The organism is Lapidilactobacillus achengensis (genome assembly GCF_003946655.1).
GTDB classification, from domain to species: Bacteria; Bacillota; Bacilli; order Lactobacillales; family Lactobacillaceae; genus Lapidilactobacillus; species Lapidilactobacillus achengensis.
The window spans coordinates 1-57671 of record NZ_RHOV01000010.1; the positions used below are offsets into that span (position 1 = coordinate 1).

Sequence of the window (57671 nt, forward strand, 5' to 3'; positions counted from 1 at the left end):
ATTAACCTAGCCAGGATTTTGGAGGCTGGGCTTTGCCTCCGGAAGCCTGGCGTAGTTAAGCGCAGAAGTCAGTTGTGTGGAGCACGTTTCAACGCCACGCTCCGCTCCAGCCGCTCAACGTTATAACAGCCGTTTGAGCACTCACGCCATTTGGCAAGCTATCGTCAATTGATGAGGAGCCCCGCACTTGACGACCGTGGTCACAATCCTTGAATTGGTGACACCAGCGCAGTCTATCTGATGAACAGACCTAGTTCTGGATGAATCAACTGAATCGGTCGGTTTCTACCCGTGGATTGTTAAAGAAACAAGTAGAGATGTTCAGCCCACGCAAAATGTCCCGAGCTCCTGATCCGAATCCGTTGGTGTTGCCAGACCACCAAAAAAGTGGGAATTATTTGACCGCTATCTTGCAAAATCACTTTGTCCGATACTCCACTTGATTGCAGATCGGCTCAATTATGCCCAGCAACCGGTTCGAGTCGAAACATGTTATCCGTGAATCAAGCGGCGTAAAAGTACAAATTGACTCGAATCAACTGTTGGCATCGCCGGACCACCCAAAAAGTGCGGTATTTTGCATAACTAGCAAAAGCACTTCGCTAAATAGCTGATCTTGATTGTAGATAAGCTCAATTCTGTTCAGCAACCGGCTGGGACTGCGCGGCTCAGTGGTGAAATTGTCCTTTGCGGCTTTGCCGCTTAGGACAAGGCTCGATTTGAAGACAAGCCGCGCCCTTTGCGGATTGGCTTCAAACGATGCCCACCACGTTCCAGTCCGCAACAGCAGTCCCAGCCGGTTGCGCTCACGCGCAACACCCACTTTCCCCCTGCAACCAGATCCAGCACAATCAACAGAAATCATAGATAAAAACAAAAAGATAAAAAACACCGCATCAAACCAAGCACCCACCAGTTAGGAGGATTTTTGTGAACGATTCAGAGAAAAATCAACAAAACCCAACAAATGAACCCGAACCAACCATCAAACCCTTGATCGCCGACGAAACCGACGCGCCTGCAACGGCTGACGCAACACCAGCGGCACCGTCTGCGGAAGCTGTTTTGGCCAAGGAAGAAAAAGCGAAAGAATACAACGCCAGCCAGATCCAAGTGTTGGAAGGACTGGAAGCCGTGCGGAAACGCCCGGGGATGTACATTGGCTCGACCAGTAGCCAAGGTCTGCACCATTTAGTTTGGGAAATCATTGATAACGGCATCGATGAGGCGTTGGCCGGTTTCGCCACGCAGATCGATGTGGAAGTTGAAGCGGACAATAGCATCACCGTCACCGATAATGGCCGGGGTATCCCGGTGGATATCCAACCGAAAACGGGACGGCCTGCTTTGGAGACGGTTTACACGATCCTGCACGCCGGTGGTAAATTCGGCGGTGGCGGCTACAAAGTCTCCGGTGGGTTGCACGGGGTCGGCGGCTCGGTCGTTAACGCGCTTTCCAGCGTTTTGGACGTGACCGTGACTCGTGAAGGCAAGCGTTATTACATGGATTTTGTTCGCGGCAAGGTGCGGACCGAAATGAAGGTCATTGGCACCGCGGCGGCGCATGAACATGGCACCAAGGTTCATTTTCTGCCTGATCCGGATATTTTCACGGAGACGACGGTTTTTGACGATCATGTCTTGAATACGCGGATCCGCGAGTTGGCTTTCTTGAATAAAGGGTTGAAATTGACCTTTACCGACAAACGCGCGGCGACGGCGGAACGGATCACCTATCATTATGTTGGCGGGATCAAGAGTTACGTTGAATATCTCAACGAGAAGAAGACGGTGCTCTTCCCTGAGCCGATCTATGTGGAAGGCGAACAGGACGGGATCACGGTGGAAGTCGCGTTGCAATATACCGATGATTTCCATTCCAATCTGCTGACGTTCGCGAATAATATCCATACCTACGAAGGTGGCACCCACGAGGCCGGCTTTAAAGCGGCGCTGACGCGGATCATCAACGATTATGGTAAGCGAGCCAACTTGATCAAGGACAACGACGACAATCTTTCCGGCGATGATGTGCGGGAAGGGATGACGGCCGTGGTTTCGATCAAGCATCCTGATCCCCAATTTGAGGGTCAGACCAAGACGAAGTTGGGTAACTCGGACGCGCGGACGGTCACCGATCGGATGTTCTCCGAAACCTTCATGAAGTTCTTGATGGAAAATCCGACCGTCGCCAAACAAATCGTGGAAAAAGGTCAATTGGCCTCCAAAGCGCGCTTGGCAGCCAAGCACGCGCGGGAAGTGACGCGGAAGAAGTCAGGCTTGGAGATCAGTAATCTACCAGGTAAATTGGCGGATAACACCAGCAAGGACCCGAATATCTCGGAATTGTTCATTGTCGAAGGGGATTCCGCCGGCGGTTCCGCTAAGCAGGGGCGGTCGCGGTTGACGCAAGCGATTTTACCGATCCGAGGCAAGATTCTAAACGTGGAAAAAGCGTCAATGGATCGGATTTTGGCCAACGAAGAGATCCGGACCTTATTTACGGCCATGGGCACTGGCTTTGGCGGCGATTTCGATGTGGCCAAGGCGCGCTATCACAAATTGATTATCATGACCGATGCCGACGTGGATGGCGCCCATATTCGGACGTTATTACTGACGCTCTTTTATCGGTATATGCGGCCGATCGTGGAGGCTGGCTATGTTTATGTGGCCAAGCCACCGCTATATCAGGTGCGCCAAGGGAAATTCATGCGTTACATTGATTCCGACGAAGAATTGGAAGAGGTCTTGGGGCATTTGCCAGCGGCGCCGAAACCAGCGATCCAACGGTATAAAGGTTTAGGGGAAATGGACGCGGAACAGTTGTGGGAGACCACAATGAATCCGGAGAACCGCCGTTTGGACCGGGTCGAAGTTACTGACGCCGCGGAAGCTGATGAGGTTTTCCAAATGTTGATGGGTGACGATGTTGCGCCCCGGCGTAAATTCATCGAAGATAACGCGAAATATACGAAGAACTTGGATGTCTAGAAGGGAAGTTTGCGAGTAAATGGCAGAATTTGAAGATCATCGCATCGAAACGATCAACCTTTCCAAAACGATGCGGGATTCATTTTTGGATTATGCAATGAGTGTCATCGTCGCGCGGGCCCTGCCTGACGTTCGCGATGGCTTGAAGCCGGTGCATCGGCGGATCTTGTATGGCATGAACGAACTGGGTGTGACCCCGGACAAGCCTTATAAGAAATCGGCCCGGATCGTCGGCGATGTCATGGGTAAGTACCATCCCCACGGTGATTCGGCGATTTACGAGTCAATGGTGCGGATGGCCCAAGATTTCAGCTACCGTTACATGCTGGTCGACGGCCACGGGAACTTTGGCTCGGTCGATGGTGATGGCGCGGCGGCGATGCGTTATACCGAAGCGCGGATGAGCAAAATCGCTCTGGAAATGTTGCGCGACATCAATAAAGATACGATCGATTTTCAGCCCAACTATGATGGCACTGAACGGGAGCCTGTGGTGTTACCAGCCCGCTTCCCGAACCTGCTAGTCAATGGCGCTACTGGGATCGCGGTGGGGATGACCACCAATATCCCGCCCCATAATTTGGCGGAAGTGATCAGTGCCCTGCACCTTTTGATGAAGAACCCGGACGCCAGCACCGCTGAGTTGATGGAAGTTTTACCAGGACCTGATTTCCCTACTGGGGGCTTGGTTCTGGGCAAGTCGGGGATCCGGCGGGCCTACGAGACGGGGAAGGGCACGATTATTTTACGGGCCAAGACCGAGATCGAGACCTTGAAAAACGGCCGCGAACGGATCATCGTTCATGAGATTCCTTATATGGTCAATAAGGCCAAGTTGGTTGAGCGGATCGCGGAATTGGCCCGGGACAAGCGGCTTGATGGCATCATTGATCTAGCCGACGAATCGGACCGTGAAGGGATGCGGATCTCGATCGACTTGCGCCGGGATGCCAGCGCGTCGGTGGTGTTGAACAACCTGTACAAATTAACGCCGATGCAAACGACTTTCGGCTTCAACATGGTGGCGATCGTTAATGGCGCCCCGAAACAGTTGAGTCTGAAAGAGATCCTGCAATATTATTTGGCTCATCAAGAAGAAGTTATTCGGCGGCGGACCGCTTTTGACCTGAAGAAGGCCGAAGCCCGCGCCCATATTCTTGAAGGATTGCGGATCGCGCTGGATCATATTGACGAGATCATCAAGATCATCCGTGATTCTGAGACCGGCGAATTGGCCAAAAATACGATGATGGACCGTTACGGTTTAAGCGACAAGCAATCCCAAGCGATCTTGGATATGCGGTTGGTGCGCTTGACCGGTTTGGAACGGGAAAAGATCGAAGCTGAATACCAAGAATTAATGAAAACCATCGCCGATTTGAAAGATATTTTAGCGCGTTCCGAACGAATCGATGAAATCATTTATCAAGAGTTGTTGGAGATCCAACGGCGCTTCGGCGATGATCGGCGGACGGAATTGCTGGTCGGCGAAGAATTAAGTATCGAAGACGAAGACTTGATCGACGAAGAAGACGTGATGATCGTCTTGAGCCATAACGGCTACGTTAAACGCGTGCCTGCCAATGAGTTCAAGGTCCAAAATCGGGGCGGCCGCGGGATCCAAGGCATGAACGTTCATGATGACGACTTTATCGAGCAATTGATCTTCACTTCGACCCATGACACCTTGCTCTTCTTTACCGATGTGGGTAAAGTCTACCGGGCCAAGGGTTACGAGATTCCTGAATATGGTCGGACCGCCAAAGGGTTGCCGATCATCAACTTGTTGGGGATCGAAACTGGTGAGAAGATCGAGACCGTGGTCAAGGTTCGCGACGCGGATGCCGAGGACTCCCTCTTCTTCATCACCCGGCTGGGCACCGTTAAACGTACCAGCGTGGCGGAATTCGCCAATATCCGCAGCAATGGCTTGCGGGCGCTGACCTTGCGTGACGGCGACTCACTGAGTAATGTGCTTTTGACCGACAATCACCAGAACATTTTCATTGGGACGCATTTAGGCTACGCGGTCTCCTTCCGGGAAACCGATGTCCGGGCCATGGGACGGACCGCCGCCGGTGTGCGGGGGATCCGCCTGCGCGAAGGCGATTATGTAGTCGGTTCCGCGATCCTGGCGCCGGACCATGAAGTCCTAGTCATTTCTGAAAACGGCTATGGCAAACGGACCAATGTGGCCGAATATCCGATCAAAGGCCGCGGCGGTAAAGGCATCAAGACCGCCAACATCACCGAGAAAAACGGGCCGTTAGTTGGGTTGACCGTCGTTGATGGCAGCGAAGATATCATGCTGATCACCGACGAAGGCGTCCTGATTCGTTTTGAAGTCAAGGCAGTTTCCCAAACCGGTCGTGCCACCATGGGTGTTCGCGTGATCAAAGTCGACAACGGCGCCAAAGTCGCAGCGTTGGCCAAGGTCGCGCCAGACGATGACGACGATGATCCTACTGATCCAAGCGCAACCAAGCCAACCGATCCGAACGGGTCAACAGCTGATGGCGCGACCGCCAGCTCAGCGGTAGCCGCGGCTGGCGGGGAACAAGGCATTGACGCTGGTCAAACCGATTCGACCGATTCGACGACCGATCAAGCAGACGCGACCAACCTCGCTGACGCCGCCAATAACGCCAACATCGCCACACCAGGACAAGACCTGCCCTCCGATGTCCGACGCCTGCTAGACCGCGCGGAAGCTGATGATGCCGCGTTGACCGACCCAGACGACGCCGAACGAGATGACGCCAGCGCCGATCCCGATCAAGGTGACGACGATCAGGCTTAGTTTTTCCTGAATGGCCCAATGGCAGGGCACAGCTTTAAAAGCAATTTTCAAAATCCGAAGTCAGATTACGGCAGCGCTCAAATTTTGAGCGCTGCTTTTTTTCGACAAAAATAAAAAAATTGTTCACTTTCTTGCGTATTTCATGATGTAGCCAGCTCAACGTCCTCATTAGCACTAACAGTTCTGATAAGCGTTCAGTTTTACCATTTACCATTTAACACTTACCATTTAACACTTCGTACCAAGTGCCCAGAATTACTTTGCCACCCGCGTCAAGAGTCGAAAGGAGTGAGCAGCCCGTTTAATAAGCGTTGTCATATTTCAATAGCCGCATCGCGCAGCGCCAGCCGCGGACATAATACTTTTGTCCGTTCAAGCAACCCCGACCAAAAATCGAATAATTCCCAGCTGCTCGCTTGTTTCCCCGCCACAAATATGATAAACTGTTAGCTTGTGAGTAGTCTTCAGGGCTGCTTACTCCTTGTTCTTAGTAGATAAGAACCAATAGTCCATAAGGAGGTGTACAAACCATGGCACAAACTTTTTACGAAGTTACTTATATCATCAAGCCAGATCTTGAAGAAGAAGCGAAAGCTGCTTTGATCAAGCGTTATGATGACGTTTTAGGTAGCGAAGGTGCAGAATTGGTTGACTCAAAAGATTGGTCGAAGCGGCGTTTAGCTTACGAGATCAATGATTATCGTGAAGGAATCTATCACATTGTCAATGTGAAGTCCGACAACGATGCGTCAGTCAACGAATTCGACCGTCTTTCCAAGATCGACGGTAGCGTTTTACGTCATATGATCGTTAAACGCGATGATAAGAACTAAAACATCATTAATTGCGAAACGAGTTCAGAAAGGGGCTTTTTAAATGATCAATAACGTGGTACTGGTTGGCCGGCTAACGAAGGACGTTGAGTTGCGCTACACCGGTAACGGGATTGCTGTTGGTACGTTTACGATGGCGATCAATCGCTCTTTTACTAATGCCCAAGGTGAACATGAGGCCGATTTTATTCAATGCGTCATCTGGCGAAAATCTGCTGAAAATTTTGCTAATTTCACCCATAAAGGTTCTTTAGTTGGGATCCAAGGCCGGATCCAAACGCGTAATTACGAAAACCAACAAGGTCAACGTGTTTACGTGACTGAGGTCGTGGCGGATAACTTCTCGCTATTGGAGCCTAAAGGGGCCGGTGGTCACAGTAATAATAGCGGTAGCCAAAGTAATGGCGGCGGCTATAACGGTGGCGCCAGCAATGGTGGTAGCAACTTTAACAACAATTATAACCAGAACAATTCGAACAATAATAACGCTTTTAACTCAAATCCGGGGAAAGACAATAATGGTGGGCAGAGCGGTAACAGCAATGCCACTGATGATCCATTCGCGAACAGCAGTGAACCAATGTCAATCACCGATGATGATCTACCGTTCTAAATTTGGACCCGTTTTAATTAACGCTTGAGAGGAGGAACTCACATGGCTCAACAACGTCGTGGCGGCCGTCGTCGCCGTAAAGTCGATTTTATCGCTGCTAATCACATCGAATATATCGATTACAAAGACACAGAATTGTTGAAACGTTTTATCTCAGAACGAGGTAAAATCTTACCACGCCGCGTAACTGGCACTAGCGCAAAGAATCAGCGCAAGTTGACCGTTGCTGTCAAGCGTGCACGGATCATGGGCTTGTTACCATTCGTAACAGCTGACTAATTTTGTGAATTGAATTGGATTAGCCTTCTGAAATCGTCATGATTTCGGAAGGCTAATTTAGTTTTGCCGCCGTTTTCCCGGCCAAGGGGCTATTCGCGGTCGCTGGTGGTTAACAGGCGGCGCCAGCCCGGGGATTTTTCGCGTTGACCGTGGGCATTTGCGCTGGGGTGGCTTCCGAATCACTAAATTTATGTTAAAATGGGAAGAGTAAGTAGCTTTTTGGAGAACGAACGACGAAGGGGTACTATGAAGAAACTGATTAGTTTTTTACGAAAAAAAATCGCCATCCCCACTTTTTTCGCGGATGTTCAACTGCGGGTGATTGCCCTAACTGTTTTGGGAATCGCCATCGCGGCCAGTATTGTGGCCATGATTTTGAACCCGATTTTCGGGATCGTGTTCTTGGTCGCGATTATTTTGCTAGTGGGGGTCATTTTTTACGGATTTGAAGTTTTATCAAAGAATACCAACCGTTATGTTTCCGACCTGTCTTATCGAATCAAGCGTGGTGAGCAAGAAGCGTTGATTCAAATGCCGATCGGGATCATGCTGTTTGACAAAAATTACGAGATCCAGTGGGTCAATCCGACGCTGCAGAAATATTTAGGCGATCGGACCGTCCTCGGCCATAAAATCGCCGAAGTGGACGCCAATTTGGCCAAGTTGATCACCAGCCATCCAGGCGATGAAGTCAATCGAATCGTGGACTGGGACGATTATAAGTTTGAGATCACCCTGCAAGAGAAGGCGGGCGCGCTGTATTTGCTGGACGTGACGCACTCGGCCAAGATCGAGCAGCGTTTCTTGGAGCAGCAAGTGGTGATCGGCCAAATTTTCGTTGATAATTACGACGAAATCACCCAAAGCATGGACGATCAAAGCGTTTCTAATCTAAGTAATTATTTGACCAATCGGTTGAGCAACTGGGCCAACCGTTATGAAATGTTCTTGAAACGGGTCGATGAAGATCATTTCTTTGTTTTGGCGTACGCGAAAGCGCTGAGCAAGGCGGAGGCCAACAAGTTTCAAATTTTGGACCGGATTCGCGAGGATACGTCCGCCCAGAACTTCCCGATCACGCTGAGCATTGGGTTCGCCTATGGCAACGATGATTTGGCCGAATTGGCGATCACCTCCCAGAATAATCTGGATCTCGCCTTGGGCCGGGGTGGCGACCAAGTGGTGGTGCGGGCCAAGGACCAGCAAGCGCGTTTCTATGGCGGCAAGACTAACCCAATGGAGAAGCGGACGCGGGTGCGGGCGCGGATGATCAGTCAGGCGCTGCAAGGCCTATTTACGCAAGTTGATGACATTTACGTCATGGGTCACAGCCATCCTGATATGGACGCGATCGGCGCCTCCTTGGGTATTCGCCGGATCGCGCAAATGAACAACGTCAAATGTCACGTGGTTTTGGACCAGTCTTCGATCCATTCTGACGTGCAGCGCCTGGTTAAGGAAATCAGTCGCTATCCTGACTTGGTCAAGTGCATTGTCACGCCAGAACAAGCCGTCGAGTTGGCCACGCCGAAAAGTATGCTGATCCTGGTTGACCATTCGAAGCCGTCGATCTCGATCAGTCCGGAGCTGTATCACAAATTGGAGCAGCGCGTGGTCATTATCGATCATCACCGCCGAGGCGAAGAGTTCCCGGAGAATCCAATGTTGACCTACATTGAACCTTATGCCAGCTCCACCTGTGAGTTGATCGCCGAGATCTTCGAATACCAGCCAACCGACGCCGAACCGTTGAACAAAATCGAAGCGACCGCCATGCTGGCCGGTATTTCCGTCGATACCCGCTCCTTTGCCCAACGCACGGGCACGCGGACCTTTGACGCCGCTAGTTACCTGCGTTCCGTCGGCGCCGACAATGGCATGGTCCAGCGCCTGCTGAAGGAAAGTCCCAACGACTTTATCCAACGGAACCATTTGATCGATTCGATGGAAATGGTCAAACCCAATATTGCCGTGGCGAATGGTGAAGAAGATCAAACCTATGATCCTGTTTTGGCCGCGCAGGCAGCGGACACCATGCTGAACCTATCCGGCATCGACGCCTCCTTTGTGATCTGCCGCCGCCTGGATGACATGGTGGGCATCTCCGCCCGCAGTATTGGCGATGTCAATGTCCAAATCATCATGGAGAAAATGGGCGGTGGTGGTCACTTATCCAATGCCGCCACCCAAATCAAAGGGACCTCAGTCGCCCAAGCGCGCAAGCAACTGCTCGAAATCCTCAACGCCGACGACACAGACGCGTAGCAGTCATTGGCGCCACTGGAGCACTGGACCTGGCGCCATTACTGGAAATGGGTAGAAATTGCAGTAATGGACGCCAATCACAAGAAATTTGCAAGAAATGACTGTGAATCGCTAGAAATTGCTAGCAATGACTGTAAATCGCCAGCAATGGCCGTGAATTTCTGACAATTTCCAGTGAGTCCCAGTATTTCCGCCAAGTTCCACGCGGTCGGGGCGAGCTATTTTCGCCAAGCTTGATCGCGATATTTCGACTTTCCGTTAGAAAAGGTCGCATTTTTTGCGCAAATCAGTTAGTATTTTTAGGTAGACAAGGAGGCTTTTCGCATGAAAGTTATTTTTCTCAAAGATGTTCGCGGCAAAGGCAAACGTGGGGATATCAAAGAGGTACCCGACGGCTATGCTCGCAACTTCCTCTTCAAGAACGGGGCCGCGAAAGAAGCGACCAAGAACGCCGTTAGCCAATTAAAAGGCCAACAAAAGGCTGAGGCCAAGCAAATCGCCAATGATAAAGCCGCGGCCATTGCGGTCAAGGCACGTTTGGAAGCCGATGAAACCGTGGTGGCGATCCATTCTAAGGCGGGCTCTGACAGTCGCTTATTCGGCTCCGTGCCCAGCAAACAAATTGTTGAGGCGTTGGCCGCTCAGTTTGACATCAAGATTGACAAGCGCCGGCTGCAACTTGCTGAACCGATCAAGAGTTTAGGTTATACCAATGTGCCGGTTAAATTATTCAACGGTGTCAACGCCAAGATCCGGGTGCACATTACCGCGGAATAACAGGTCGCGACATCGCACACGTTATAACACCGACATAACGTCGGCAGCGTGTCCGTAGGTCGTGGCAAAATTGCTGATATAACGTTATAACGCTAACTTGAACGTCCAAATCGGCAAGATAACCTACAAGTGAAATGAGGATCCAGTCTGATCAGACCGGCCTTGTTTGAAAAACTGGGACTGGTAACAAAACAACTGTTTTGTCTCAGTCCCTTTTTACTAGAATAAATCAGAAATTTACTAGAATAATAGCGAGAAACGCCAAGGCGAAGCAACGGTAACAAGCAGCCATGTTGTGCTACCGTGTTGTAGATAGGAGTAATGATGGATAACAATTTATTAAGCCAAGTGCCACCAAACAATCCGGAGGCCGAGGCCGCCGTGTTAGGTGCGATTTTCTTGGCGCCGGAAGCAATCATTGATGCAATGGAATATCTCACCCCAGAAGACTTCTATCGTCATGCCAATCAGCTGATTTATCAGGCCATGGTGGCGATCAATGATCGCGGTGAACAGATCGATACCGTTACCTTGCGAAATGAATTGGAGAGCCATAATCAACTCGATGATATTGGTGGCGCCACCTATTTGGGCGAGTTGGCGGTGGGTACCCCAACACCGCGGAACGTGGTTTATTATGCCAAGATCGTTGAAGAGAAATCCCAACTACGTAAACTGATCGGTGCTTCCACGCGGATCATTAGTCAGAGTTTTCAGCAAAAGGACGACGCCGCAACGATCCTTGATGATGCCGAGCGGGCGATCTCTGATGTTGGTCAGAACCGCAATCGTAATGGTTTCAAGCAAATCAGTGATATCTTGACCGAATCGCTGACGCATATCGATGCCTTGACCAAGAACGATAGCAGTATCACTGGATTGAGTACTGGCTACACTGATCTGGACCGCATTACCGCTGGCCTCCATGAGGATGAGTTGATCATTCTGGCCGCCCGTCCCGGCGTTGGTAAAACGGCGTTCGCGTTGAATATCGCCCAGAATATCGGCACTTCCGATGTGGATACGTCGATTGCGATTTTCAGTTTGGAAATGGGCGCCGAATCTTTGGTCAACCGGATGATCTGCGCGGAAGGTAGCATTGATGCCAATCACCTGCGGACTGGCAATCTGAACGATTCAGAATGGCAACAATTGGTCGTGGCCATGGGTAGTTTGGCAAAGGCGAAGATTTTCATTGACGACACGCCCGGGGTCAAAATGGCGGAGATCCGCGCGAAAAGTCGACGGCTGCAACAAGAACAGAAAAATCTAGGCTTGATCGTGATCGATTATCTGCAATTGATCGAAGGTTCTGGTCAAGAGAACCGGCAACAAGAAGTCTCCGCAATTTCCCGGCAGCTGAAGAAACTGGCCAAGGAATTGCACGTGCCAGTCATTGCCTTGTCGCAGTTATCGCGGGGTGTTGAACAACGCCAAGATAAACGACCGGTGCTCTCAGATATTCGAGAATCGGGCTCAATCGAGCAGGATGCCGATATCGTCGCTTTCCTGTATCGGGATGACTATTACCGCGCCGAAGAAGACGGCAGTGACGGTGGTCCAACAGGTCCAGCCGCACCAGCCAATGATGATGAGCAAAATGTCGGCCCTGTTGAAGTGATCGTCGAGAAGAACCGGGCCGGCGCTCGAGGAACGGTCAATTTACTATTTATTAAGTCCTACAATAAGTTCTCCTCGATTTCACCCCGGGGTGATAATTAGATTATTTCCCGGGAAATAATCGTGCGTTTTCACCGCCTGGCAATCAGTGATTTTCCACATTTTTCAAGTGAGATTGTGGATTCGAGAGCACAAATCCGCTCGTCCCTAAAATTGAATATTCCGTTGTAAGTGTTGCCTGTGGTCTGTAGGGGAGTTTGCTGGTGTCTGCCAGTAAACTAGCGTGGCCGTGACCAAGCAGCACTTTTTTTGCACCGATATTATCGACATGCGGTTGGCGCGGGCGGTAGCAAGAACGATTCAAGAAATTCGTGAGTTTGTCAATCTATTTGCTTCTAGCCCAATGATTGTTCGCCTATAAAACGCTTACTTAGATGATCGTACACGCAACGTTTGATTTCTTCATTGTAAAGCATTGGAAAACATGATAATATATGTTCTGTTGTTAACGTTGATAAAAGAGGAGTTGCTAGCATGACGGGTGTAATTGTAGTTGGAACGCAGTGGGGTGACGAGGGTAAGGGCAAGATCACCGACTTCCTCAGTCAGAAAGCTGATGTGATCGTGCGCTACCAAGGCGGCGACAACGCTGGTCACACAATCAAGTCCCAGGGTCAAGTCTACAAATTGCGGTTGATTCCCTCAGGCATCCTTTATCCTGATAAAATTTCCGTTTTAGGCAATGGCGTTGTTGTCAATCCGGAATCGTTGGTGGGTGAGATCGCGCGCGTTCATGAACAAGGAATTTCGACGGCCAATTTGCGTATCTCCAATCGTTGCCACCTGATTCTTCCATATCATATCGCCATAGATCACGCGCTGGAACAGTACCGCGGCAGTGAGAAGATCGGCACGACGAATCGGGGCATCGGGCCGGCTTACACGGATAAAGCAACGCGCTCTGGCATTCGGATGGCCGACTTACTAGAGAAAGATGTTTTTGCCGAAAAACTTCAACAAAATTTAGCACTCAAGAACGAACTTCTAACCAAAATTTACCATCAAGAACCATTAAAATTCGAAGATATTTTCGAACCGTTTTATGAATACGGTCAACAATTGGCCAAATACGTTTGTGACACCTCGGTGCTGATTGACGAAACGGTGCAAAAGCACGGGCACGTTTTGTTTGAAGGCGCTCAGGGTGTCATGCTTGATCTGGATCAAGGCACCTATCCATTCGTGACCTCTTCCAATCCTGCTGGCGGTGTTTGTGCTGGCGCTGGCGTCGGACCAACCACGATCGATCGCGTCGTTGGTGTGGCCAAGGCTTACACCTCGCGTGTTGGCGACGGTCCTTTCCCAACGGAATTGCTGGACGAAACCGGCCATTTCATCCGTGAGGCTGGGCATGAGTATGGCGTTGTCACCAAGCGACCACGGCGGATCGGCTGGTTCGATTCTGTCGTGGTGCGTCACGCCAAACGTGTCGCGGGCTTGACCGATCTTTGCTTGAATTCGATTGATGTGTTAACTGGCCTGGACACCGTTAAGATTTGCGTGGCTTACCAATTGAATGGCGCCACGATCGATCGTTATCCCGCTAGTTTGACGGAACTGGCTCAATGCCAACCAGTGTACGAAGAACTTCCAGGCTGGCAAGAGGACATCACCCAGGTTAAAACCTTCGCTGAGCTGCCCGTCAATGCGCAGAACTATTTACACCGAATTGCCGAACTGACCGGCGTGGATTTAGCAACCTTCGCTGTTGGTCCCGATCGGACACAAACTGTGATTTTGAATCACGTCTGGGATAACTAACCAGGAGCAATTCTGTTTCCCGATTTTAAAAAAGAGAGTGAACATCATGCGGCGGCCAGTCGCGCGATATTCACTCTCTTTTGATTAACGCAGGTGGTGCTGGGGCGTTCATTTGCCTGAATCGTGCCAATTCGTCACTAAACCATAGATAGCTTCGCCGAGCATCCCAAAGCCCATCAGATACATGGATAACATGTTTTTGCCCATGAACAAGCAAATCACCACTAGGGCGTAGACAATCACCAAGACAACGCTCAACCAACGCGGATTCTTCATAATATCATCTCCGCCCCCAGTTTAGCAGATTGGCCGACCGAAAACCATTTTGACCCGCCAACAAAAAAAGAGAACACAAGACTGTTTTCGAAACGTCTTGCGACGCCAGCAGTCTCTGTTCTCAGGGTTTGGCACCCAAAAGAATTATAACATCTTTGCCGGCGAATGAGTAGCCTTGAACAGCGAAGTCAATGGATAAATTTGAATTGTTCCACGTGAAAACAACCCTATCCTGTGATTGAAGCAAGAATAGCGATTTAACGGCATTCTTGTGCCAATGGAGAGAGCCTAAAAATGCTGAAATTGCTATGGAGTGTGCCAGCTCTGTGCCAGCAAAACATCCAAGAAGATTGATTGAGCGATTACTGACGACCGTGGTAATCGCTCTTTGTGTCCCCGCGTTTGCCGCGCGCGCCGTGCAACGCGAAAGGCGCAAGCGCGAGCAAACGGCGGCCGGCGTCAGCCGGTCGCCGTATACCCCCAGTACTCTAACAGGGGGGAGTAAAGTAAAAAAATCATGCCCGAACACCGGGTAGAATCCTAACCTAGCGCGGTTTATAGTAACCGGAAATAAATGGGACATTTCCGATTAATCCATCATTTTGACTAGGTGTCATTTTCACAGACACTATATAAGTGCCGCTGTATCATGGCATGCGCTACTCGGCGTCGGCACATACACCACAGCTTGTTACTGTGCGACCAATATACGGCTAATAAACGGGACGCGGCTCACCTTGAGTTGTAGGGTCAGCAATACCAATACTCTCGTTTGCGACAAATGATGGATCGCGAACGATTTTGAGCACCACGTCAGCAATGCTTTGGCGGGAACCTGATACGCCAAGGTAAGGCTCATTTTGATGAGTAATCGTGTATTTGATTTCATTACGATCGTTGAGCCACGGTATACGTAAAGTCGTATAGGTCATACCAGATTCTGAAAGCATGCGATCAGAATTTCTTGCTGATTTTAGCCCCGCTTTGACGAATTCGTGATTCCACCGGCCAAATTCACCAGGAACTTCATCGTAGATTCCCAGGATGTTTGATGAAATAACACGACTTACATTGTGTTGCCTCATTGCTTTAAGGACGTTTCGAGTTTTGGCATTATCAGCATCGTGATCGACATCAGCAACAAAAACCATATCCTGTCCTGACATTGCGCTTGTCACGTCCTCAGCAGATTCAAGATCCAGCTCGATAATTCGTACCCTTGGATTATCATTCAATGCGGCAAGACGCTGGCTATTGCGTAATCCTAACGTCAAATCGACGTCATTAAATTCAGATCCCGATAGAATACGATGTTCAACGATCCGAGCAATTTGCCCGTAAGCACCTAAAATAAGTAGTTTCATAAAATACCTCCTAGTCTTCTGGATGCCAGGCCATAAACTGCGCGGCTTGTTGTTCCAAGGGTACGTTGAAGTAACGTTTATTGCAATCAAGCGCGGCAATTTTTGCCATTTCTAAGTCGGTTAATTCGAAATCAAACAAGGCAATGTTATCAGACATATGTGCCGGATTAGTTGTCTTAGGGAAGACGATATGACCGACTTGTGTATGCCAGCGCAAGATAATTTGTGCATTCGACTTGTGATACTTCTTAGCCAATTCTGAAAACAATGTTTCGTTCAATAACTGCGGATCACCATGCCCTAATGGGTACCATGATTCAAGTTTTGTTCCATAAGGGGCTAGAATTTCCTTCAAGTCGTTCTGTTGAAAATACGGGTGCAGTTCTACTTGCATGATTGCTGGTTTGATCGTCGCTTGCCGGAGTACTTCGTCAAGCCGAGCGCCATCGAAATTACTCAACCCGATGGCGCGCACTTTACCTGACCGGACAGCCGCTTCCATCGCTTGCCAGGCACCCATGTAATCACCGACTTGTTGATGGAGCAATAACAAGTCGAGGTATGGTGTGTTAAGCCGATCCAACATCTTGTCAATCGCGATCTGCGTTAAATCCTTGCCATACTCATGTGGCCACAACTTGCTGGTGATCCAGATGTCCTTGCGCTCGATGCCACTTGTGGCGACAGCTTGTCCAACCCCGCGCTCATTTTGATAAGCGTGGGCGGTGTCAATGTGTCGATAGCCCATCTTCAAGGCTGCCGATACTGCTTGTCGCGTGTTGTCGTCACCTGAAATTTGATACACGCCTAGTCCGACTTGCGGAATCAGTGTACCGTTGTTGAGTTCAATGCTTGGAATTGTCATGTTAATCCTTCTTTCTTTTGTTAGCGTGCAGCAGGTTTTGGCTCGCGACGGCGAATGTTGATCAGAAATGCAATGATGATCAATACCAAACCGATGATCATAATCGTATGAATGCCATTGAATAGAATCGTTCGCAACTGTGGTAGTAATGCTGGATCGAGACCTTTAGCAGTCGCCGAATCTGACAGATGATTGATCATATTGGTTGTGATCCCGTGTCCGGCAGTTGCCACTTGACGGGTTGTACTTAAACTGAGGACAGCGCCGAAAATTGAGGCGAGGAAGGTTTCCCCAAGCGTTCGAAATAATAGGCCAAACGTGGTCGAAACACTCACAAGTTCTTTTTCGACCCCGTCTTGAATGGACACTTGCATTGGTGTGAATGACAAGCCCATACCAAATCCTTCAAAAGCACCACTGATCAGCAACCACCAATACGGGGCATTCTTGGTTGCAATTACCATGGCAAGTGCAGAGATTAGCAAACTGGTTGTCCCCACCAGAACAATGGTTTTGTATCCAAGCTTCGTCATGAGATGCGCGGTTAAGCGGGTACCAATCAAAAGCATCAGGGAACCAGCAATCTGGGTCAATCCGCCAAACGTTGCGTTTGTCCCCAGAATTCCTTGCGCCCACATTGGAGCATAGACGCTATAACCGATAAAGAATCCATTGATTAAAAACATGATCAGGTTTTGCGCTTGAACCGGCCAAGCCGTGATTAACTGGTGTGGAATCAAAGGATTGGTTGCACGGCCTTCAACGTGCCAAAACGCGGCTAATAGAATGATGCCGGCAAGTAAAAGTAATACCGCGCGCAAGACACTGACAGCCAACGCATCACCTGCAAACAACAACAGGATCAATGCGAGGGCAAGAACCGCAGCGCCGGCATAATCAAAGGCTTGGCGTTCTCTTTGACGTTTTGTATCTTGATAAGCCCATTGTAGTAACAACATTGAGATGATTCCGATTGGCAAGTTGATAAAGAAAATCCAGTGCCAAGTAAATTGATCAACTAGCCACCCACCGATAATTGGACCCCTCACCGTGGAAAGGGTGTAAGACGCAGTGACCCAACCTAAAGCCCGTGCGCGCTGCGCAGCATTGGGATAAATATCCGCGTAGATAATGAATGGAATTGAAACCATACCTCCCGTCCCAATGCCCATTACCGCTCGAGCGACAATTAGCATAACCATACTATTGGATAATCCAGCGATGACCGAGCTGCCGATAAATAAGAATGTGGAAATCTGAAAGGCACGTTTGTTACCGATGGTTTCACCAATTCGACCCCATAATACGGTTGTGATTGCCGTGCCTAATAAGAATACGGAACTGACCCAACCGACGAGCCGGATGCCGTTTAAGTCGCTAATAATCACTGGTAGTGCAGTGTTAACAATGGTGGCGTCTAGGCCACCCATAAAATTGGCAATTAGTAAGGCAATCGTTGCCATTGCGAGTTTTCTTTTCATAAAGCCTCCTCTAAAAAAATTGTGCTTGCGAGCGGGTGATTTGCCATGCGTTATTGCGTTGAGCAAGTCTAGTCGTTGTCTCAATGTGCCAGCAATTCTCAAAGCCATAAATGCGGGCGGTCAAGTCTGACCGGCTGACAATGACAACATCTGTGCCGTCTTCAGTTACTGTTAAAGTCAATTCGTTACTGTCGAGATAGCGCATGCGACCAATTCGCATCTGATCTAACCAGACCTCCCGAGATTGTACTTTGCCATTGAGATGGACGAAAATTGCGTCTGGCGCAATTACTTGTTTCAGCAATGTCACATCGTGCCGTAGCATGCCTGATGTCATTTCGTGAAAAACGGCAATCGTTTCCTGTCTAGTTTGCTTATCCATAATGACTTCACCGCCTTTCAATATTGCTAGTATACCAGCGTCGATGAACTCATTCGATGGGCAATGTTTTCAAATTCGGGACTTATGCCACACTTTTTAAAAAAGCGGCACAAAAAAAGACAACCAGTTTCCTGATTGTCTGATTGTAACTATTGATCAAATGCTGAAAGTAACTTTTCGACACCACCTTGCATCAATGCAGTTGCAAGTGTGATGACGTCTTCTAATGGTGCAGAACGGTTATTGTCGATCCACTGGTGATACACACGTAGGCCAGTGTCTTGGACAAAGCTTAACAACATTTGCTTTTGCCAATCCGCAAGCTTTTGGAATTCCGGTGAGGCTCCCCAAGTCTTACTCATGACCTGATCCACCATCTGCTGTCTGATTCCAGAATAAGCACCACTGATCGTGATTCGGTCATAGGCTGGGCCTTGGACCGCAGAGTATTCGAAGAAGCTGCGAACGCTTTTGGCGATGTCTCGTGGGTATTGAAAGTGAGCCGTGATTTGTAAGTAGCCTTGTGAGTAACGAGACTGCATTTCAGATAAGAGATCGTCCATAGTCGGATAATACCGATAAAAGGTCTTCTTATTGATTTGGGCCAACTTGGCGAGAGCCGTAACGGTAATTTTTTCGTAATCGTTCGCTAGTATCAATGTTTCAAATGCGTCATAGATCGAGTTGATGGTCTTCTGAACGCGTAAATCTTCATATCCAGTTAATTTCATCAAAATACCTCAACTTCATTTATTCCAACTCTAGTTTTATCAGGCAATCACGCACTTGGCTGTCCATAAGTTTCAAACTCGAAGCAATATATTGTGAATGTAGCCATTCAGCAACTCGCCAACGATCGGAAAGGCGCGGCGTGTAAGTCTTAATAATCTGGTCAAGTGCCTCTGCTTCTGCGCCTTCATCATGAGCATCTCTTGCTATATCAGCTTTCGCAAATAGTTGTTGAACGGGAAGCATCTGTTTCGTTAAGGATTGCAGCGAATTATCCTGGTCGTCTAAGGCGTTTGCCCGAATATTCTCGACTACTGACATGTCGAGCATCAGGTCATTTGGCGTCACATTAAATATTGCACAAAGCTGCATCAAGCTTTCTGTTGAGGGGCTAAAGATACCACGTTCCATTTTTGAAATAGTCTGTTCGATGGTATTCAACTTATCTGCGAGCTCACGTTGAGTCATACCTTTAGATTTGCGTAGCCGTCGAATGTTTTGTCCGATTATTGTCCCTGTGCTTGGTGCAAGGTCCAGCTTCTTATCTGTGATCGGCTTACGATTCTTTCCGGCAGGTGTCTGTGATGTGCTTGGGCGCATAATTTTGTCCTCCTTGGGTGTACAACCAAGTGTTTGCGGAAAATGAAACTCTCTTTACATTATTTAAGCATATTTAATGTTTGTAGTAAAGACTTTTAGTGTTTACAACGAACATCTAAGATTATACACTATCGGTAAAGTTAGATGTTACAAACAGCCATCAAAAGTGTTTGTTCTTTGGCAACTGAACAACTAAGACTAACAACATTGGAGGTGATCACATGGTCTTACCATCGCAATCGGCACTATTCATCAGTCGCCAAGACCTGATATCTTATGGGTTTGGTGAATACGAAGCCACCCAGCTACTACGAATGGCTAAGGCCAATCTCGTTAAACAAGGACTGAATTACTACGCGATTCGCGGGCGGCGCCGCGTTCCAGCGTCAGCGGTTGAACAAATTCTTGGATGTCCATTATTTACGGCACAAACAGGCACGCTCGATGGCCGAGCAAAGGAGACTGAACAATTTGACCAAAGAGAGTGAACTGATTAAAAAAGCAAAAGATGGCACGTACTACTATCGCGCCAGTTTAGGATTTGATGCGATGACCGGCAAACGAATTCAAAAAAGGCGTTCTGGTTTCAAGGCCAAGACCGCCGCTAAAGAGGATTACCGTAAGTTAGTCGCCAAAGCAGACGAGGAGGCTTACCACCCAACCAGTACGTTTAAGGAATTTACCAAAACCTATTTCTTGCCATTCTATAAAAATAATGTCAACGAACAGACCTTTCGGCATCGTTGTGGCGTCATTCGACGGGCGCTTGCATACTTCGACAACATGCAAATTGCCAAGATAACGCCATTCGATGTACAGAACTGGCAGTTTGAATTTCTAGAAGACCATTCCAACGGCTATACACGCATGGCACACACCTTACCTTATTGGGGGCAATCCTTAGCCGTGCCATCACACTCGGCTTAATGAACAACAACTCTGCCAAAATCGTTGGTAACGTCAAGTATAAGCAAAAAGACATTGAGTTCTGGACGAAAGATGAATTCCAGAAGGTGATTCAAAAGACCAGTAAGACCACGTATACACAGCGATTGGACTTCATTATCCTGTGGTTCATGTTCATGACTGGTATGCGTTCGGGGGAGGCTAAAGCGTTGACGTGGCGCGATATTGACCTCAAAGCGAAAACCGTCAATATCAACAAGACGTTGATCTACAAGAGTGCTAATGACTATGAGTTTCATAAAACGAAAACCAAAGACGGGACGCGTGTTATCAGTATTGACCAGCAAACTGCCGACTTTCTTGAGGAATGGTATGAGGATCAACGATTGATGGTACATTCTAAATTCGTGCTGTCGCTCGATGGTGTACCCTTGAATAACAACTACATTAACGCGATTGTGCATGATTACGGTGAACTAACCGGAGTGCCGACCATCACAGCTCACGGCCTCCGTCACTCACATGCGTCGCTTCTCATTAGTATGGGTGAGAACGCGCTAATTGTCCGTGACCGGCTCGGACACGCAGACGTGCGTACGACGCTTGATGTTTATGGGCTCCTTTATCCTAAAAGTGATGCCGAAGCGGCTAAGCGACTTGAAGGTCTACTCGATGTGCCACCAGAATGAAAAAGCGCTGGAGTGTGCCAAATCGGTGCCACTTCAAAACCAAAAGCCGACAAATCAATGTTTGTTAGCTTATAAATGTTTCACGTGAAACATTTCTGTCCAGAAGTAAAAAGGATTTGCCAAAGACAAGTCATTAGATTTAGCATATAATAGTAAGGTATTCGGAAACAGCCCATTGAACTGGTTGTTCCACATGAAACATTTGAGAGGATGAAAAGAATGGAAAAGAAAAACGCAGTTGAATTGATTCAAAAGCTATCCAATGTCTATGGCATTTCTGCCTTTGAGGATGATGTGACCCGCCTTTTCCGTGAAGAGGTCGCTGGCACAGGAAAAATCACCGAAGATCATATGCGCAACGTTTTCGTTGAGCATCACCATAACAACGGGCAACGGCCAGTTGTTGAGTTAGATGCTCACTCTGATGAGGTTGGCTTTATGGTGCGGGCAATCAAACCTAATGGCCAATTGATGTTTGTTCAGGTCGGCGGCTGGGCGCTGGTAACTATTCCGGCCCAAAAGGTGAAAGTGCGCAACCGTAATGGTGAATGGATTTCTGGCATTATCAGCAGTACGCCGCCTCATTTCATGACGCCTGAAGAACGAACCCGTCTACCAAAGATGGATGAACTGAAAATTGATGTTGGCGCAACGACAGCCCAAGAAATCATCGACGATTATCAGATTGAAATTGGCGCACCAGTCGTTCCAGATGTAACCTGCGAATACAATGAACACACCGGCCTTTTCTTAGGCAAAGCGTTCGATAATCGCATCGGCACGGCGTTGTTGGCATCGACGCTGAAGGATCTGGCGCAAACAAGCTTGGATATTGATTTGATTGCCGGCCTTTCGTCGCAAGAAGAAGTTGGCGATCGTGGTGCTGAAGTCGTTGTCCGGAAAATCAAACCAGATTTGGCAATTGTTTTTGAAGGCGCGCCAGCAGATGATACCGTTATGCCAGATTACTTGATCCAAGCTGGCCTGGGTCGGGGACCAATGTTGCGCGACTTCGATTCAACCATTGTCACCAATCCCCATTTCCAACGGTATGCTTTGGATATCGCCAAGGAGAATGGGATCCACACGCAACGTTCGGTTAGAACCGGCGGCGGCCAAGACGGCGCCATCATCAATCGCTACAATGGCGCGCCAACTATCGTCATCAGCGTGCCGGTCCGCTATGCCCACACACCTTACTGCTTCATTGCCTATCAGGATTATGCGGATGCGCTGCAATTGGCTGAGAAAATCATTTGCCAACTGAACGCTGAGGTCATCAGCAAGTTCTAGGCGCGATCCCATCAGTACTTGCTAAGTGCCGCTACTCGATCAAGCGTTGATCCCATTGGACGCGCGCGATTTGCTCGGCGCCAGCTTGTTCTTGAGCCAAGCACGTTAGCATCAAATTGAAATTTATCGCACTAAAAAAGCCGCTGGTTCAGCGGCTTTTTTTTGATCCCGATAGAATGTAGAACGGGTGAATTTATTGGAGCTCTTTCGTAGAATGACGGCGGGCAATGGCGGGTAAGATAAAGCCGATCCCAATCAGAATTGCCGGCATCAACACGTTAAGAATCAATTGGAACCACCAAGCGCTTGGATTGCTGGCGTATTCGATTTTTGGTACCATGCCGAGGATGCAGGCGAACGCGGTGAAGAGGAAGCACCAGAGACCGAAGCCGAACCCGACCTTGCTGTTCTTAACAAACATGTAGTCAGAATGGAATTTATCCAAGTGGCGGTTGAGCAACATGAAGGCGAGGAACACCCAGAGATAACGTAACGGCATTACGACGGAGTTTAAGTTCAGCAGCCAATTGTAGAGACTGTTGGTCCCGCCAATACCTAAGGCCGGGATGATGATGATCAAGCTGACCAGCAAGCCGGTGAGACGGTAGCCGTTGACGGGCGTGCCCTTCTTGTTCCGCTTCCGCAAGCCAGCGGGAATATAGTCGGGATCCGCATCATCAAGCAAGATCCGCAGCGGCGCGTCAATGGAAACAGCCAATGCGGCGATCGATGCCATGGCGTTGGCGATGGCGTAGATCCAGAGCAACAAATTGCCCACGTGGAAATAATGACCCAAGCGCTGGAAAGCTAGGTAAGCACCATTTGCCATCAAATCATCAGGCAAGTTGTTGGCGTCGAAGATCATTCCCATGGCGAAGGAACCCATGATGGCGGAGACGGCCACCATAATTGCTAAAACGATCATCCCCTTGGGGAAGTTCTTGGCAGGATTCTTGGTGGAATTCACGTACGGTGAGATCTTCTCGGAACCACCCACGGCGAAAACCAACATGGAAATCGTTGTGAAATATTTGAAGTTGAACTTAGGCATGTAGCTGCTCAAATGATTCATATTCTGAGTCGCGATCCCGGACCCGGTCATCGCCGGTGCGGCCAAGCCTAAAATGATGAACAGGATCGACATGATAAACATTGACATCCCGGCAATCGTTCCGATTCGGTTCAACGTGGTGATCCCACGAGAAGCCAAGTATAAGAACAGTAAGAATAGCACGAGACAGAGTGATTGGACCACGATTGACGGCATGGTTTTGACAAAGTTACCATTACTTTGGAATAGCCAGCTCCCGGCAATCATGATTGCCTGCGGTTTCTGCGCCAGGTAAGGAATATGCACGACCCAATATGTCCAGGCGGCAAAGTAAGCGAGCCGCCGAGTGGAAACTTCCTTGATCCAACTAGACACGCCGCCCTCGGCATCTTTGAATGTTGCGCCCATTTGCCCGACCATTAGGGTGTAAGGGACGAAGTAAAACGTCATGATCAAGACCCAGGAGACGACGACGACCAAGCCTTGTTGGGCGAAGTTATTAACGACGTTGCCTAGGCCCCAAACGCTGACGAACCCAAGTAGTGCAATGTTGTACCAAAACAGTTGTTTGGAATTTTTTTCATCGGCCATGATGAACCCCCTTGATAAAATGAGAACTAATAGGCTTACTATAACGCCTTTTTAACGGCCTTGCATGAGATATAAATGAGATAACGTCCAAAATGCGGCGGAGAGTCCGAGGCCACAGTTGGCAATTAATAGCGGCTTTATTGGTGGATAAATAATGAGATTTGAGTACAAAGGCTCATTTTCCACTAATAAAAAAATTGAATTATTTTTGGAAAAAGTGACGGGCTGGCCAAGGAAAGCGGCGGGGTCAGCAAAAACGTCCCCCTTTGGTCGAACCGCGCTTCTGGCGGTCCGCAAAGGGGGACGTTTTAGTGATGGTTTCGTTTTAGTGAAGGGCTCGTTTTCGTAATGGTCTCAGTGTAATGATGGCATCATTTCACTGTTGGCTTCGCTTTTCTTAGTTGCGATGTGCGGCTTAGCCCAGGGTGGCGTGGCTCTGACCGGCCTTAAGGTAGGTCAGGTTGCTTTCGCGAAGGACTTGATCGAGTTGTTGGGTCATGCGCTGAGTTTGATGAGGATTCCAATTGAGTTGGCGCGCCATTTCATCGATAATGGGCTGTTTCAGCGGGGCCAATGAATCCGCCTCGAACAGGATATGGTTGGTCCGGCGCAATAGGTAGTCCACCGGGGTCAAGACCATTTCTTCGCGGAGGCAATAGTTCAGCATTAAGGTTTCGGCCAAGCTCAGACCTGCGGCGGGTTGGGTGGTGTGGATCATCGTGAAGATCTGCAAGGCGTTAGAGCCGAAAAGGTGGGCGATTTTACGGGCGTCTTCAGCGGCTAGACCCAGAGCTTCACCTTGATCGCTGATGAGTTGGAGCTCAGGCTGAACGTTGCTTGGGTTAATATCGCCACCGGAGACCCGTAGCTTGGTTGAGTCGATCGGTTGAAATTGTTGATGGAAGCGCGTCTTCATTTCCCGAAGGATCATTTCCAGCGCGCCTGCGGCCATGCGGCGATAGTCGGTGATTTTGCCACCGGAAAGAATGATCAGTCCATCGTCGGCCATGTGCAGCGAACTGCCGCGGGAGATCTGCGAAGGCTTTAGAATTTTCTCGGAAAGGGTCTGCTCACTGGCCATCACCGCGTCGGCAATGTCGTCGCGAGTGGCGCGACCTTGATTATAGTTATTAACGCTACCAATCACTTCATCCACGCTTTGGTCGGTAATATGGCTACCGCCGCCGCCGTTATAATCGGAACTACCATTGGAGGCGATCAGCGGACGAATGCCTGCCCAGCTTGCTTCGATGTCCGCCAGGGTGATTTTGGCCTCGGGGAAGCGTTGATTGACGATCGTTAACAGATAATCCAGGTCGTCTTGGGTGATCTGGGGATGGCGCAAGTCGCCGCGATAGTCGGTGTCGGTAGTGCCGAAGTAAGTCTTCCCAGCGCGGGGAATCACGAAAATCATCCGTTCATCATGATGGCGGCTATCGAAGTAGAGCGGTTGGGGTACAGGCAGGCGGTGCCAGTCCACAACAACGTGGATCCCCTTGGTCGGCCGCAATTGTTTCAAATAGGGAACTTGCTCGTCCAACTGATCGATTTGGTCGACCCAAGGCCCCGCCGCGTTGAGCACCAAGCGGCTATGAACGGCAAAACTGTTGTCGCTGAGCAAATCGTCAGCGGTCACGCCACACACATGCCCCTGTTCATCGTGAAGGAAATTGGTGACTTTGGTGCGGCTGACCATTACCCCGCCAAAAGCCGCGGCTTTCTTGATGTTCTCAATGACCAACCGCGCGTCATTATTGGTAAAGTCGAGGTAGGAACCTGCGCCTAGCAAGTTCTCGGGATTCAACTCAGGCACTTGGGTGATCACTTCGTCCCGGGTCAAGGTGAAGCTGGTCAGACGGGGATCGTGAATCATAGCCAACTGATCGTATAGTTTCATGGCGACTTTAACCGCGAACATATCGTAGGTGGCGTCGGGTTCGTTATATATAGGTAGTAACATCCGGATCGGTTGCGGAATGTGCGGCGCGATCTGTTGGACCTTGGCCCGTTCCTGGACCGTGTCCGCGACCACGCCCACATCGAAGTTCTTGAGGTAGCGAATGCCGCCGTGGACCATCTTGGTCGAGCGTGATGAGGTGCCCTCGGCGAAATCTTGCATCTCCAACAAGGCCGTCTTTAACCCTGAGGCCGCGGCCTGCAAGGCGACGCCAGCGCCGGTGATACCACCGCCAATGATGACAAGGTCAAACGTCTCGTTGGCAAGTCTCTTCAAATTGTCTTGTCGCGTTTGTGCGGAAAACGTCATCACAATTCCTCCAAATAATCTTTCTCTCTTAATTCTAAGGCACTCCAGCAAAATTGCAAGCGACCTTTTGATTTTTTGTGAAAGCGGATCCGCGCTGTTGGTTACGGGCTTGCCAAATGAATGATGGCTGTCACTGTTTTTATGGTCGGAGAAAACGTACAATGAAGGTAGCAATAACGGACCGACAATAAATCCTGAGGTGATTGAAATGAAGTTAACGATGGCAATAGCTGGTTTCGGAAAGAGCGCGAATCGGTATCACTTGCCATATTTAGCGCTCCGTCCTGAAATCAAGGTCAAAACAATCTATGATCACGGCTTTCGCCACTATCCCGAGGCGCAACAAGCTTGGCGGGAACAAGGGGTGACCTTGACCAAGGACTTCCAACAAGTCTTGACCGATCCGGAAATTCAGTTGATCACGCTGACCACCCCTGCCGCCACTCATTATCAGTTGGCTAAAGAAGCGCTGAATCACGGCAAAAACGTCCTGGTAGAGAAACCATTTTGTCAAACGAAAGCCGAGGCGGCTGAACTTCTGGCCTTGGCCCGGCGCAAAGGGTTAGTCGCGATGCCTTTCCAAAATCGTCGTTTCGACAGTGACTTCTTGGTGCTGCAGCGCGTTTTGCAGGTCGGCTATTTGGGACGGCCGTTAGAGGTTGAGTCGCATATGGATCACTATCGTCTGCAAGCAACGCAAGTCAACGGCGCCATGATCAATGGTCAATTCTATGGCCTTGGCGTGCATACTTTGGACCAAATGGTGGCGCTGTTCGGCACCCCGAAACAGGCCTATTTCGACATTCGGCCCCAACAAAATCAAGGTGATCTGGATGACTATTATGAAGTCGACCTGTTTTACGAAGGCTTTAAGGCCAAAGTCAAGTCCAGCAATTTGGTGGCGACACCATACCCTAAGTTTCTCCTGCACGGCACCCAAGGTAGTTTCTTGAAGTACGGCATTGATCAACAAGAAAACGATCTGAAGGCCCAGATCATGCCAGGTACTGCCGGATTCGGCCAAGACGATCCCAGCGCCTATGGACGTCTGCATTATCAAAATAGTAATGGGGATTGGATCGATAAGTCGCTGGCGACCCCGACTGGTGACTACGGTCGGGTTTACGATGCGATGCTGGCCTCAATCACTACCGGCGCGCCGAAGTTGGTCAGTGATCAAGAATTGCTGACGGTGATGGCCCTGTTGGAGGCCGGTGCGGCCAGCGCCGGTCCACACGTGGTCACCTTGTAGTTAACGTTCACCGTTTGCCGCGATCGCTTCGCTGGCCACGGCCGATTATTTCCCGGGAAATAATTTTGGTAACCTGGTGGAGATTAAAAATTACCGGTCTTCCGTTTGCCCGGGTGCGACACAATCAGTCCCCTGTCATGATGCGGACAAGAATCGTTGTTTCTGAGGAAGATCAGTAGTACCAAGTCAGCTGACACAAAATTGTCGCCTGTCCGGAAAATATTGACGGAAATGGGAAATCAAATTATTTCCCGGGAAATAATCCTCGCTCGAATGGTTAATGGTTGACAGGCTTACTATTAACAAGTATCATGAAGTCAATTAAGAAACGGGAGGTCCTAACAATGTCAAAGTTTACCAATAAATTAAGTGGATGTTGCCAATGCTGTTGTGGCACAAACTCTCTGCATAGTTGGGACCGTCAGAATTCAGTTCAGCGATGTTGCTGAACTTTAAAATTTTGGTTAGGCGTAACTGTGCACAGAATTGATTTGTGCGCAGTTTTTTTATGCGATTTTCTGGCGGTGGGTGGGTCATCACCGTATTGCCAATCGGTGAATCGGATGTGTGGATGTAACTGAGAAGGATTTAGGTAGGTGCTAGTCTGATGCTAGTAATAAATAATGAGGTGTAAAGATGAACGGGCGAAAATTTATTAAAACAGTTGGTAGTGTAGTGGTTCTAGGCGGGCTTTTGTTGCTGGCGGCTTGTGGGCAAAAGCAAGCAACGACCACAACCAAGCAGAATGCGGGTCAAGTCTTGCGGTTGCCGGTCGCGGCGCAGATGAATACTATTGATATCTCGGCTTCCAGTGGTTATGGCCAAACGGGGAATATTTTCGAAAGCTTCTATCGCTTAGGTGAGAATGGAAAAGTGGCGCCTGGCTTGGCTAAATCGGTTAAGGTCAGCGCTGATGGGTTACAATATACTTTCACTTTACGTCAGGCGAAATGGAGTAACGGCGATCCAATTACCGCCCAGGACTTTGTCTATTCATGGCGGCGCACAGTTACCCCAGCGACGAAATCCCAATACGCTTATCTGTTTGATGGCATCAAGAACGCCAATGCCATTAACGAAGGCAAGCAGGAGCCGCAGACCTTAGGCATCTCCGCGCCAAATGATCAGACGGTGGTTGTTCAATTGGAGAAGGCCATTCCTTATTTCAAGGTCTTGATGGCCTATCCGTTGTTTGGACCGCAAAGCGAGAAAATCGTCAAGAAGTATGGCAAGAAATACGGGACGAATTCTAAGTACATGGTTTATAGCGGCCCCTTCAAAATGACTGGCTGGAAGGGGACCAACAATAGCTGGCAGTTCGTGCGCAACAATCAGTATTGGGACGCGGACAAGGTCAAGCTGGATAAGATCACTTACGCCGTTGTGACGAACGCGCAGACCAGTTTGGACTTATACCAAAGCGAGAAACTAGACTTAAGTAAACTGTCCAACGAACAAGTTCCGACCTATGAGAATGATCCAGAATATACCCAATATCCATATTCCTATGTCAGTTACTTAAGTTATAACTACGCTAGCCCCGACGCTGACAAGAAAAAGATCTTGAATAATCGGGACGCACGCTTGGCGATTTCCTTGGCGATCAATCGGAAGCAGTTGACTAAGAAGGTCTTGGGGAACGGCTCCTTAGTCCCAACCGGTTTTGTCTCCACTGATCTGGCAAAGAGCCCCAGTGATGGCGTTGATTTCTCCCAGGATCAGAAGACCAAAGGTACCATGACCTATGACTTGAGCGCGGCGAAAAAACATTGGGCTGCGGCTCAGAAAGCTACTGGAGTCAAGAAGATCACCTTAACATTATTGGCGGGCAATGATAACGGTGACGACCCGTCAACGAACATTGTCATCCAATATTTAAAGGGTCAGTTGGAAAAAGAACTGACAGGTATGACGATCAAGATTCGGGCCGTGCCTTCCAGTGTAGCGTCGAGTGAACGGCAAGCGGGCAACTTTGATATTGCCTTGACTGGGTGGGGCGCAGACTTTAATGATCCGATTTCATTCTTGCAGATTCCGGAAACCGGCACGCCTTATAACTATGGTAAATACAGTAACGCGCAATATGACGCGTTGATCGCCCAAGCCTCCAACGCTGACGCTGGCAACGCCGAGAAGCGCTGGTCCGATTTGGTTGCGGCTAGTCAAATGCTGATGAAAGAGCAAGGCGTTACACCGTTATACCAAAGTGTTTATTCCTATTTGCAGAAATCAACGGTCAAGGGTATCATTCATAACACCGCAGGCACGCAATGGAATTATAAATACGCAACGGTCGGCAAGTAAGGTGACCAGTCCTTGGGACAACTAAGAATCATGAATCAGTTCTTTTGAATTAGCTAATTTGAAACGTCAGAGTGAAGTGTTAGATTGAATGAGTCAGATTGAATGAGCCAGATCGAAGAGTCGAATCGTCGCTTAAACGATTTGACTCTTTTTCTGTCATCTGGTTTTAAAAACCAGATGTTGTGCTATAATGGGGTGAAGATAACGATAAACATGACATCGGGTTTTAGAAATGAGGTTAGCTGATATGACAACAGCAAAAAAATTATTTGTCGCACCGCAACATCCTACTAAGCGTTACCAGATTCTCAACGAGGTTTTTTCGGCAATCACCCATGGCATTGGGGTGGGGCTGGCAATCACGGCGCTGGTCCTCTTGGTGCTCAAGGCGAGCGGCACGCAGGATACGATGCGGATCGTAACGTTCACGATCTACGGGGTTTCCTTGGTGGTGTTGTACCTGTGCTCAACGCTTTACCACAGTCTGATTTTCACGCGGGCCCGGCACGTTTTCCAGATTTTTGACCATAGTTCGATCTTTATCCTGATCGCCGGCACGTACACACCCTATACTTTGGTGGCCATTGGTGGCTGGCAAGGTTGGGCGATGTTTGGCGGTATCTGGGGTCTGGCGCTGCTAGGAATTCTGTACAAAATATTTGTGGTGGGCAAACATCCGATTTTTGAAACGCTGCTTTATGTTGTGATGGGGTGGCTGGTGATCATTTCGGCCAAACCTTTGGCGGCGGCAATTGGGATGAAGGGATTATGGCTCTTGATTGGCGGCGGGATCGCTTATACCTTCGGCGCGTTGCTTTACAGCATGCGGGGAATCAAGTTCATTCACGTGATCTGGCATTTATTCGTCCTCTTGGGCTCGATTCTGATGTTCTTCTCGGTCTACTTATACGTTTAAATTCGTTTCGCGCTTTTAGAAGTGAGTTGAATTTGGTCGCTTTGAGTCGATGCCGGACCTTTGGTAGCAAGCCGCACTGGGCGAGTTAAAGTAGGAAGGTCTGAGCGTAACGGCGTTATAGCGGCGAATGAGCTTGCTATCAGTCACAACAGGTGGCAGGATCACCACGGCTGTCTGCTAACGTTGGTGTTGACGGCTGCTAAACGCGGTCTCGGCGCTATCTAACAGAATTGTTCGTTTGCTGTTAGGCCAAGCCATGGCTGGTCACGGCTTTTTCAGGTTAAATGGAGATAATCAAGTTTAAGCGGAGGTTTCCATTATGAAAAAGCTTTTGACCCTGATTGTGACGCTGACGGCGGCGATCGTTGGTGGCTACTTCTTGTACGCCCACTTCGGTCATCGTCCTGTTCACGGCTTGGTGATCGTTGATCCGCAAGCGACGCGGCTGACCACGACTTTGGCCGAACAGAAGGCGGAGATTGAGACGCAGTTGATTTTGACCAGTAAATATCAGAAATCCACCGACACATTGGTTCTTTCTAAGCGGCAAGCGCAGCAATTAGTCGCGCGGAAAGGTCTGAAACAGGTTACGCAGAAAGGCAAAAATGATTATCGTTTTCGGGCGTTGACCCAGGTGCCGCAGGATTTACCAGCAGTCTATTCCAAGAATAGCGGGGCCAATAAAGTTGTGGACCAAAGCGGTGTGGTCTATCGGGCCGCGACGCAGGGCTATGTGGTGTTGGGCCAATCGTCTATGTTTACCAAGCAGTTGCTGATTCTAAACGATCGTGATTATCAGCGGTTTCATGGCAGCCAAGTCCACGTGGCCGTACTAACGTTGAAGGATGACGCGGCCGATCGGATCAGTCGCTTTGACGGGGAGTCCTTACAGATTTTCGACCAAGATCTCTAACCGCAACGAACTCACCGCAACGAATTCACCGAATGAAGTCAGCGCACGAACCCAGCGCAACGCACCCACTACAACGCACTCAGCGCTCACGGCAATGGCTGGGTTGCACTTGCAGACAGGTAATCGGCGCCCGACTGTCGCTGAAAATACGTGCTCGCTAGGAAAACATCTGATCGCTAGCGGTCAAATAAAAACCCTACTAACAACATTTCTGACGCATTGGGCGGTCAGGATGGTGTTAGTAGGGTTTTTGGATTGAATCGCGGATACTGACTGATTCTTGGGTCTCAGACGAGGACCAGCTGTTCGGTGATTTTGATTTTTGGATCCAAGGATTGGGTCACGGGGCAGTTGGCGGCAACGAGGCGGAGCGCACGTTGGGCGAGGCCTTGCTTGGCTTCTGGGATCGTGACGTAAAAGGTGATGGTCATCGCCTGCACTGGGTTGACGTTACCATCGGGATCGCGGTCATAGCTGACGGTGGTCTTCTGAAAAGTGTAAGGGATCTTGGAGTTGGTGAGGATTTCTTGATAAACATAGCTTTCGCAGACGGCTGCGGCGGAAACCAGCGCTTGGACTGGCGCGTAGCCGATTCCACGTTTGAAGGTCCAAGTTTCGGTTTGGCGATTTTGTAAGCCTTGGTCGGTTTGGTCAAAAGTGAGTGTTTCCATATTTTAGCGTCCTTTCTGTTGGTGGTCACTGTCTAGTTTAACAGGTTGATCGCCAAAACGTCAGGGGGTTCACTTGGATCCGGCGTTATAACGGCGTTGTGCTGGACAACGCGGTACCAGCGTCCTGTAGTGGCGGCTAGAAATCTTGCCCGTGAATTTCTTGTTGAAAGGGGCAGTTTTGGCTTGCAAAGCCGTACCAATTCAACTAATCTTAAGATAATGAACAGTTAAGAATTCGACATGGAGGTTTTTGTATGCAAAAGCATTGGTGGCAAGAAGCTGTCGTATATCAGGTTTATCCCCGCAGTTTTCAGGATACGAACCGCGATGGCATTGGTGACTTGCAAGGCATCATTCAACATTTGGATTACATCAAGACGCTTGGGGTCGACGTGATTTGGCTCAACCCAATTTACAAATCTCCCAACGACGATAATGGTTATGATATTGCGGATTATCAAGCGATCATGCAGGATTTCGGCACGATGGCTGACTTTGAAGAATTGTTGAAAAAGGCGCATCACCGCGGTTTGAAGATCATGATGGACTTGGTGGTCAATCATACTTCTGATGAGCATCGCTGGTTCGTCGAGAGTAAAAAAGGCCGCGACAATAAGTATCGTGACTATTATATTTGGCATGATCCTGTTGATGGGCATGAGCCTAATGATTGGCAATCGTCATTCAGCGGGTCGGCGTGGCAATTTGATGAGGCTAGTGGTCAGTATTATTTACATTTGTTCTCCAAGAAGCAACCGGATTTGAATTGGAAGAATCCGGATGTGCGCCAATCGATTTTCACGATGATGGCGTGGTGGTTGAATAAGGGCATTGATGGCTTCCGGATGGACGTGATCAATTTGATTTCGAAGCCGGATAGCTTCTTGCCAGACAGCACCGGCTATTTGCCGCCAGTGGCCAATGGTCCTTATGTCCACGACTACTTACTGGAAATGAACAAGAAGGTATTGTCGAAGTATGACATCATTACTGTTGGCGAAACGCCTGATGTGAAGCCATATGACGCGATCAATTACGCTGGCTTTGATCGGCATGAGCTGGAAATGGTTTTCCAATTCGAGCACATGGGTGTGGATCAAGATCCGAAATTCGGTAAGTGGAAGCCACGGAAGTTCAGTTTGCCTGAATTGAAACGGATCATGAGTAAGTGGCAGATGGAGTTGAACAATAAGGCTTGGAATTCACTTTATTGGAATAACCACGACCAGCCCCGGGTGGTTTCCCGCTTCGGCGATGATTCCACGCCAGAATATCGGGTGTTATCCGCGAAGATGTTGGCGATCGCGCTACATTTTCTCCAAGGAACACCGTATATTTATCAAGGCGAAGAACTGGGTATGACCAACGATTATGATTTTAATTCGATCTCGGATTATCGGGATATCGAAGTGGTCAACGCTTATCGCGATTTGGTTGAGCAACGGCATGAATTGACCAATCAGGAGTTTATCGCGGCCGCGCACAAAATGTCGCGGGATAACGCGCGGACACCAATGCAGTGGGATGGCTCGCTGAACGCTGGGTTTACCGGCGAAGGTGTCGATCCCTGGATCGCGGTCAATTCCAACTATACCGAAATCAACGCGGAGAAGGCGTTAGCTGACCCCAACTCGATCTATTATTTCTACCAACGGATCAATGGGTTGCGCCATCAGTTCCCGGTGATCGTTTATGGGAACTATCAATTATTGTTGCCTGATGATGAGCGGATCTGGGCTTATCACCGTCACGATAGCAAGCAGTCCCTGTTGGTTGTGACGAACTTTAGCGCCGACACGGTTCAGGTTGACTTGCCTGATTTGAAGAATGAAGCGAATGTTTGCTTGATCAAGAATTATCCGGACGATCAAGGGCAGACGTTACGTCCGTATGAAGCCAAGGCTTATTTGTTGGTAAAATAGGCGTGGTGACAGCGGTTTGGTCAGCGGTGCGGTGGGCAACCCCACTAACGCCAGGGGCTAATTCAAAATGCTTTTTGCAACGTGCTGTGCACGACTGATTTTTTTACGAGACTTGCTGAGTATCAGGGCAGGTCTCTTTTTTTCACGCTGGGCCCCTGTGGTTGGCTTTGATCAGCAATCAGACTAGCTGTCGGTTAAAAAAACTTGTCTGGTTTTGGAACCGCTTTGTTTGGCGCTCGGCTGATCTGCGCCGTATGATGAAGCAAAAGAGCGGATGCTGGCGTTATGGCTGGATGTAGCGTTATAACGCAGCTGACGCCGGTGAACACGTTTCAAAACAAACGAGGCGAGCACAATGCATAGCACGATCAAATATTATCCCGATGATCCTTGGCGACTGTCAGAGGCTTGTTTTGATCCCCGTAATCTAAATAAATATGAATCGATTTTTGCGCTGGGCAATGGCTACTTGGGGACCCGCGCGGCCACGGAAGAATCCTATTTGGGTGAGCAGCGCGACACATTTATTGCAGGTAGCTTTGATAAGTTCGGCAGTGAGGCCAGTGAGTTGCCCAATCTGGCCGATATTTTCCAATTGAAGATCCTCTTGAATGGACAATTGCTGGACCTGACTAGCGGCACCGTGACCGCCTATTTGCGGACGCTGAACTTGAAGACAGGAGAGCTGACCCGGGAATTCGTGTGGACGATCGGCGGCGCGGCTTATCAGTTCCGCTTTTCCCGCTTCGTTTCTTTGGCGAATCGGCATCTTTTGGGCGAAAAAGTTCAGATCACGCCTTTAACAGCGGCGGCGCAACTGAAAATGACGGTGGGGATCGATGGGCAGGTGACCAATCGGGGGACGCAGCATTTCAATGACGATATCAAGCGGCTTTATCCGGAGCACACATTGCAATTGCTGACCCAGACCAACACCTCGCAGATCAATTTCGTGATCACCTCCAGTCATCGCTTCGACGGCGAAGACTCGCAGATGATCGATGCCAAAACGGCGATGCTCCGGCGGAAACTGGTCTCCACCTACCATTTGACCTTGGCGGCTAAGCAGACTTTGAATTTTGAAAACATTTCGACGATCTACACGTCGCGGGACAATGATTGCGTTTATCACGATCGTCAAAGTTTGCAGCAGCGGGGGCTGGATCAGGCCAAGGCGTTACGGGACCAAACCTATGACCAACTTGTTCACGCGTCGGCCCAGGCTTGGCTGGATCAAGTTTGGGGGCCATTGCCGCTGGTGATCACGTCCACGGATTTCCGGGATCAGTTAGCGCTGAATTTCGCGCGCTATCACTTGCAGATCATGACGCCGGCCCACGACCCGCGAATGAATATCGGCGCGAAAGGCTTGTCTGGCGAAGGCTATAAAGGTCATACTTTTTGGGATACTGATTTATTTATGCTGCCCTATTTTATTTTCACGGCGCCGGCTGTGGCCCGTAGTTTGGTCACTTATCGGTACTTGACCTTGCCTGGCGCCCGACAAAAAGCGGCGGCGGATGGTTACACGGGCGCCCAGTATCCTTGGGAATCTGCCTGGATCACGGAGGGTGAAACCGCGTCGGTTTGGGGCGCCACCGACATTGTCACTGGCAAGGCGACGAAGATTTGGTCAGGTTTCATTGAACAACACATTACCGCGGACGTGGCTTTTGGCGTGAATGAATATATCGAAGCGACCCAAGATCAACAATTCGCCCGCGAGATGGGGACGGAGATCATTTTGGATACGGGGCGGTTTTGGGCCAGTCGGCTGGATTGGCAGGGGGCCAAGCAGCGTTATGAGATCCGCGATGTGATTGGGCCTGATGAGTACAAGGAGCACGCCAACAATAATGCCTTTACCAATTACATGGCGCACTGGAATATGTCGTTGGCCTTGGAGTTGGTCAAGAAATTGCCGCAAACGGATCCGGTCTTGTACGCTCGCTTGGATCAGCAAATGAATTTGCATAAGTTGCATGAGGACTTAGGGACCAAGTTGCCCTTGTTGTACGTGCCGGAGCCTAATCAAGACGAGATCATTCCGCAAGATGACGCTTATTTAAGCAAGCAAAATATCGACCTGAGTAAATATTTGACTTTGGGCACGGTGGACGAATTGTTTGATCATTTCAGTTTGGACCAGATCAATGAATTGCAGGTGACCAAGCAGGCCGATGTGATCTTGCTGCTGTACATGTTTGAGGATAAATTCGCCAAGTCGGTCAAACAGAAGAATTGGGATTATTATGAGCCGCGCACCACCCATGATTCCTCGCTGTCCCGGTGCACCTACACGAATTTCGCCGCCGATCTGGGGTTGGACGATAAAGCCTATTGGTATTACCAACAAGCGCGCGATATCGATCTAGGTCCCAATATGAAAAGCAGTGATGCCGGCGTTCATGCCGCTTCTCTCGCCGGGATCTGGTTGATGACGATTTTCGGCTTCGGCGGCGTGCGCTATCTTAATGGCAAGCTGCGGGTCGCGCCGAATTTACCGGCCGCCTGGCAACGGTTGGATTTCTACCTCTGGTGGCATAGCCAAAAACTGCATTTCGTTGAAGACGCCAACCAAGTCACGGTGCTCAACGTCACCGCGACAGCTAACGTTTCCATCTGCGCCAACGAACAAAATTATCCCGTGCCCACCGACCAGCCCTTGGTGATCAAACGGCGTGGGATCAACGAGTAGGGGGCACATCGACGCGCGATAGGAATAGGCTGATCGCGGACTTATGAAAGCGGTGTCAATAATTGCCAGGCGGGGGCCTAAATGCTATGCTGAAAGAGCATTGATCGCCGCACGAATCCGACTCATTTGAATGCGCGCGGCGTGATCAAGAATTTAGGGAGGGCGAGCAAGTGGCAAATCCATTTGTATTGAAATTGCAGGATCTGAAGAATCAGTCGGCGGCGAATGTGGCGACGATTTTCTCACAGGGGAATGGGAGTTTTGGCGTGCAGGCGACGGATCCGTTGGTGGCCAGCGCGGGCACGATCATCAATGGTTTCTACGAGCAGGCGCCAATCACCTATGGCGAGACGGCTTACGGCTACGCCAAAAATCATCAAACGATCATCGCGTTACCCTCATTGCGGCAATTGCAACTTGAAGATCAGGCGGGGCGTCCGGCGGTCAGTTTAGGCGCGCAGAGTGTTGCGTTAGATATGGCCACCGGGATTTTGACGGCGGTTTATGGCGTGAGCTTCGCGGCGGCTGAACCGGCGGCGTTGACGTTAACGGTGCGCTCTCTAATTGGTGAGGCGGATGCTGATCTGTCCGCTTATTTGTTGGACTATCAGGTGAAATCGTTGACTTACCAAGGCGCGCTGACGTTGACCAAACCAGGGTTGGCCTTGGCCGCGACAGCGGCGGCCGCCGTGGATCCGGACGATCCGCGGGTGGTCGATCGGGGCAGCAAATTGACCAGCGCGACCTTGGCGTCAACCGCGCAGACGCTCACTCAGACTATCACGACGCAAACCAGTCAGTTAACGGCGCAGGTGCAAATGGCGGGGATCGGGACCGATTTGCGGCGGGTGGTGCAATTATCGCCTGGCGCGCAGTTTGAGCTGACTTATTTGGCGCAGCTTGATTTCGCTCCCCATCGAGATTTACAACCCGCGACGGCTGCGACAGTCACAGCGTTACGGCAACGAACAGCGACATACTGGCATGATTTCTGGGCGGCGGGTGAAGTCAAGATCAGCGGCGATGAGCAATTGGATCGCGGCCTCCATTTCAATTTGTATCAATTGTGTCAGTCGGCGAATCGGACTGGCGCGTACAGTATTGCCGCGAAGGGCGTTTCCGGACCAGGTTACGAGGGCCATTTCTTCTGGGATACGGAAATGTACATGCTGCCCTTCTTCACCTACACCCAGCCGAAAATCGCCCGGGCCTTGCTGAAGTTTCGCTACCAACAACTGCCTCAAGCGCGTCAACGTGCTCGGGAGTTGGGCGTGTCAGCTGGGGCGTTGTTCCCTTGGCGGTCGATCAATGGGCAAGAGGCCAGCGCTTTTTTCCCGGCGGGGACGGCGCAATATCATTTGGACGCGGACATCGCTTATGCGGTGGGACTTTATTATGAAACGACCTTAGACGACCCCTTCATGGCTAAATACGGCCTGCCGATCCTTTGGGAGACGGCCCGCTTTTGGCAAAACTTCGGGGCTTGGGGTGAGCGCGACGGCCAACGGTGCTTCATGTTCCATGATGTGACCGGGCCTGACGAATACACGGCGCTGGTGGACAACAATTATTACACCAACCGCATGGCGAAACATAATCTGGAATTGTTCCTCAAATACTATCCTCAGTTTCAAGCCTGCGCCCAACTGCCAGTGACGGCGGCCGATTTGGCGGCCTTGCAGGAGATCGCGGCGGGCATTTATTTGGGCTTTGATCCGCAACGACAATTAACGCCTCAGGATGACACCTTCTTGAACAAGCCGCTTTGGCCACTGGCAAGTACACCCGCCGCCAACTTCCCCTTGCTGCTGCATTATCACCCGTTAACGATCTACCGCTACCAAGTCAATAAGCAGCCGGACATGTTGCTGACCAACTTGCTCTTTCCTGGCGAGAAGTCACCGGCGCAACAGGCTCGCGACTACGCCTATTATGAAAAAGTCACCACCCATGACTCCTCGTTGTCCCGTAGCGTCTTCGCCGTTTTAGCGGCGCAGTTAGGCTATGATGACGCGGCTTACCAATACTTCTTGGACTCAGCGCTACTGGATCTGACCGACTTGCAGGGCAACACCAAGGACGGCCTGCATATGGCCAATCTAGGCGGCAGCTGGTTAAGCGTGATCTACGGTTTTGCCGGCGTTTCGCTACAAGATGGCCTGCTTCACGTCAATAACCATTTGCCGCAGAAATGGTCCGGGCTGACCTTCCGCTTGAAGATCGCCGGCCGCCAGTTACAAGTCCAGCTGACCAAGGACAAAACAACAGTGGAACTTCTCAGCGGCGCGGCATTAGAAGTCGTGATCGCCGGTCAACCAACTACGCTGGAGGCGCAAGCCGAGTAAGAACAACAGAGCAACTGGCGGTCCAGGCTTGATTGAAATTCGTTTTCCTGGGTCTAGGATTTTTGGTGTTGAAAGCTGATTTCACACCAGGAGTTCTAAATCTTTTCCTAGACCAGTTCTTTTCAGAAAAATAGTTGGGATACTCACGCCGTTTTCTGAAAGAAATCAAATCAATCGCACACAAAAACACACCAGCGGGCAACTGGTGTGTTTTCTTATCTATGGGGTTTGTAGAGGAGAAACTCTACGCTCATTCTTGTCTTTGGAGGAGTAAGAATGAAATGAAAAAGTTGGGTTATTACTATGGGCTAGCTTCAAAGGAGGGGTAAGTCCTTCGAAGCTATGAGTACAATATAACCGCAAAATGTGAAGAAAGTTTGACGTTAGCCTTAAGGAAAGGTAAATCAGACCAAGGACTGAGACGTTTTCCGTACAATGACCGAGAGGCAATCTCCTACTAATCTAGATCAGTTTTACTTAATAGGTCAACTAAGGTCAAAAGGTTGGGATGCTGGTCAGAATATCTACCGGTAAGTTGGTCACGATCAAAAAACGCCTGACTTTTAATCGTGAAATTTAAAGGTTGTTGGGGCCGACTGACCAAGGTCACAAAATGGTGGGCCCAAGTAGGGTGATCAACCGTGAAACTGAATGTAATCGGCGCTGGCGCCAATGCCTGGATCCGTTTATTGGCCCGGGCCGTTGCCGCATCATTGGTCCACAGTTCGTCATCCAGAAGCATAAATCGCTTGGGGCCGGCGCTGACCGTTAGATCCACTGCCTGCCCTGCGCGATGATATCGCTGTAATTGCTGGAACAGATCCGCTAAGGAATAATTAAGTTGCGCTGTCATGAGTTTACTCGCTTTCATCGCTTACTTTCAAAGTCCTCTTCAGTATAGGAAACTGCCTCGCCAAAAACAAGCCACGCGCCCGCCCCGCTTGGGATGGCTTGAAAGTATGATGCTCGCAGCTTGCGCTGCGCGTGGCGTTGGTGGTTGGCAAGTGTGGTGGGGCTCCAGGTCGGGCTGGGGGTGGTGGAACGCGGCGGGCACGATTTTGAGCTTTTCGGAAGAGCGCCGAAAATCTCAAAACTCGGCCTTATTGTAGGCGATAAATCGCCAACAATAATATCGCGGCTGACTCACCCCCAGCCCGACCTTCCGCCAAACGAGTAAACAGACCACCAGCGCCACGCTCCGCTCCAGCCGCTCAACGTTAACTTATTCGTTTGAGCCCTTACGCCGTCTGGCAAGCTATGGTCAATTGATGGGGAGCCACGTAATTGACGACCGTGGTTAGTGGTTACAAGCTTTAAATTGGTGACACCAGTACAGTCTGTCTGATGAACAGAGTTAGTTCTCAGTGAATCAACTGAATCGTGCGGGTTCTACCCAGGGATTGTTAAGGAAACAAGTAGAGACTGTTCAGCCTACGCAAAATGTACCGACCTACTGATCCAAATTAGTTGTCATTGCCGTACCATCCCAAAAACGTGCAATTGTTTGACCTCTCGCTCGCAAAACCACTTCGTCAGATACCCAACTTCAATTGCAGATAAGCTCAATTCCGCCTAGCAACCGCCTCAGGACGTGTGGCTCAAAACAGTGCCCACTGCGTTCCAGCCACAACAAACGTCCTGAGGCGGTTGCGTCACCATCCAAACCCGGCATACCTGCAATTAAGCACAGGGCCTCTGGAATCCGTTGGTGTTGCCGTACCACCACAAAAAGGGCAATTGTTTGATCTCTAGCTCGCAAAACCACTTCGTCAGATCCTTCGTCTTGATTGCAGATAAGCTCAATTCTGCCTAGCAACCGGCTGGGACTGCGCGGCTCAGTGGTGAAATTGTCCTTGGCGGCTTTGCCGCTTAGGACAAGGCTCGATTTTGAGACAAGCCGCGGGTTTTGCGGATTGGCTCAAAACGATGCCCACCACGTTCCAGTCCGCATCAGCAGTCCCAGCCGGTTGCGCTCACGCGCAACACCCACCAAACCCGCAATCAAGCGAAGAATCAAACATAGGAAGCCGGTCGTTTCCAAAGCAATTCAAACAATACCCGCCAAGTCCACGACCAATCACTTTTTCTCCAAGAATCTTCTTGAATAAAGCCGCTTATCCCCACGCCCACCCCTTGAAACCCAGTGACTTGACCGCTAAGCTTTTAATCAAAGACCGAACTGATGGGGGGATAAATGTCATGTTAGAGCTTGCGGTGGAAATCTTTGCGGTGGTGACCTTGGCCTTGTTTATTTTGATAGAGGTCAACTTTCGTTTGCCACAGCGCTTGTTTGAGTTCTGTGCCTTGGGATATATCATGGGCGGTCTGATTTTGTTCGCGGCTTTGGTTTTTCTAATACCAGGGGCAAAACGATATTTGATCGTGGTTGATTTCGGAATCTTGTTAATCGGAACGCGGTTGTGCCTCCGTTATCAGCAACGTTATTAAGCGGTTGCGTGGTGAGCGCTTGATTTTAAATCAAGCGCTATTTATTTTAAATACTTAGTGCTTGTAAAAGCCAGATAAATCAGGTAAGCTTTTGCCATTCAAGGGAGAGGGGTTGGTGCCGGTGTTAATGGTGCATGACCTAGTAAAGAAGTTTGGTACGATGACGGCAGTTGATCACGTTGATTTCACCCTGAATCCGGGGGAGATCCTGGGCTTGATCGGGCAAAACGGCGCCGGGAAAACGACGACTTTTCGGATGATCTTGAACTTTATTGAACCTGATCAGGGCCAGATCCGATGGCAGGGGCAGCCGTTTACACAGGCTCAGTATAATCAGTTGGGCTATTTGCCTGAGGAGCGCGGTCTGTTTCCGAAAATGACGGTGATGGATCAGATCAGTTATTTCGCGGAACTGCGGGGCATGAAGCGGGCGACGATCCGAGCGGAAGTACCGCGTTGGTTGGACCGGTTCGCGGTCAAAGCGAAGCCAACGGACAAGATTCGTGATTTATCCAAGGGTAACGCGCAAAAGATACAGTTGATCGCAACTTTGATCCATCATCCCAAGTTAATTATTTTGGATGAACCTTTTAGTGGGTTGGATCCTGTCAATGTTAGTTTGTTGCGGGAAGGCATGCTGGACATGAAACGCGAGGGCGCGGCGATCATTTATTCGGATCACAATATGACCAATGTGGAACAGGTCAGCGATCAGTTGGTGATGCTGCGCCAAGGCGAAATGGTTTTGAATGGGACCGTGGATCAGGTGCGTCAGCAATTCGGGCGCATCAAGGTTTATGTGGAAACAACGCTGCCGCAAGAACAGTTAGCGGCGATCCCTGGTGTGGTTCGGATCACGCCGCGGCGTCATGATTTAGAGTTGACGTTGGCGGATGAAGCGGTGGGTCGCGAGGTGTTCAAGTTAGTGACGGCGCAAGGCTATTTGCCGGAGTTTAGCCAACAACCGCCAACGTTAGAGGAGATCTTCAAGTTGAAAGCGGGTGCGGACCATGAGTAAATTCCGAATAGTTTTTCGTCAAGTTTATTTGAAGAATTTGAAAAGTGGCACCTATATTTGGATGGTTTTAGCACCACTGGTCTTTCTGCTGATCGGCGGGGTGATCACGATCGGCATTGTCAAAACGCAGCAGCCAGTAAATGTGGCCTTGGTCACGCCGCAAGCCGAGTTAGCGCCGCTGGTGGCCAGTTTGCCTAAGAAAAACGACGCCTATCAACGGGCCACTAAAATCACCACAGAAGCGCAGGCCAAACAGGCGTTGAGTCGCTCGAAATTGGATGGCTACGCGGTTTTGACCAGTCAGAACAATCAGATGAAAGTCAGCTACGTTAGTCGTGCCAGTGGGCAAGGCCTGCCATTTTCGACTCTGGACGCGCAATTCAATCAATTGAGCTTGCAGTATCAGGCCGAGCGCTTGCAACTCAGCGGGGCCGCCTTGCAGACGTTACTGGCGCCGATCAAGACCACGCAGACCACGGTCGCCTTCAATGACCAAGGCAAGGCCGAGAAACGCGACAATAACCAGCAGGTGGTCAATACGATCGTGGCGACAGCGGTCTCGGTGTTGATGATGATGTTCATTATGATGTACGCGGGAATGATCGCCAGTGAGGTCGCGGCGGAAAAGGGCACGCGGATCATGGAAATCGTCCTATCCAGCATCAACGTCAACACGCAATTCATCGGCAAGATCGTGGCGATCCTGGCGCTGATCATGACTCAGCTCGGCGTTTATGTGGTTTTGGGTTTGGTGGGCAAGCCGCTAGTGACCCACTACCTATTCCAAGCCTTTCCCGCGGTCAAAAGCATGCTGAGCAATTTCAAATTGCCAGGTTTAGCGGCGGGCCAACTGGTACTGACCGGCCTATTTCTGATCGTTGGCATTATGACCTACACAGTTTTGGCGGCGATGTTAGGGTCATTGGTCTCAACGGTTGAGCAGGCGCAACAGGCGATCACCCCACTGTCAATGGTGGCGGTACTCGCTTATATCTTGGGCATCATGGCCGGCAATGGCGTCAACAACCCCCTGATCAAGGTGACTGCCTTCGTGCCGCTACTTTCGCCGATCTTGGCGCCTGCGCGCGTCTCCGCTGAGGCGATGAGCGTTAGCGCCGGTTGGCTGTCACTGCTGATCTCCGTCGTGGTGCTGGTGCTGCTTTACTACGTTTCGCTGATCTTCTATCGAGCCAACGTGCTGGTCTACTCCGACAGCAATCTCTGGCAATCGTGGCGCGCATCTTGGCGGATCTTGACCAATCGTCAACGGCAGAGTCGTCCTTGATTCGCAGCCATTGTTAACAAGAACCACATTAGAAAAATAGAGCAGATCCGGTTTCCCGCTATGCAGGGCGCATGGTTGGGGAAACGGATCTTTTTTTGATTTGCAGGTGTGGTGGGTTGTTGCGCGTGAGCGCAACCGGCTGGGACTGCTGTTGCGGACTGGAACGTGGTGGGCGTCGTTTGAAGCCAATTCCAAAAGCGGGAATTGTCTTCAAATCGAGCCTTGTCCTAAGCGGCAAAGCCGCCAAGGACAATTTCACCACTGAGCCGCGCAGTCCCAGCCGGTTGCTAGGCAGAATTGCGCCTATCTGCAATCGAAGTTGGGCATCTGACGAAGTGCTTTTGCAAGATAGAGGTCAAACAATTGCCCATTTTGAGGTGGTACGGCAATGCCAACGGATTTGGATTAGTAGGTCGGTACAAGTTTGCATTGGCTTGACATCTTTCCCTGCTCCCTAGACAATTCATGAGTGAAAACCGCCCGATTCAGTTGATTCACTGAGAACTAGGTTTGTTCATCAGACAGACTGCACTGGTGTCACCAATTTAAATCTTGTAACCACTAACCACGGTCGTTAATTACGTGGTTCCCCATCAATTGACCATAGCTTGCCAACTGGCGTGAGCGCTCAAACGGCTGCTAAAACGTTGAGCGGCTGGAGCGGAGAAATTCGGGGTGAGATCGCCGTGAAATTGTCCTTGGCGGCTCTGCCGCTTAGGACAAGGCCTGATTTTGAGACAAGCCGCGCACTTTGCGGATTGGCTCAAAACAGCGCCCACAGCGAGCTCACCCCGAATTTCGCAGCGCAAGCTGCGGGTATCATACTTTCAACTAGCCAAAATGATGCTAACACAAAATCTGGTGTCAATGATTTGACATCTAGTTTTAAAAACCAGATAATAACGTTGAAGTGTTATTGGAGGTTGACCATCATGAGAATAGCTATTTTAATTGTGTTGATTGCGGTCGTGGTGTTCTTGGCCATCGCCGCTTGGAAAACCTATACGATCGCGATCCGCACGACACCGAAGCAAAAGCAAGCCTATATTGACCGCTCTTGGGCCCAAGTCAGCGCCGCAGATCGCCAGTGGTATCAGCAACAGGCTTGGCAAACGTGGCGGATCAAGAGCGAGGATGGCCTGCAATTGGTGGCGCGCTTTCTCCCGCCAGCGACACCAGGTCGCCCGATCGTGGTCCTGGCGCATGGCTATCATCACACTCATCAGCAAATGATCCCCTACGCCCGTTTGTATGCCCAGTGGGGTTGTGGGCTGTTGTTACCAGACAGTCGCGGTCAAGGTTTGAGTGGTGGGTTCAACTTGGGCTTTGGCTGGTTGGATCGTCGCGATTATGTGGCTTGGAGTCGGGAGATCCTGCGGCAACGTGGGTCGGCGACGGCAATCGTGTTGGCTGGGGTCAGCATGGGTGGCGCCACTGTTTTGGCGGCCAGCGGCGAGGCCGACTTGCCGGAGAACGTTCAGGCGATCGTTGACGATTGTGGCTTCGATCATGTTTATCCGCAAATCAAATTGCGGGTCAGCGGGAAGTATCATTTGCCCCAGGAGCCCACGGTTTGGCTGGCCAGTTTGTTGACGCGGCATTTTGCCCACTATCGGTTGCAGGAGGGCGACATTGCTAGCCAGGTCGCGCGCAGTCACACGCCGACTCTGTTCATCCATGGTGATCAGGACGATTATGTACCAATCGCGTCAGAGCGGCACATGTACAAAATTTGCCAAGCGCCGAAAGCGGCCTATATCGTTCCGGGAGCAGGTCATACCGCCGCGTATGCTGCCGATCCGGACCAGTATGCCGCTCGGGTAAAAGATTTTTTGAGTCGCTATGTGAGTGACTTCGCTTAATGCCAATTTCGTTTGCGGGAGGGATTGTTCGTCTTTTGTGCGCAAAGTTGACCGCGAAGCCCCGTGACTGATTGACTCATTTTAATAAATACTGAACTAATCGCACAATCAGTTGATTGTGCGATTTTTTTAAAAAGTGATTATTCACAAAAAACTGTATTTTCTGCGGTTTCAGATAGTTGCTGAATGGGATTGGATGTGGAATAATGACTGGTGGTACAAAAGAAATGATTATCTTTGGGAGGATTATGAATTATGGATTTTGGCAAAGTTTTAGCTGAAACTTTCACCAACATGAGCATCATTAGCGCCATCACGTCGACGATCTTCATTATTTTGTTGGGCTTTATTCTGAGAAAACGTAATATTTTCACAGCCCAATTTGGGAAAGTTTTGACCAAGGTCGTGCTGTCAGTGTCACTGCCAGCGTTGGCCTTCAACTCATTTATGGCACCGATCGATCAGAAAACGTTACGTCAGGGCATCAACGTGCTGATCTTCGGGATCGTTGTTTATATCGTTTTGATTTTCGTGACTAAATTAATGTATCTGCGCTATCCAAAAGAAAAGGGCGATGTGCTCAGTGTCTTGACGACATTCGGTTCGACCACGTTCTTCGGGATCCCGATCGTTTCGGCGATCTATGGCGTTAAAGGCGCGATGTACGCGTCGATCTTCAACATTGGCTACCGAATCTTCTTATATTCGTACGCGTATATCAAGATGTCTGGCTTGGAAATGGATAAGAAGAACATTAAGAAGATGTTTCTCAATCCAATCGTTATCGCGACCTTCTTAGGCTTGTTCCTGTGGATCTTGCAACCTTACATGCCACAAGTCAGCGCCATGAATGTGGCCACGCAGAAAATGAGCCAAGTAGCCTTCTACCGGATCGACCAAACAGCGCTGTGGCTGTACAAGCCATTGACTTACTTGGCAGGTTTGGCTTCGCCGTTAGCTTGGTTAGCAATCGGGTCGACTTTGGGCGAGATCACCTTCAAGGACGCGGCTTCCGACAAAACTTCTTGGTACTACACTGCCATGAAAGTTATTGTTGTGCCAGCGATCAACTTGGTTTTGTTGCTGATCCTGACCGTAACTCATATCTTACCTGTTGACCAAGTTGCTTTGGCGACGATCTTGATCATGATGGCAACCCCAACAGCCGCAGTCGCGTCATCCTACGCGATCGGTTTCGATCGAGAAGCGATCATGGCCTCTAACGCCTCGCTGCTGTCAACGATCGGCGCAGTGGTGATGATGCCAATCTGGATCGTGATCATTTCCATTATCAACGCGACAGGTCTATTCTAGAGATGGCTCAAGTCGCGACCAGCGCGACTGTATCTGAACTTGATTTTGATTAGCTGAAGGAGGATTTTCATGTTTAAAATCGTTGCTTATGGCGTTCGCGAAAACGAAGTCCCATTTTTCGAAAAATTGAATCGCTACAACTATGACTTGAAATTATTGCCGGAATACTTGAATCACGACAACATCGACACAGCGAAAGGCGCTGATGCCGTGCTGTTGCGGGCTAATTGTGTGGCCGACGCGACCAATCTGGCTAAAATGAAAGACTGGGGCATCAAGTACGTCTTCACCCGCACCGTCGGGTTCAACCATATCGACTTAGCGGCGGCTGACGCCAATGGCCAATTAGTGGCCCGGGTCCCTTCTTACTCACCCAACGCCGTCGCTGATTTGGCGTTGACGTTAGGCTTGACCTTGCAACGGCACGTGGCTTTCGCGGCTTATCATTCGCAGGCCAAAGACTTCCGCGTTTTGCCCGAAGAATTCAGCTCTGAGATCCGTAATTTGACCGTGGGGATCATTGGCACTGGTCATATCGGGATTGCTGAAGCGCGCTCGTATCAAGCGCTGGGCGCCAAAGTTCTAGGCTATGACATTTATCAATCTGATGAAGCCAAAGAAGTCGTGACCTTCGTTGAACAGGCTGACTTACTGGCGCAGGCTGACATCGTCTCGCTACACGTTCCTTACATCAAGGGCGAGAACGATCGTTTCATCAACGCCGATTTATTGAAATTGATGAAGCCGACCGCGATCTTGGTTAACACCGCGCGGGCGGAAGTCACTAATGTGGCTGACATCGTGGCGGCCCTGCAAGCCGGCAAGTTAGGTGGTTTCGCCGCCGACGTGATCGACGATGAGAAGGATTATTTAGGCAAAAATCTACAAGATCAACCAATCAAAAACGCCGACTTGGCCGCTTTGATCGATTTATATCCACGGGTGATCTTGACGCCACATATCGGTTCTTACACCAAAGAAGCCTTGACCGACATGATCAATATCAGCTATGACAATTTCAACGAAGTTTTGACCACAGGCACCAGCAAGAACTTATTGCACGCGAAATAAGCGCGGCCGCTCAGGGGCGTTGGTGGATGGCAAGTGTGGTGGGGCTCCAGGTCGGGCTGGGGGTGGTGGAACGCTGCGGGCACGACTTGAAGCTTTTCGGAAAACCACCGAAAATCTTCAAGCTCGGCCTTATTGTAGGCGATAAATCGCCAACAATAATATCGCGGCTGACTCACCCCCAGCCCGACCTTCCGCCAACTAGTAAACAGACCACCAACGCCAGAGTGTGAGCCGACCCGGGTAGCTCCTGAGCATTAGCCTAGCAATTGTTTTGGAAGCTGCACTTTGCTTCCGGAACAATTGCGTAGCTAAGCGCAGGGAGCTGGGTCGGCGAACACGTTTCAGTGCGGAACACAACGGGTTGACTTTGAGCATTAACCTAGCCAAGATTTTGGAGGTGGATTTATGCCTCCAGAATTTTTGTGTGGCTAAGCGTAGAAGTACATTTTAAATAGAGCCGGCGTTCCCTGATCCTTCAGCGTTTTGCTGAAGGTTAGGGGAGCGCCGGCTTTATATTTTCTTCACACTTAGGGCCGATCATCATTTTTTCTTCAATTTTTATTCGCGCAAGTCGCTTAATTCCATTAGAGATTCTTCGCAAAGGTTGGGTATAGTTATCAACATAGAAAGCAAGAGGTGATGCCCATGACAAACAAAACCTGCTCCGCATCCACCGGCCGCACTTCCGACCAACACTGATGCTAAGAAGCAGCTGCGCCACCACGATCTAGATAAAAATCCAAATTCTAAAACTTAATGTAATCGTAGTTGCCCGCTACAGATTACACCGTGTTCACGCTGGTTGCCCGCCAGCAAGAACACACCCTAAAACGCTAGGTCGCAAGTTGCCCGCTTGCTACCAACCCTTTCCAAATTTTCTTCATTTTATTAATTAACGTATTCGCGCTTGCCCGCGCGAATACCCTCCTCCCCTTAAAATAATTGTCTTAAATACGCGCCGTTCCCTTGCCCGGGGAATGGCGCCTTTTTGCGCTTTCGCTTAATTGCAGATGTGCTGGGTTTGGGTGGGGGACGCAACCGCCTCAGGACGTTTGTCGTGGCTGGAACGCAGTGGGCACTGTTTTGAGCCAATCCGCAAGCCCAGCGGCTTGTCTCAAAATCAGGCCTTATTCTAAGCGATAAATCGCTAAGAATAATCTCACCGCTGAGCCACACGTCCTGAGGCGGTTGCTAGGCAGAATTGAGCCTATCTGCAATCGAAGTAGCGAGTGCTTTTGCAAGATTGAGGTCAAAACAATCGCCACCTTTTTTGTGGGACGGCAATGCCGACTGATTTGGCTGACTCGTCCAGTACTTGTCTTGGTTTATCCGGCAAACTATTCTGGTGTTACCAATCTAAAGCTGATGACCACAAACCACGGCCGTCAAGTGCGTGGCTCCCCATCAATTGGCCATAGCTTGCCGGCTCTTGCGGTTTTACATAACCGCCAACGCAGACAGGCGATTTATTGACAACATGACAGCCTGAGAATATACTATGTATATACGAAAGTGGGGCGAAGATGATGACCGTCAAAGCAAGGAATGTTGGTAATTCAATCGTTTTAACTGTTCCAAATGGTATAAAAGTTTATCAAGGCGCTGAATATATTGTCAGCCAATCTTCTGATGGGACAATCACGTATCAACTGAAGCATCGGAATCCATTTGAAGGTGATTGGTTTAAAGAAGATATTAGACAGACAGATATTCTTGGAGATTCTGAGGTGCTAGCCGATGAATGGGATTGATGCTTACCAACCACACAAGGGCGATGTTGTTCTGGTTAGTTTCGATCCCAGTTCAGGGCAAGAAATCAGGAAATATCGCCCCGCGCTAGTATTAAGTAATCATAGTTACAGCGAAAAAACGGGTCTGGCCTTAGTTTGCCCGATTACCCACGGTGACCATAATCGCTTCAAGGCGCCTCTTTTTATCCCTTACCATGGACAAAATGTTGAGGGGTATATCAACCCACTACAGTTTCACACCTTTGATTATCAGAAACGTGGCATGAAGTTTGTCGAGCAGGTCAGTAAACAAAAATTAGCGCAAACAATCAGCGTCGTTTTAGATATTATTAACGCACAAGAACTTGATTGAAGCGTCATTACGGAAAACAGATGTCGACCCCAATGGATCAAGTTAAGAAAAAATTGCCACTCTCCCAATTTGGAGAACGGCAATTTTTTGTTTTAGGTTATCATTTTCGGAAACTGTCTTGCCCGTATGATTGGCCGAACCAACCACGTTCACCAATTGCGTGGCTGGAACGAAGCGTGACGTTGAAACGCGCTCCGCGCAACTGCAACTGACTTCTGTGCTTAACTACGCTAGGTTAATGCTCAAAGTCAACCCGTTGTGTTCCGCACTGAAACGTGTTCGCCGAACCAGCTCCCTGCGCTTAGCTACGCAATTGTTCCGGAAGCAAACTGCCGCTTCCAAAACAATTGCTAGTCTAATGCTCAGGAGCTACCCGGGTCGGCTCACACTCTGGCATTGGTGGGCTGTTTATCTGTCTGGCGGAAGGTCGGGCTGGGGGTGAGTCAGCCGCGATATTATTCTTGGCGGCTCTGCCGCCTAGAATAAGGCCGAGCTTGAAGATTTTCGGTGGTTTTCCGAAAAGCTTCAAGTCGTGCCCGCAGCGTTCCACCACCCCCAGACCGACCTGGAGCCCCACCACACTTGCCCACCACCAACGCCCCGCGCAGCGCAAGCCGCGGTCAAACTACTTTTGGTGGCATTAAATAACCTGCAGAACGATTTTTCCCTGAGTATGGCCAGTTTCCAGCAAGCGATGTGCGGTCAGCAAATTGTCATTGGACAGCCCAGCCAAAACAGTGGTGACATTGCTGCGCAACTCGCCGGTAGTAAACAAATGCGCGGCCCGCGCCAAGATCTGACCCTGAGTGGCCAGCTCCATTTGATAGTCCGTTTTAGTGAACATATACTCCCAATGCCAACTTGCGCTCTTGGCCTTCAACAACCTTAGAGGTAAATCGTTGGTCGCTTCGACAATGCTGCCCACGTGACCCAAAGGCGCGATCACCGCCGCCGCCAGAGAGAAGTAGGCGGTTGGTTCAGTGAGGATCGCCACGGCGTCGACTTGGGGCCAACCAGCGTCTGTCAGTTGCGTGGGCAAGTCGTGGTGATAATCCAAGGGCAGGTCGACTTGATGTTGCTGCAACCAAGGAAAGTGCTTAGGGCTGGCGGTGGCGGCGACGGTGAAGCCGCTCCAATGGGCCAACTGGCTCATGATCGAACCGACGCCGCCTGCGCCGTTGATGATCAACAAGCGCCGACCTGCGTTAGCGTTTTTGACGGCGGGAAAGCCCATCCGTTCGAAAAGTAATTCCCAGGCGGTCAGGGTGGTCAAGGGCATGGCCGCGGCGGCGGTCATCGTCAGATTCGTCGGTTTGGCCGCGACCAGGCGGCTGTCGATCAACTGGGCGGTGGCGTAACTACCTTGGCGCTGGGTAGTGCCGGCGTAGTAGACCTGGTCACCAACCTGGAAATCATCGACTTGGGGGCCTTTCGCTAGAATCACGCCCGCGCCGTCATAGCCTAAAATGTGCGCGTGGGGACCGAGCAGCGTTTGCCGTAGTTTGGTATCAACTGGATTGACAGCGGTGGCTGCCACCTGCACCAGAAGGTCGTGGGCTTGCGGTGTGGGCAATTCGCGCCGTTCCCTGCTGAATTGTCCATTACCTAATTGGAAGCCGTCAGTGAAGCTGTAAACGGTTGTTTCTGTCATGATAAATGAGACCTCCTCATTAAATCGGTCAGATCGGTATAAATATTAACGGTCAAGCATATTTTAACGCCGATCCAACAAACACTGGTGAAAATGCCCCTATTTTCCTCAGAAAAATGGTATGATGATAATATCATGAGATTCAATCAGGAGAGGGAGGAAAGTTGGTATGTTCAATCGGGATTCTGGCCGCGACCGCACACTAACGATTCTGATTGCGATTTTGATTTGGGTCGCGGGTGGCTACTTGTTACTACGGGATTACTTTAAGACTGGGGTTCTTAATGGACCGATGGCGGTTGTTCTCATTTTAGGGGTAATTTTGACGATTTTGGCGGCGATCCAGCAACTTCGCTCGAAGAAGTAGGAGTTTAGTCGGCTGGTCTACGTGAGTGAGCTCAGCTTAACTCTCATCATCGATTCAGACGGAGGTCAGACTTGGTGGATTTATGACAGAAAATAAAATAATTTCTCATATTTTTTGTTGGTCGCTTTAACGTTGATATACAGGCATTGGTAACGCTACCGATGGCGGGTATCTAGTCAAGAATCCCAAATTAATTGGGATTTTAGCATTGACATTAAAGTTTAATAATTGTATTATTTTATCAATTTCAGAAAGCAATTTTTAGCGTTTGACTGAGAGGGAATTTAGATTTGGAGGGTTTTTACATGAAGAATTCGAAGAAGGGGCTATTGGCAGTTGCCTTGATCAGTGTGGCACTGCTTGGCGCATGTGGCAACAAAAAAGCAGCAACGACCGGTGGCAACAGCGTTATTCCGGAAACTAGCACGACCCAGTACAACTATGTTTATGGGACAGATCCAGACAACTTTGACTATACCGTTTCAATGCGGAATACCAACAGTTCACACTACGCCAACTTTATTGATGGCCTGGTTGAAAATGATCGCTATGGTCAGATCAAGCCTGACTTGGCAACCTCATGGAAAGTCAGCGATGACGGCTTGACTTACACTTACAAGATCCGCAAGGGCGTTAAGTGGGTCGACAGCGAAGGCAACGAATATGCCACTGTCAAAGCTGAAGACTGGGTAACCGCATTGAAGCATGCCGTTGCCGCTAAGTCGGAAACATTATATGTTGTTCAAGGCAGTATCAAGGGCTTGGATGATTATGTCAATGGTAAAACCACTGATTTCTCAACAGTTGGGGTAAAAGCTGTTGATGATTATACTTTGGAATATACGTTGAACCAACCTGAAACGTATTGGAACTCGAAATTAACTTATGGGATCATGTTCCCAGTCAATGCTAAATTCTTAAAGGAAAAAGGCAGCGACTTTGGTAAACCAAAGGCTGACGCGATCCTTTACAACGGCGCTTATACGTTAGCTAACTTCACTTCGAAGTCTGTTATTGAATATGCGGCTAACAAGAGCTATTGGGATAAGAAGAACGTTCACGTCAAAGACGTTAAGTTAACTTATAACGATGGTTCAAACCCTGATGGCTTGTACAAATCCTTCAAGAAGGGTGACTTCACCGCTTCTCGGGTTTATCCAAACTCAGCTGGTTATGATCAAGTCGTTAAAGATGTGAAGAATGACATCAACTGGTCTGACCAGGATGCATCTGTTTACAACTTCACCTTTAACTTGGATCGGAAAGCATACGGCGCAACTTCCAAGAAGACTGATTCACTGAAGTCCGATACCAAGAAAGCAATCTTGAACAAGAGCTTCCGTCAAGCGATCCAAGCTGCTTTTGACAAGGGTGCCTATAACGCTCAGGTCAATGGTAAGGAAGGCGAAACTAAGAGCTTACGTAATGAAATGACACCGCCAGCCTTTGTTTCGGTCGATGGCCAAGATTACGGCAAACAAGTTGAAACTGACTTAGCTGCTTTGGACAGCGATGCTTGGGGCGCAGTCAACTTGGCTGACGCGCAAGACGCAACTTACAACGTTGATCGGGCCAAGAAGTTATTCGCTCAGGCGAAGAAAGAGTTGAAAGCGGCCGGCGTGGCCTTCCCAATTCACTTGGACTTACCTGTTGACCAAAAGGCGCAATTAAGCTTGAACCAATCTAAGTCATTCAAGAGCTCTGTTGAAAAGAGTTTAGGAACTTCTAATGTTGTTATCGACATTCAAATGTTGAGTGAAGACAAATACTTGGCAGCAACTTACCAAGCAACGACTGGCGCCGCAGCTGACTTTGATATCAGTAACGCGTCTGGTTGGAGCCCTGACTACGATGATCCATCAAGCTACTTGGATATCTACGATCCAAATGGTGGGACGATGTTAACGACTTTAGGTATCGAACCTGGTGCTGACAAGAACGCGGCTGCTAAGAAGGCTGCTGGCTTGGACACTTACGCTACTTTATTAGCTAAGGCTGAAGCTATCACTGATGATACAAATGCGCGTTACAAGGCTTTTGCCGCTGCTGAAGCACAATTGCTGGATAGCACCGTTCAGATCCCTGTCTTCTCATTAGGCGGTTCACCATCTGTTTCTAAGGTTGTTCCTTACACCGCACCGTTCGCTTGGTCCGGGTTAGGTAGCTCTAAGTTCAAATTCATGAAGATCCAAGCATCACCAGTAACGATTACTCAAAAAACCAAGGCTAAGAAAGCTTGGGAAAAGAAGCGTGCCGAGATTGCCAAAGAAGCAGCAAAAGAGTAAGATTTAAAGAACGGCGAAAAAGGCTAGCCTATACTAGCCTTTTTTCTGCTTTTCTCATCATGAGGTCAGCATTAAGGAGGAACTATTAGATGAAGAAGTATATTTGGGGTCGAATCTTTCGATCACTGATCAGTATATTTCTGGTAACGACCTTGACGTACATTGTGATCTACTCCATGGTCCCCCGGCGGGACGTCTTCAAGAGTGACACAATGGTCAGTAAGTTGCGGTCCGATCCAGATAAGTTAAGTGACTACGAGAATAACGCCTTCGCCAAGATGAATTATATCGAGTACTACGATACCAAGTCCTTGGTCGCTAAGGTCAAGAAGGATAGTCCTGAGGTAACGGCTGCTGTGAACGCGACTAATGAAAAGGCCATCAAGCAGTGGGCTGCTAAGCACAACTTCGCGGTCAAGCAATTCAAACAAAGCAAACGCTATTATGTGACCCGCGAATTGCCCTTGTACGAGCGCTTAGGCCGTTTCTACGGGAACTTGATCCAATGGGACAATCCTTGGGCAGTTCATGACAAGAATAATCCAAATATGAAGCGTTACTTGAAGTTTACGAATGACAAGCTGGTTGGGTTCGCCTTAGTTGGTTCGGGAACAAAGTATCGCTACCAGATTTACTTCAATAGTTCCTTTCCTTACATTCACCAAAACTTCCTGAAATTTAATTTAGGGACTTCTTACCCGACTTACGCCGGCTTGCCAGTGTCATCTGTGATTGGCGGTCGTCAAGGACGGGCAGAGGTTACCCAGTACACTTATCCTGACGGCAGTAAGCGCAACACGGCGGATAACGTTTATTTACGTTCTTATCAGCCAAAGAACCGTCAAGACAAGACTGAATTTGCTCGTTATGGCGATGACTACACCAGCACCGAACAAGTTCTCAGTGATCCATCGATGATCGGGACTTCATTCAAGGCTGGGATCTTCGCTTTGATCATCACCTACTTGATCTCGATTCCGATGGCGATTCTGATGGCCCGTTACAAAGGCGGCTGGGTCGACAAACTAGGTACGGGGATCGTGACTGTTTTGATTGCCGTGCCAAGTTTGGCCTTCATCTACGCGTTCCGTTACCTCTTCACAACTTGGTTTGGGGTTCCTGATTCCTTCCCAACGCTCGGGGCGACAGCCTTTAGTTCATGGGTCGGGCCAACCTTGGTGCTAGCTGGTTTGTCCGTTTCCGGATTGGTCATTTGGTTCCGGCGTTATATGATCGATCAACAATCTTCTGATTACGTTAAGTTTGCTAAGGCCAAGGGCTTGAACGATGGCGAAATCTACCGGAAGCATATCTTCAAGAATGCTTCGATTCCAATTGTTCAGGGGATCCCTGGTTCGATTATTGGGTTGATTGGCGGCGCGACCATGACCGAAACAATTTTCGCAATGCCTGGGATGGGTAAGATGTTGCCCGATGCAATTATTACCCATAATAACCCAATCGTGATCGGCTTAGTTTTCATTTTCACCACGATCTCTGTATTCTCGATCTTGCTTGGTGACTTATTGATGACGGCGGTCGATCCTCGTATCAAACTTTCAGCGTCAGGAGATGATTAGCGGATGGCTAAGAAAAATGCAGCGGTAGCTGCTGAGGCAATCAAGCCGAAAGCAGTGGCCAAGGACGAAGATTTCGTCCTGGTTAGTTTAGATAAAAAGGCGACCGAAATTATCGATACGCCGAAATATTCTTATTGGAAATCAGTTTGGAAAACCTTCTTTGCCAACCCAGTCACGATTTTTATGCTGGTGCTGATGATCATTATCTTACTGATGTCGTATATTCAACCGATGTTCAGTGGTTATAGTTTGCTGGATGTTAAGGGCGTCAACGATTTCGGCGCTCGTTACAACTGGCCCAGCGCTAAATATTGGTTCGGGACCGATGCCGATGGTAAGTCGTTGTTCGACGCTGTTTGGGCTGGGGCGAAGACCTCGATCTCCATTGGGGTCATTGCCTCGGTGATCGTGACCGTTGTCGGTGTGATCGTCGGCGCCTTCTGGGGTGTTTCTAAGAAGATCGACCGGATCATGCTGGAAATTTACAACGTCATTTCTAACGTGCCAATGACTTTGATCGTCATTGTCTTGTCTTATACGTTTGGTAATGGTTTCTGGAATTTGATTTTCGCGATGACGGTAACGTCTTGGCTGGGAACCGCCTACTTCATTCGGGTCCAGGTTATGATCATGCGTGATCGCGAGTACAATATCGCTTCACGGACGTTGGGTACCCCAACGCGTCGGATGATTTTCCGGAATATCCTCCCTTATTTGACCTCAGTTATTGTGACCCAAGTGTCGCAATTATTGCCAAGCTTCATTTCGATTGAAGTGTTCCTGTCCTTCTTAGGCGTTGGTTTGAGTTCAAACGTGCCTTCATTAGGCCGCTTGATTTCCCAATATTCACCGTATATGACCAGCTACCCTTACTTGTTCTGGTTGCCAGTACTTGTTTTGGCGTTGATCACCGTTTCGTTGTATATCGTTGGGCAGAACTTAGCTGACGCGTCAGATCCACGGACTCATATGTAGGAGGGAACAGCATGACTGAAAATATTTTAACTGTCAAGGATCTTTCCGTTGGGTTTCAAGTTCGTGGTAAAGAATTAAAAGCGATCCGGAACGTTTCTTTGGAATTGCACGATCAAGAGATCTTCGCGATCGTTGGCGAATCCGGTTCCGGTAAATCTGTCTTGACCAAGACGTTTACTGGAATGTTGGAACAAAA

Annotated in this window: 49 protein-coding genes (1 of these 49 running past the window's edge); 36 read left to right on the forward strand and 13 right to left on the reverse strand. The window is 49.5% G+C overall.

Features of this window, described 5'->3' with window-relative positions; translation table 11 throughout:
* Positions 1-535: 535 nt before the first annotated feature.
* A complete protein-coding gene (locus EKM94_RS06870; protein ID WP_125599497.1) occupies positions 536-823 on the reverse strand; it encodes a hypothetical protein in 288 nt (95 codons plus the stop codon).
* A 242-nt stretch (positions 824-1065) separates the two neighbouring features.
* On the opposite strand from EKM94_RS06870, the gene gyrB reads away from it, so the two are divergent.
* The 9 genes from gyrB to EKM94_RS06915 all read left to right on the forward strand — a co-directional run bounded on the left by gyrB (position 1066) and on the right by EKM94_RS06915 (position 14002).
* On the forward strand, positions 1066-2994 hold the full coding sequence (gene gyrB, locus EKM94_RS06875) for a DNA topoisomerase (ATP-hydrolyzing) subunit B (protein ID WP_125599696.1): 1929 nt from the start codon (positions 1066-1068) through the stop codon (positions 2992-2994).
* A gap of 19 nt (positions 2995-3013) precedes the next feature.
* Positions 3014-5794 (forward strand): DNA gyrase subunit A, encoded by a 2781-nt coding sequence (gene gyrA / locus EKM94_RS06880; protein ID WP_379861076.1) that lies wholly within the window; start codon positions 3014-3016, stop codon positions 5792-5794.
* Between the two features lie 530 nt (positions 5795-6324).
* The gene (gene rpsF, locus EKM94_RS06885; protein WP_125599500.1) at positions 6325-6627 is read left to right on the forward strand and encodes a 30S ribosomal protein S6; all 303 of its coding nucleotides are present in this window, start codon (positions 6325-6327) and stop codon (positions 6625-6627) included.
* Between the two features lie 43 nt (positions 6628-6670).
* Positions 6671-7240 (forward strand): single-stranded DNA-binding protein, encoded by a 570-nt coding sequence (ssb, locus tag EKM94_RS06890; RefSeq protein ID WP_125599503.1) that lies wholly within the window; start codon positions 6671-6673, stop codon positions 7238-7240.
* A 42-nt stretch (positions 7241-7282) separates the two neighbouring features.
* The gene (gene rpsR / locus EKM94_RS06895) at positions 7283-7519 is read left to right on the forward strand and encodes a 30S ribosomal protein S18 (protein WP_125599505.1); all 237 of its coding nucleotides are present in this window, start codon (positions 7283-7285) and stop codon (positions 7517-7519) included.
* Positions 7520-7765: 246 nt separating this feature from the next.
* Positions 7766-9784 carry a DHH family phosphoesterase gene (locus EKM94_RS06900; RefSeq protein WP_125599508.1) on the forward strand — a complete coding sequence of 673 codons (2019 nt, stop codon included), beginning with the start codon at positions 7766-7768 and terminating at the stop codon, positions 9782-9784.
* A gap of 324 nt (positions 9785-10108) precedes the next feature.
* On the forward strand, positions 10109-10561 hold the full coding sequence (gene rplI, locus EKM94_RS06905; protein WP_125599511.1) for a 50S ribosomal protein L9: 453 nt from the start codon (positions 10109-10111) through the stop codon (positions 10559-10561).
* Between the two features lie 324 nt (positions 10562-10885).
* Positions 10886-12283: a replicative DNA helicase gene (gene dnaB, locus EKM94_RS06910; protein WP_125599514.1), complete on the forward strand. Its 1398-nt coding sequence runs from the start codon at positions 10886-10888 to the stop codon at positions 12281-12283.
* A gap of 432 nt (positions 12284-12715) precedes the next feature.
* Positions 12716-14002: an adenylosuccinate synthase gene (locus EKM94_RS06915; protein WP_125599517.1), complete on the forward strand. Its 1287-nt coding sequence runs from the start codon at positions 12716-12718 to the stop codon at positions 14000-14002.
* A 108-nt stretch (positions 14003-14110) separates the two neighbouring features.
* Here EKM94_RS06915 and EKM94_RS12385 read toward each other — a convergent pair whose 3' ends face one another.
* The 7 genes from EKM94_RS12385 to EKM94_RS06945 all read right to left on the reverse strand — a co-directional run bounded on the left by EKM94_RS12385 (position 14111) and on the right by EKM94_RS06945 (position 19699).
* Complete coding sequence (locus EKM94_RS12385) at positions 14111-14278, reverse strand: hypothetical protein (protein ID WP_164511144.1); 168 nt, start codon at positions 14276-14278, stop codon at positions 14111-14113.
* 713 nt (positions 14279-14991) lie between these two features.
* Entirely contained in the window at positions 14992-15642 is a 651-nt protein-coding gene (locus EKM94_RS06920) for an NAD(P)H-binding protein (RefSeq protein WP_125599520.1), read from the reverse strand.
* A gap of 10 nt (positions 15643-15652) precedes the next feature.
* Positions 15653-16507 (reverse strand): aldo/keto reductase, encoded by an 855-nt coding sequence (locus tag EKM94_RS06925; protein WP_125599523.1) that lies wholly within the window; start codon positions 16505-16507, stop codon positions 15653-15655.
* 20 nt (positions 16508-16527) lie between these two features.
* Complete coding sequence (locus EKM94_RS06930; RefSeq protein ID WP_125599526.1) at positions 16528-17988, reverse strand: MFS transporter; 1461 nt, start codon at positions 17986-17988, stop codon at positions 16528-16530.
* Positions 17989-17998: 10 nt separating this feature from the next.
* Positions 17999-18370, reverse strand: coding sequence for a nuclear transport factor 2 family protein (locus EKM94_RS06935; RefSeq protein WP_125599529.1), 372 nt, complete (start codon positions 18368-18370; stop codon positions 17999-18001).
* Between the two features lie 149 nt (positions 18371-18519).
* Positions 18520-19101, reverse strand: coding sequence for a TetR/AcrR family transcriptional regulator (locus tag EKM94_RS06940; RefSeq protein ID WP_125599532.1), 582 nt, complete (start codon positions 19099-19101; stop codon positions 18520-18522).
* 19 nt (positions 19102-19120) lie between these two features.
* Positions 19121-19699, reverse strand: coding sequence for a helix-turn-helix domain-containing protein (locus EKM94_RS06945; protein WP_125599535.1), 579 nt, complete (start codon positions 19697-19699; stop codon positions 19121-19123).
* Between the two features lie 221 nt (positions 19700-19920).
* Between EKM94_RS06945 and EKM94_RS06950 the strand changes: the two genes are divergently transcribed.
* The 4 genes from EKM94_RS06950 (at position 19921) to EKM94_RS06965 (ending at position 22587) form a co-directional block, all read left to right on the forward strand.
* Positions 19921-20187, forward strand: a complete 267-nt coding sequence (locus EKM94_RS06950) for a DUF3173 family protein (protein ID WP_125599538.1) — start codon at positions 19921-19923, stop codon at positions 20185-20187.
* Entirely contained in the window at positions 20171-20626 is a 456-nt protein-coding gene (locus tag EKM94_RS06955; protein WP_164511145.1) for a tyrosine-type recombinase/integrase, read from the forward strand. The genes EKM94_RS06950 and EKM94_RS06955 overlap by 17 nt, the downstream gene beginning before the upstream one ends.
* Positions 20626-21294: a site-specific integrase gene (locus EKM94_RS06960; protein WP_225422182.1), complete on the forward strand. Its 669-nt coding sequence runs from the start codon at positions 20626-20628 to the stop codon at positions 21292-21294. Before EKM94_RS06955 ends, EKM94_RS06960 begins: the two co-directional genes overlap by 1 nt.
* A 219-nt stretch (positions 21295-21513) precedes the next feature.
* Entirely contained in the window at positions 21514-22587 is a 1074-nt protein-coding gene (locus tag EKM94_RS06965) for a M42 family metallopeptidase (protein ID WP_125599547.1), read from the forward strand.
* 193 nt (positions 22588-22780) lie between these two features.
* Here EKM94_RS06965 and EKM94_RS06970 read toward each other — a convergent pair whose 3' ends face one another.
* The gene (locus EKM94_RS06970; protein ID WP_125599550.1) at positions 22781-24229 is read right to left on the reverse strand and encodes an APC family permease; all 1449 of its coding nucleotides are present in this window, start codon (positions 24227-24229) and stop codon (positions 22781-22783) included.
* Positions 24230-24383: 154 nt separating this feature from the next.
* Here EKM94_RS06970 and EKM94_RS06975 point away from each other — a divergent pair, with 154 nt between their 5' ends.
* The gene (locus EKM94_RS06975) at positions 24384-24578 is read left to right on the forward strand and encodes a hypothetical protein (RefSeq protein ID WP_125599553.1); all 195 of its coding nucleotides are present in this window, start codon (positions 24384-24386) and stop codon (positions 24576-24578) included.
* Between the two features lie 66 nt (positions 24579-24644).
* Here EKM94_RS06975 and glpO read toward each other — a convergent pair whose 3' ends face one another.
* Complete coding sequence (gene glpO, locus EKM94_RS06980) at positions 24645-26495, reverse strand: type 1 glycerol-3-phosphate oxidase (protein ID WP_125599555.1); 1851 nt, start codon at positions 26493-26495, stop codon at positions 24645-24647.
* Positions 26496-26703: 208 nt separating this feature from the next.
* On the opposite strand from glpO, the gene EKM94_RS06985 reads away from it, so the two are divergent.
* The 4 genes from EKM94_RS06985 to EKM94_RS07000 all read left to right on the forward strand — a co-directional run bounded on the left by EKM94_RS06985 (position 26704) and on the right by EKM94_RS07000 (position 31880).
* On the forward strand, positions 26704-27747 hold the full coding sequence (locus EKM94_RS06985) for an oxidoreductase (RefSeq protein ID WP_125599557.1): 1044 nt from the start codon (positions 26704-26706) through the stop codon (positions 27745-27747).
* 636 nt (positions 27748-28383) lie between these two features.
* Positions 28384-30051 carry a peptide ABC transporter substrate-binding protein gene (locus EKM94_RS06990; RefSeq protein ID WP_125599560.1) on the forward strand — a complete coding sequence of 556 codons (1668 nt, stop codon included), beginning with the start codon at positions 28384-28386 and terminating at the stop codon, positions 30049-30051.
* A gap of 247 nt (positions 30052-30298) precedes the next feature.
* Complete coding sequence (trhA, locus tag EKM94_RS06995) at positions 30299-30967, forward strand: PAQR family membrane homeostasis protein TrhA (protein ID WP_125599563.1); 669 nt, start codon at positions 30299-30301, stop codon at positions 30965-30967.
* A 319-nt stretch (positions 30968-31286) separates the two neighbouring features.
* A complete protein-coding gene (locus tag EKM94_RS07000; RefSeq protein WP_125599566.1) occupies positions 31287-31880 on the forward strand; it encodes a lipoprotein BA_5634 family protein in 594 nt (197 codons plus the stop codon).
* Positions 31881-32167: 287 nt separating this feature from the next.
* Here EKM94_RS07000 and EKM94_RS07005 read toward each other — a convergent pair whose 3' ends face one another.
* Positions 32168-32551, reverse strand: a complete 384-nt coding sequence (locus EKM94_RS07005; RefSeq protein WP_125599568.1) for an OsmC family protein — start codon at positions 32549-32551, stop codon at positions 32168-32170.
* Between the two features lie 254 nt (positions 32552-32805).
* On the opposite strand from EKM94_RS07005, the gene EKM94_RS07010 reads away from it, so the two are divergent.
* The 3 genes from EKM94_RS07010 to EKM94_RS07020 all read left to right on the forward strand — a co-directional run bounded on the left by EKM94_RS07010 (position 32806) and on the right by EKM94_RS07020 (position 39516).
* Positions 32806-34473: a glycoside hydrolase family 13 protein gene (locus tag EKM94_RS07010; protein WP_125599571.1), complete on the forward strand. Its 1668-nt coding sequence runs from the start codon at positions 32806-32808 to the stop codon at positions 34471-34473.
* 355 nt (positions 34474-34828) lie between these two features.
* The gene (locus tag EKM94_RS07015; protein WP_125599574.1) at positions 34829-37171 is read left to right on the forward strand and encodes a glycoside hydrolase family 65 protein; all 2343 of its coding nucleotides are present in this window, start codon (positions 34829-34831) and stop codon (positions 37169-37171) included.
* Positions 37172-37341: 170 nt separating this feature from the next.
* Complete coding sequence (locus EKM94_RS07020) at positions 37342-39516, forward strand: glycoside hydrolase family 65 protein (RefSeq protein WP_125599577.1); 2175 nt, start codon at positions 37342-37344, stop codon at positions 39514-39516.
* Between the two features lie 457 nt (positions 39517-39973).
* Here EKM94_RS07020 and EKM94_RS07025 read toward each other — a convergent pair whose 3' ends face one another.
* Positions 39974-40387, reverse strand: coding sequence for a hypothetical protein (locus EKM94_RS07025; protein ID WP_125599580.1), 414 nt, complete (start codon positions 40385-40387; stop codon positions 39974-39976).
* A gap of 970 nt (positions 40388-41357) precedes the next feature.
* On the opposite strand from EKM94_RS07025, the gene EKM94_RS07035 reads away from it, so the two are divergent.
* From EKM94_RS07035 to EKM94_RS07080, 10 genes are all read left to right on the forward strand, one after another.
* On the forward strand, positions 41358-41624 hold the full coding sequence (locus EKM94_RS07035; protein WP_125599586.1) for a hypothetical protein: 267 nt from the start codon (positions 41358-41360) through the stop codon (positions 41622-41624).
* A gap of 91 nt (positions 41625-41715) precedes the next feature.
* Entirely contained in the window at positions 41716-41964 is a 249-nt protein-coding gene (locus EKM94_RS07040; RefSeq protein WP_125599589.1) for a hypothetical protein, read from the forward strand.
* A gap of 121 nt (positions 41965-42085) precedes the next feature.
* Complete coding sequence (locus EKM94_RS07045; protein WP_125599591.1) at positions 42086-42982, forward strand: ABC transporter ATP-binding protein; 897 nt, start codon at positions 42086-42088, stop codon at positions 42980-42982.
* Positions 42975-44267, forward strand: a complete 1293-nt coding sequence (locus EKM94_RS07050) for an ABC transporter permease (protein ID WP_125599593.1) — start codon at positions 42975-42977, stop codon at positions 44265-44267. Before EKM94_RS07045 ends, EKM94_RS07050 begins: the two co-directional genes overlap by 8 nt.
* 179 nt (positions 44268-44446) lie before the next feature.
* Positions 44447-44725 carry a hypothetical protein gene (locus tag EKM94_RS07055; protein WP_125599595.1) on the forward strand — a complete coding sequence of 93 codons (279 nt, stop codon included), beginning with the start codon at positions 44447-44449 and terminating at the stop codon, positions 44723-44725.
* 162 nt (positions 44726-44887) lie between these two features.
* Positions 44888-46129, forward strand: coding sequence for an alpha/beta hydrolase (locus EKM94_RS07060; RefSeq protein ID WP_164511146.1), 1242 nt, complete (start codon positions 44888-44890; stop codon positions 46127-46129).
* A 255-nt stretch (positions 46130-46384) separates the two neighbouring features.
* The gene (locus EKM94_RS07065) at positions 46385-47443 is read left to right on the forward strand and encodes an AEC family transporter (protein WP_125599600.1); all 1059 of its coding nucleotides are present in this window, start codon (positions 46385-46387) and stop codon (positions 47441-47443) included.
* A 69-nt stretch (positions 47444-47512) separates the two neighbouring features.
* A complete protein-coding gene (locus EKM94_RS07070) occupies positions 47513-48514 on the forward strand; it encodes an NAD(P)-dependent oxidoreductase (protein ID WP_125599603.1) in 1002 nt (333 codons plus the stop codon).
* 1526 nt (positions 48515-50040) lie between these two features.
* Positions 50041-50265 carry a type II toxin-antitoxin system PemI/MazE family antitoxin gene (gene mazE, locus EKM94_RS07075; RefSeq protein WP_125599606.1) on the forward strand — a complete coding sequence of 75 codons (225 nt, stop codon included), beginning with the start codon at positions 50041-50043 and terminating at the stop codon, positions 50263-50265.
* Positions 50252-50617, forward strand: coding sequence for a type II toxin-antitoxin system PemK/MazF family toxin (locus EKM94_RS07080; protein ID WP_125599610.1), 366 nt, complete (start codon positions 50252-50254; stop codon positions 50615-50617). The genes mazE and EKM94_RS07080 overlap by 14 nt, the downstream gene beginning before the upstream one ends.
* A 640-nt stretch (positions 50618-51257) precedes the next feature.
* Here the strand turns inward: EKM94_RS07080 and EKM94_RS07085 are convergent.
* Entirely contained in the window at positions 51258-52268 is a 1011-nt protein-coding gene (locus EKM94_RS07085) for a zinc-binding alcohol dehydrogenase family protein (protein ID WP_125599612.1), read from the reverse strand.
* A 169-nt stretch (positions 52269-52437) separates the two neighbouring features.
* Here EKM94_RS07085 and EKM94_RS07090 point away from each other — a divergent pair, with 169 nt between their 5' ends.
* The 5 genes from EKM94_RS07090 to EKM94_RS07110 all read left to right on the forward strand — a co-directional run.
* Entirely contained in the window at positions 52438-52635 is a 198-nt protein-coding gene (locus tag EKM94_RS07090; protein WP_125599615.1) for a hypothetical protein, read from the forward strand.
* Positions 52636-52940: 305 nt separating this feature from the next.
* On the forward strand, positions 52941-54920 hold the full coding sequence (locus EKM94_RS07095) for a peptide ABC transporter substrate-binding protein (RefSeq protein WP_125599618.1): 1980 nt from the start codon (positions 52941-52943) through the stop codon (positions 54918-54920).
* A gap of 89 nt (positions 54921-55009) precedes the next feature.
* Entirely contained in the window at positions 55010-56500 is a 1491-nt protein-coding gene (locus EKM94_RS07100) for an ABC transporter permease (protein ID WP_125599621.1), read from the forward strand.
* A 3-nt stretch (positions 56501-56503) separates the two neighbouring features.
* Positions 56504-57475 carry an oligopeptide ABC transporter permease OppC gene (gene oppC / locus EKM94_RS07105; RefSeq protein WP_125599624.1) on the forward strand — a complete coding sequence of 324 codons (972 nt, stop codon included), beginning with the start codon at positions 56504-56506 and terminating at the stop codon, positions 57473-57475.
* 11 nt (positions 57476-57486) lie between these two features.
* Positions 57487-57671 carry the beginning of an ABC transporter ATP-binding protein gene (locus EKM94_RS07110; protein ID WP_125599626.1) on the forward strand. 925 nt of this gene lie beyond the right edge of the window, so the window shows 185 of its 1110 coding nt (coding positions 1-185); its start codon is at positions 57487-57489; its stop codon lies off the right edge, out of view.

Bases quoted from the DNA above. Each gene is read 5' to 3' on its own strand.
- gyrA (WP_379861076.1), top strand. From the start codon at position 3,014: ATGGCAGAATTTGAAGATCATCGCATCGAAACGATCAACCTTTCCAAA.
- rpsF (WP_125599500.1), top strand. From the start codon at position 6,325: ATGGCACAAACTTTTTACGAAGTTACTTATATCATCAAGCCAGATCTT.
- ssb (WP_125599503.1), top strand. From the start codon at position 6,671: ATGATCAATAACGTGGTACTGGTTGGCCGGCTAACGAAGGACGTTGAG.
- rpsR (WP_125599505.1), top strand. From the start codon at position 7,283: ATGGCTCAACAACGTCGTGGCGGCCGTCGTCGCCGTAAAGTCGATTTT.
- EKM94_RS06900 (WP_125599508.1), top strand. From the start codon at position 7,766: ATGAAGAAACTGATTAGTTTTTTACGAAAAAAAATCGCCATCCCCACT.
- rplI (WP_125599511.1), top strand. From the start codon at position 10,109: ATGAAAGTTATTTTTCTCAAAGATGTTCGCGGCAAAGGCAAACGTGGG.
- dnaB (WP_125599514.1), top strand. From the start codon at position 10,886: ATGGATAACAATTTATTAAGCCAAGTGCCACCAAACAATCCGGAGGCC.
- EKM94_RS06915 (WP_125599517.1), top strand. From the start codon at position 12,716: ATGACGGGTGTAATTGTAGTTGGAACGCAGTGGGGTGACGAGGGTAAG.
- EKM94_RS12385 (WP_164511144.1), bottom strand. From the start codon at position 14,278: ATGAAGAATCCGCGTTGGTTGAGCGTTGTCTTGGTGATTGTCTACGCC.
- EKM94_RS06920 (WP_125599520.1), bottom strand. From the start codon at position 15,642: ATGAAACTACTTATTTTAGGTGCTTACGGGCAAATTGCTCGGATCGTT.
- EKM94_RS06925 (WP_125599523.1), bottom strand. From the start codon at position 16,507: ATGACAATTCCAAGCATTGAACTCAACAACGGTACACTGATTCCGCAA.
- EKM94_RS06930 (WP_125599526.1), bottom strand. From the start codon at position 17,988: ATGAAAAGAAAACTCGCAATGGCAACGATTGCCTTACTAATTGCCAAT.
- EKM94_RS06935 (WP_125599529.1), bottom strand. From the start codon at position 18,370: ATGGATAAGCAAACTAGACAGGAAACGATTGCCGTTTTTCACGAAATG.
- EKM94_RS06940 (WP_125599532.1), bottom strand. From the start codon at position 19,101: ATGAAATTAACTGGATATGAAGATTTACGCGTTCAGAAGACCATCAAC.
- EKM94_RS06945 (WP_125599535.1), bottom strand. From the start codon at position 19,699: ATGCGCCCAAGCACATCACAGACACCTGCCGGAAAGAATCGTAAGCCG.
- EKM94_RS06950 (WP_125599538.1), top strand. From the start codon at position 19,921: ATGGTCTTACCATCGCAATCGGCACTATTCATCAGTCGCCAAGACCTG.
- EKM94_RS06960 (WP_225422182.1), top strand. From the start codon at position 20,626: ATGAACAACAACTCTGCCAAAATCGTTGGTAACGTCAAGTATAAGCAA.
- EKM94_RS06965 (WP_125599547.1), top strand. From the start codon at position 21,514: ATGGAAAAGAAAAACGCAGTTGAATTGATTCAAAAGCTATCCAATGTC.
- EKM94_RS06970 (WP_125599550.1), bottom strand. From the start codon at position 24,229: ATGGCCGATGAAAAAAATTCCAAACAACTGTTTTGGTACAACATTGCA.
- EKM94_RS06975 (WP_125599553.1), top strand. From the start codon at position 24,384: ATGAGATTTGAGTACAAAGGCTCATTTTCCACTAATAAAAAAATTGAA.
- glpO (WP_125599555.1), bottom strand. From the start codon at position 26,495: ATGACGTTTTCCGCACAAACGCGACAAGACAATTTGAAGAGACTTGCC.
- EKM94_RS06985 (WP_125599557.1), top strand. From the start codon at position 26,704: ATGAAGTTAACGATGGCAATAGCTGGTTTCGGAAAGAGCGCGAATCGG.
- EKM94_RS06990 (WP_125599560.1), top strand. From the start codon at position 28,384: ATGAACGGGCGAAAATTTATTAAAACAGTTGGTAGTGTAGTGGTTCTA.
- trhA (WP_125599563.1), top strand. From the start codon at position 30,299: ATGACAACAGCAAAAAAATTATTTGTCGCACCGCAACATCCTACTAAG.
- EKM94_RS07000 (WP_125599566.1), top strand. From the start codon at position 31,287: ATGAAAAAGCTTTTGACCCTGATTGTGACGCTGACGGCGGCGATCGTT.
- EKM94_RS07005 (WP_125599568.1), bottom strand. From the start codon at position 32,551: ATGGAAACACTCACTTTTGACCAAACCGACCAAGGCTTACAAAATCGC.
- EKM94_RS07010 (WP_125599571.1), top strand. From the start codon at position 32,806: ATGCAAAAGCATTGGTGGCAAGAAGCTGTCGTATATCAGGTTTATCCC.
- EKM94_RS07015 (WP_125599574.1), top strand. From the start codon at position 34,829: ATGCATAGCACGATCAAATATTATCCCGATGATCCTTGGCGACTGTCA.
- EKM94_RS07025 (WP_125599580.1), bottom strand. From the start codon at position 40,387: ATGAAAGCGAGTAAACTCATGACAGCGCAACTTAATTATTCCTTAGCG.
- EKM94_RS07040 (WP_125599589.1), top strand. From the start codon at position 41,716: ATGTTAGAGCTTGCGGTGGAAATCTTTGCGGTGGTGACCTTGGCCTTG.
- EKM94_RS07050 (WP_125599593.1), top strand. From the start codon at position 42,975: ATGAGTAAATTCCGAATAGTTTTTCGTCAAGTTTATTTGAAGAATTTG.
- EKM94_RS07065 (WP_125599600.1), top strand. From the start codon at position 46,385: ATGGATTTTGGCAAAGTTTTAGCTGAAACTTTCACCAACATGAGCATC.
- EKM94_RS07070 (WP_125599603.1), top strand. From the start codon at position 47,513: ATGTTTAAAATCGTTGCTTATGGCGTTCGCGAAAACGAAGTCCCATTT.
- mazE (WP_125599606.1), top strand. From the start codon at position 50,041: ATGACCGTCAAAGCAAGGAATGTTGGTAATTCAATCGTTTTAACTGTT.
- EKM94_RS07080 (WP_125599610.1), top strand. From the start codon at position 50,252: ATGAATGGGATTGATGCTTACCAACCACACAAGGGCGATGTTGTTCTG.
- EKM94_RS07085 (WP_125599612.1), bottom strand. From the start codon at position 52,268: ATGACAGAAACAACCGTTTACAGCTTCACTGACGGCTTCCAATTAGGT.
- EKM94_RS07090 (WP_125599615.1), top strand. From the start codon at position 52,438: ATGTTCAATCGGGATTCTGGCCGCGACCGCACACTAACGATTCTGATT.
- EKM94_RS07095 (WP_125599618.1), top strand. From the start codon at position 52,941: ATGAAGAATTCGAAGAAGGGGCTATTGGCAGTTGCCTTGATCAGTGTG.
- EKM94_RS07100 (WP_125599621.1), top strand. From the start codon at position 55,010: ATGAAGAAGTATATTTGGGGTCGAATCTTTCGATCACTGATCAGTATA.
- oppC (WP_125599624.1), top strand. From the start codon at position 56,504: ATGGCTAAGAAAAATGCAGCGGTAGCTGCTGAGGCAATCAAGCCGAAA.